The following is a 56,886-nucleotide window of genomic DNA, read 5'->3' on the forward strand; positions in this document are numbered from 1 at the left end:
ATCGGCGTGATCGAGATGGAGCACACGGTCGATCCGCGCATCGCCCATCGGCGGGCTTCGGAAAGCGGGGTCTGGCTGCGACCCTTCGCGCGCAACATCTATTGCATGCCGCCCTATGTGATCTCGGGCGACGAGCTGAGCCAGGTGACGGCGGCCATGGTCGAACTGGCGCGAGGCGACGCATGAGGCGGCACTGGCTGACCCGTGACGGCGGAGCGCAGTTGACGCTTGTGTTCGGCGGGTGGGCGCTGGGGCCTGCGCCGTTTACGCGCCTGACCGCGGCGGCGGATGTTCTGGTGGTTGACGACTATCGCAACCTCGACGACGCCCTGCCCGAAACCGGCGACTATGACACGGTCCGGCTGCTGGCCTATTCCTTCGGGGTCGCGTCGGCCGCGCATTGGCTGTCGGGTCACAGGCTGACCTGTGTCCGCAAGGTTGCGGTCAACGGCACGCTGTTTCCGGCGGATGCAGACCGGGGCATCGCGCCCGAGACGGTCGCGGCCACGGCCGATGGCCTGAGCGCGGCCAGCTTTGCACGGTTCTGCCGCCGGGCCGGGCTGGAAGGCCCCGCACCCGGGATCGATTTTGCCGTCGCGGCCGAGGAACTCCGGGCCATCGCGGCGCGTGGACCTGCGCCCGATCCCGGGTTCGACCGGGTCTGGATTTCTGCCTCGGACCGCATCGTGCCGACGGCGGCGCAGGAGGTGGCCTGGGGCCAATCGGACACCGTGCGACGCATCCCTGGCCCGCACCAGCCTTTCGTGGCGGGGCAGACCTGGGCGGAGTGGTTCGCATGAACGCCATGCCCACGGACCGCATCCGGCGCAGTTTCAGCCGCAGCTTCGGCAGCTATCATTGCGCCGCTGGCCCGCAGGCCCGGATCGCCCGCGCATTGGCGCATCGGCTGGTCGATCTCGGGGCGCCCCTGCAATTTGGCACTTTGTTCGAAATCGGCTGCGGAACCGGCCATCTGACCGAGGCGCTGCATCAGCAGTTTTCGTTCACCCGGTCCACGCTCAACGACCTGATGGCCGAGGCCCAGGAGACTGCGCGGCGATGGGGCGCGGATTTCCTGCCGGGCGATATCCGCAATGTGACATGGCCCGCGCGGCCCGACCTGATTGCCTCGGCCTCGACGGTCCAATGGCTGGACGATCCGGCGGCCGTGGTTCGCCGCGCGATGCATCAGGTCGCACCCGGCGGGTGGGTTGCCATTTCGGGATTTGGCCCCGACCAGTACGCAGAACTTTCCGCGCTGGGGTCGGCCGCCCGCGCGCCCGGTTTGTGCGGCCCCGAGGATCTGGCCGCGGGGATCGGCCCCGATGTTAAAATCCTCGACCTGTGGCAGGATCGGCAACCGCTGTGGTTCGACACGCCGTTGGACGTGCTGCGCCACCTGCGTGATACCGGGGTGAACGGCCGCGCGGCGCAGGTCTGGACCCGCTCCGACCTGACCGATTTCAGCACGCGCTATCGCGCCGCGTTTTCCGGCCCCGAAGGCGTGCGCCTGACCTATCACCCCGTCTGGATCATCGCCCGCAAACCCGGCTAGGGGCCAACCGGTCGCATCCGGCCCCTCTACACCTGCCCGAAAACTGGTGATAGGCCTGTGCCCAGGGGAGGATCGGCGTGGACATATCTGAACAGCGCATCAAAGAGATGACAACCGCAGGGCTGAACCTGATTGGTCAGGCGTTGTCGATCTATGACGACCAGTTGCGCCTTGTGGTCAGCAACAAGCGTTTTCAGGAAATGTTCGACCTGCCCGAACGCCTGGTGCAGCCGGGCGCGCTGTTCAGCGACACGATCCATTTTCTGGCCAGCCGCGGGGAATATGGTCACGACCAATCGGTCGAGGATCTGGTCAGTGTCCGGGTCGAACAGGCCTTGGCGTTCGAGCCGCACTACATGGAACGCGTGCGCCCCAACGGGCAGGTGATCGCGATCGAGGGTGCACCCCTGCCCACCGGTGGCTGGGTTGCCGTCTATACCGACATAACCAGCACCAAACGGGTCGAAGAGCTTCTGCGCAGCCGGTCCGAAGAACTGTCGGACCAGTTGCTGAGCCATGCCGAAGAGCTTTCGGCCACCAACCGGCAACTGGCCGCCACGATCAGCGCGCTGGAAGAGGCCAAGCGCCAGCTGACCGAGATCGAAGCGCGCACCCGCATGACCACCGAGATGATGCCCGCACATATCGCCCATCTGGATGCCGAGGGGCGGTATGATTATTCCAACCGGCGGCTCAGTTCGGTCCTGCCGGGGCGGCCGTCGGACATCCTGGATCTGCACATCTCGCAGGCCCTCGGCGCGCACGCTTACGAGCGGGTCCGGCCGCACCTGAAACAGGCCTATGACGGGCAGGCCTCGGTGTTCGAATTCACCGAGGATCAGGATTCACGCCGTATCCGTGTCTCGTTCACGCCCGATGGCGCGGGCGGCGTCTATATCATGTCGGTGGACATCACCGAGGAAACTCAGGCCCGCGTGGCCCTGCAGCAGACCAGACGCCGGGCGATGGCCGCGCAGATGACCAGCGGGCTGGCGCATGATTTCTCGAACCTGCTGACCATCATCCTGGGGATGCAGGCCAAGCTGGAAAAGATGGACCTGCCCGAAGACGCCGCCGAGCTTGTGGTCGCAACCCAGCAGACCGCGCGGCGCGGCGGGCAGCTGCTGAACCGCATCGCCGACATGACCGGCAACCGCACCCCGCAGCCGCAGGCCACCGACATGCGTGGCCTGCTCGAGGATCTGCGGGTGCTGGCCTCGCCTTCTTTGCCGCGTGGTGTGGGGCTGTCGGTGGTCAATACTCTGCCGGATGAAGCGCTGATGTTGGACCCGGGCATGGTTCAGGACGCGTTGTTGAATCTTGTGCTGAACGCCCGCGACGCCTGCGGCAGTAGCGGGCAGATCACCATCAGCGCCCATGCGATCGGTCGGATCTGGGTGGAAATTACCGTGTCCGATACAGGCCCGGGGTTTTCACCCGATGCGCTGGACAAGGCGTTAAACCCGTTTTTCACCACCAAGGGCAGCAAGGGGTCGGGGCTGGGCCTGCCGATGGTCTATGACACGGTCAAGCTGGCGGGTGGAGACCTGCAACTGCGCAATACGCCCTCGGGCGCATCCGTAATGCTGCGGCTGCCCTATCGGCCCGCGCCGCCTGTCCAGTCGGGCCTGGCGTTGCTGGTCGAAGACAGCGACGATCTGCGCCACCAGTTCCGCGACATGCTGGTTGATCTGGGTCTTTCGGTGATCGAGGCGACCTCGGCGGATGAGGCGCTGGTACTGACCGCCAGTTTGAATGACATCTCGCTGATCTTGTCCGATATTCGGCTGGAGGGCACTGCCACCGGCATTGATCTGATCGAACGACTTGCTCTACCAATTCCGGTGATCCTGATGACCTCGTTGCCCTATGATGACCCGCTGCACCGTCAAGCTCTTGCCAAGGCGCCGGTCCTGCGCAAACCCTTCACCCGCGCGCAATTGTCCGCGCTGATCCGAACCGAGGCCGCCTCATGACGCAACCCCTGGTGACCATTCTGGACGACGAGCCGGAAATCCGCCGGATTCTGACCGAAGCGCTTGAAGACGCTGGATTTCGAACCCAGAGCTTTGCCCGCGCCCGCGAATTCGAAGCGTCTCTGAAACGGGTCACGCCGGATGTGTGCCTCGTGGACCTGTCGCTGCCCGACACCGACGGATTGGCGCTGGTGCACCGGCTGGCGCTTGAACAGGGTGCGGCGGTCATCATCATTTCGGGTCGGGCACAGGTGCAGGACCGGGTGACGGGGCTGGAGTTGGGGGCCGATGACTACATCACCAAACCCTTTGACCCAGCTGAGGTGGTGGCCCGCATCCGCGCCCGTCTGCGTGCGCCCAGATCCCAGGTGCAGCAATCGCAGGTGGCCAGGTTCCATGGCTGGACGGCGTGTTTCGACCGCTATGTTCTGCTGTCTGATACCGGTGAGGAAGCCGCATTCAGCCATGCCGAGGGCGAAGTTCTGCGGCTGTTCCTGGAAAGCCCCAAACGCCTGATCAGTCGAGCGCAGATGCAGGAGGCTTTGGGCGGGGCTGCGGGCGAAAGCTTTGACCGGGCGATGGACGTGCGCATATCGCGGCTGCGTACCAAACTGGGAGAAGACCCCAAGAACCCGCGCCTGATCAAGACCATCTACGGCGCCGGTTACATCTTTCTGGGCGACGTCGAGTGGCGGTGATAGAGTTTCGGAGCGAACGGCCCGACAGGTCTTGGTCACCCAATGCTTTGACGAAAACCCGCATTGGCACTGGTATTTTCGAGCTCAGCCCCTAACTGAAGGCTTCTGCGCGTCGTGGCACGGCTTTGCCGGTCGGCGCTTTGACAACTTGCAAATCCGGTTCTGACACGCAACAAGGCGTCAGAACGTTTGGAGACCCTGATGATCGGAAAGACCTGGGCCAAGTGGCGCTCCGGCCATATCGGCCGGCTGGTGGGCGATAGTCTGCGGGCGCAGTGGCGGCTTTATGCCATCGCAATGGTCGCCATGGCGATCGTGGCCGCGACGACAGCCGGAACCGCGTGGATGATGGAAAGCATCGTCGACGCGATGACCACCCCCGAAATGCAATCGCAGGTTTACTGGATTGCGCTTGGGGTCGTTGCGCTGTTTTTCACCAAGGCGGTGGCCTCCTATGCTCAGGCCGTGTTTCTGGCACGCGCCGGTAACCGCATCATCGCCGAGCAGCAGGAAAAGCTGTACGACAAGCTTATCACCCGCGGTGTCGGGTTTTTTGCCAAGACCGAGTCGTCTAGTCTTTTGATGCGCGTGACCAATGGGGCCCAGGCCGCGCGGCGTCTTGTGGATGTCATCGTCACCAGTTTCGTTCGAGACGCCCTGACGCTGGTCGGCCTGGTCTTTGTGATGGTCTACCAGCAACCGGTTCTGTCGGTTATGTTCTTTGTGGTGGGGCCATTGGCCCTGTGGGGCGTGCGGGCGCTTTTGAAAAGCGTGCGCGTCATCATGGAATCCGAGCTGAAATCGCTGGCAGAGATCATCAAGGTGCTTCAGGAAACTTCGGCCGGCATCAAGGTGATCAAGGTTTTTGCGCTCGAGGACATGATGGTCGACCGGATGCACGGCGCCATTCGCTCGGTCGAACGCCGCGCCAACTCGATCGCCAAGCTGCAGGCGATCGCAAGCCCCTTGATGGAGCTTCTGGCCGGATTGGCGGTGGCGGGCGTTCTCGTGGTTTCGACGATGGGACTCGCCGGCAGCGAGCCGCCATCGGCGGGTCAGTTGATGTCGTTCATCACGGCTCTTCTGATGGCCTACGAGCCGGCCAAACGGCTGTCACGCATGCGTGTGGCGATCGAAACCACGTTGGTGCCGATCGGCATGATGTTTCAGCTGCTGGATCAGGAAGACCCGATGCGCGAAAAGCCGGGGGCAATCGACCTTGCTCCCGGGCCCGGTGAAATTCGCCTGAAGGACGTCACGTTCGGGTATCGCGGTTCGCACCCGGTCATCCGAAATCTGAGCGCGACTTTCGAGGCTGGCAAGACGACCGCGCTGGTGGGGCAATCCGGCGGCGGAAAATCGACCATCTTCGGCCTGATCATGCGGTTCTACGATCCCAAAAGTGGTTCCGTCGAAATCGACGGGCAGAACTTGCAGGATGTCAGCTTTGCCTCGTTGCGGCGCAAAATCTCGTTTGTGGGCCAGGACACGTTCCTGTTTTCGACATCCGTGATGGAGAATTTGCGCTTTGCCCGACCGGATGCCACCGACGAAGAGGTCATCGAGGCGGCGCGTGCTGCGCATGCGCATGACTTCATCATGGCGCTGCCCAAAGGTTATGATACGCAGGTTGGCGAAAACGGAGCCTTCCTGTCGGGTGGGCAAAAACAGCGCCTGGCCATCGCCCGGGCCATTCTGCGCAAGGCCGAGATCCTGTTGCTGGACGAAGCCACCAGTGCTTTGGATGCGGATTCCGAATCCCTGGTCAAGGACGCCTTGGACAGATTGACCGAAAACGTCACCACGATCGTCATCGCGCACCGGCTGTCGACGGTGCTGGGCGCGGACAAAATCATGGTGGTGCAAGACGGGCAGGTGGTCGAACAAGGCAATCTGGATGAATTGCTGGAAATGAACGGCAGATTCCGGGGTTTGTTCGACCAACAGTTCAAGACGTCCTCCAATTGACGCAGTTGGCGTGCCCTAGTCCCTGAACGCGCGGTTCTTGATCTTCAGAACCGGCTGCAACAGATACTCCAGGACGGTTTTCCGCCCGGACAGAATATCGACCTCGGCGATCATGCCCGGAATGATCTCGACAGGGTTCCCGGCCGCGTCCAGCAGCTTGTCTTCGGTCCGCACCTCGACCACGAAAACCTCTTCGTCGTTGCGCTCGGATCGGGTGATCGTGTCGGCACCGATGCGGATGATTTCACCGTCAAGTGCGCCATAGCGCGCGAAATCATAGGCCGTTATCTTGACCCTGACCTTCTGGCCTGCACGCAGAAACGCAATGTCCTCGGGCCGGACATAGGCTTCGACCAGCAGGCTGTCATCCAAGGGGACGATCTCGACCAGCTCCTCTCCGCTGCGGGCCAAGCCGCCTAGTGTGCTGCGGTGCAATCGGTTGACGATTCCTTTGACCGGTGCCCGGACCTGCGCCCGCGAAGCTCTGTTTTCCAGCGCGGGCAGCGTCGGCTCCAGTGCGGCCAATTCGGCCGTGACCAAGGCAAGGTCGGTCAAGGCCGACGTACGAAACCGGCTGCGGGCGGCCTTGATCCGATCATCGATTTCGCTCAACCCGGTGTTCAGCCGCAATGTGGCCGCCTCGGCTCTGACCTTGCGCCCTTTCCATTCGGCTTCGCTGCGGCGCAGGGCCATCAAGGTCGTCGCCGGCTCCATCTGGCGTTTAACCAGGGGTTCGATCAGGGCACGTTCCTCCGCCAGGACCTTGAGCGTTTCCTCCGCCGTGACCTTGTCGACCAGACCTTCTTCATACTCGCGCTGGCGTTGTTCGCGTTGTCGCTCCAGAATCGCGATCTCATCGGCCAATTCCGCCTGCCGCCCCAGATACAAGGCCGTCTCGGACTGGACGACTTCGGGCGCCTGCCGGACCAGATCGTCCTCAAACCTCAGATCGGTTCCATCGATCTCGGCCTGTAGCCTTTGTGCCTTTGCCATCAACCCAAAGGCCTTTTGCCGTTCGCGGTCCAGGTCGCTGTCAAGTTGCGTGGCGTCGAATTCCATCAACAGCTCATTCTTGTCGACGACCTGACCCTCGCGAACATGCAGGGCCAACAGAACGCCGGGTTCGGTGGCCTCGATGACTTGAACATCGGCCGACGGTACAATGCGCCCATCGGCGCGTACGACATCATCCAGTTCGGTGGTATACGCCCAGACACCCGCAACCAGGATGCAGCTCAAGGTCACCAGCAGCAGAACCGAACCTCGCGCGCCCGGGCGGCCGCGCAGTTCCCGCTCAAGGGAAGCAAAATCAGGATGCCGCGACATTCAGATGCCTCCGTGTACTGCGGGCGCGATGGGTCAGTATCGACTTGGGGCCGTCGGCGGCGATCCTGCCGTTCTCGATGACGATCACCCGCTCCACCATCTCTAGAAGGCTGGTTCTGTGGGTGACGACGATGGTCGTGGTTCCTTTTGTGGCCGTCTTGAGGCGCTGGATAATCTCGGCTTCTGACTTTACGTCCATTGCGCTTGTCGGTTCATCCAGGATCAGGACCGGTGGTCGCCCGATCAAGGCCCGTGCCAGGGCGATGGCCTGTCTCTGACCCCCTGACAGACCTTCGCCGCGCTCTGCCAGTTGCAGGTCGTAGCCGCTGGGGTGTCGGTTCACGAAATCTTCGACTCCGGCGATGTGGCCGGCGCGGATCAGGTCTTCCTCGCTGGGCCGATAGGCGCCGCTGACTATGTTGTCACGCACGGATCCTGAAAACAGCCATATGTCCTGCAGAACCGATCCAATGCTTCTCCGCAGGTCGCCCGGGTCAATCTGCCGGATGTCGATATTGTCCAGAAGAACCGACCCCGATCGCGGCTGGTACAGTCCCAGAAGCAACCGGGCAATTGTGCTCTTGCCCGAGCCGATCTGCCCAAGAATTGCGACCTTTTCCCCGGGTTCGATGGTGAAGGTCACGTTTCGCAGCGTATCTTCTTCCTGACCGGGATAGGCGAAGCAGACGTTATTGAAGGAAACGCGGCCTGCAAAGCCGGGCCGGCTGATCCAGGTTCGTCCTGCTGGCTGTTCGCAGTCTGCCGACATCAGAGATTGCAGGTTGCGATAGGCGCTGCGCGCCTGATTGACCCGCGTCAGTGTTTGCGCAACCTGCCCCAGCGGGGCCAAGGCCCGACCGGTCAACATGACCGATGCAACGAGGGCACCCATGCTGGCGTGACCGTCGGCAATCAGGAATACCCCGTAGAAGACGATGAGAACCTGCGCGGCCTGTTGCACGAATCCGGTCAGGTTAAGCGCGAACTGGGTGATCGCCCGGCTCTTGATCCCGTTTTGCGAATGCCGCTCGACCGCCTCTTCCCAGCGCTTGCGCATCCGGTTCGAGGCCGTCGTGGTCTTGATCGTCTCTAGACCGGCCAGAGTTTCCACCAATACTGATTGCTTGGACTGCCCTTCGTCAAAATTCCGTGCCGCGAGCCGGGAAAGAAAGGGTTGCACCACCAAGCCCGCCAGCAGGACCGCAGGCACCGCCAGCGCCGGAATGGCCGCCAATTGACCGCCCACCATGTAGATCGCGAAAATGAACAACGCGATGAAGGGCAGGTCGACGACGGCAACCAGCGTGGCTGACGTAAAGAACTCGCGCAGGGTTTCGAATTCGCGGACGGTGCTCGCCATGGCGCCAATCGACCCGGGGCGCGATTGCATCCGGATGTTCAGAATCTGGTTGAAGATCCGTCGCCCCATCAGCATGTCGGCCCTCTGGCCGGCCCTGTCGATGAACCCGGCCCGCAAGATCTTGAGGATGAAATCAAACAGCAACGCAAGACCGACGCCGACCGTCAGCGCGACAAGGGATTCCGTCGCCTCGTTGGGAAGTACCCGGTCGTAGACGACCATGATGAAGACCGATGTGGCCAGACCCAGAAAGTTGGTCATGGCGGCAGCCAGAGCGACTTGCGCATAGGACCAGCGGTTCGCCATCAGGGCCGACCAGAACCAGTGACCGTCGTCCCTGGTGTCCGGCTTCGGACCGTCCCTGTGGGCCTTACGGAACAATATGGCATAACCGGAATAAAGCGAGGCAACCTTCTCTTGGGGCATTTCCGAAACGCCATTGTCCAGTTCAGGGTCAAAGATCAACAGGTCTCCGCCGTGACCCCGTCCATGATAGACGACCGCCTTGTCGCCCTGCATCAAAAGAACAGCAGGTGCCAGCACATCGTCGAAGTCTTCCAGTCGACGTGCACCAAAACCGGCCTGCAGGCCGGCATCCTGAGCGAGAGCCAATGTCTCTTTGACGTTCAACCCCTTTTCCGGGTTGTGCTGGGCCGCAATGACCCGCGATGGCGTCAGTGGCCGCCCCAATTCGGCTGCGACGTGCAGAAGGCAACGCTCCAGTGCTTTGAAGTTCGGCTTTGTGGGTTCCGGGCGCTCCGAGGTCATGGCATGCCGTTCCAGTTTTCCAGTTGGATATCAAACAGGTCGAGGATGTCGCCGGCCAGGCTGATGGCGGCGTAATTGGTCAGGAAAAAGTTCTGCTCGGCGAGGATCATCCGCTCCTGCGCGGCGACCAGATCGCGTTGTGCATCCAGAATTTCGATCAGGCTGCTGCGGCCGATCTTGAACTGCTCTTGCATCGCCGAAACATTCTGGATGTTTGCCTGAACGGCGCGGCGCGCCTCTTTCAGTCGTTCGGCGCCGGCTTTCTGGTCTGACCGAATGAAGCCAAGTTCGCGGCCGATTTCGCGGATCAGCGTTTCCCGCTCGAATTCCGCCTGCTTGATGCGCGCCGAGGCAGCGGCGATTTGGGCTCGCCGTTTGCCGGTGCTGTCAATCTCGTAATTGACGGACAGGTCCACTCCGAAATTCGCGTCATGGTTGTCGTCCTGGTTGGCGAATGCGGATACGCGAATATCCGGTTGGCGCCTGGCCAAGGCCGCCGACTGCTCGGCCCTAGCGGCAAGAAGCGCCGCATCCGCGCGTCGAACCTGTGGGCTGTTCAGCACGATCTGGCTGTCGCTTCTGTTCAATACGGGCGCGGGAAGCGGAGCGGGTAGAGCACCGGGGTCATAGCCGAATATCTCCCGGAAACGGGCGATGGACCGATCAGCCTGCGCCTGCGCGTCGGCCAGTTTCGTGCGGGCATCCGCGATCCTGGACCGGGCGGTCAGAAGATCAGCAGTCGATCCGGCTCCGATGTCGGTCCTCTCGGAAATCTGTCGTTCGATCTGTTCGTGCGCCGCTACATTCTGCCGAGCAATGTCAACAAGCTCGCGCCGGTTCAGAACCGAAACATAAGCCTCGATTGCGGCCAATGCGGTCGCGGAAGCCGTCTGCAATTGGCTGCCGCGGCTTTCCAAAATCCTGGCCCGAGCAGCGGCCAGATTGCCAGAGGCCGCGCCGCCGTCATAGACTAATTGAGAGACGCGTAGATAGGGCGATAGGTCAGAAACATTCGAATCCACGCGCTCGGAACGCGCATTCAATCCCAAGGACAGCTGCGGCAGAAATGCACCTTCGGCGACGTCCCGGTTCGCGCGTGCCAGGTCGATTTCCGTATTTGACTTCGCAAGCGTCGGACTGGATTCCACCGCCTGGCGGATGCGGCGGCCGAACTCGCTGCTGGTCAGTCGCTCAGACGGTTCGGTAGCGCCCGCTCCGGCCGTGCCGGCCGAGAAGGCCATTTCGACTGGCGCCAGATCCGGCACGGGTTCGCACGCGGAGACAAGAGACAAAAGAATGCAGCCAAGTACTTTCTGCGCAGACCGTTCAAACAAATGCATGGGAAGCCTCGTTTTCGGCCTTGGATTGTGCCGTAGCGAGCGCAGTGAGAAACCCGTCCAGTTCCGACGGCTGGGAGGTTGCGCAAGCGGATTGAGTTCGGCCGGCGGCCATCTGCAACTTGCCCAACCATTCAAAATGAGCGAGCGAAACCCGATGGCTGTATGCGATCTGCATTGCGCCACTCGTCATCATCAGCGAGGTTTCGGGCGGTGACAACTCGGCCAAACGCGTGAAATCGATGCCGCAAAGAGGCAAATCCAAGCTCAGCGGCACACCTGATTGCAAGGGTGCAAACAGCTTGAGCTCGGCAAGGACGGCGCAGGCGGACTCAGCCGCTCTCTGCTCCGCCACATAGTGTCGCATGAAGTCGACGACTGTCCCAAGCTCTTGCGAGGGCGCCTTGTCGGACGTGAAAAACGGCAGTCCTGTCGAATCTGGTGTGACAAGGCCCGTCGTTTCGTCCACAAGCAAGGTAAAGGTGCTCTCGTGCCCGGCTTGCCGACGGTCGGCCGGCGCCGCGAAAAAGGGGTGACACCGCAGGACAGACGGCACATAGGGTGCCAACCATCGGCCGTCGTTTGCGACGAAGACGTTTGGTTCCCCTTCCAAGACAGACATGATGCAGACCGGTCGCAGCGATTCGCCGTTGGAGAGAAACCCGATCGGGAACGAAGCTGCGACGATCGGGATTTCTGAGGCAACAACCTCGCAAACTGCCATGGTTCGGGCGAAATCGTAGGATGTGAACCGATGCCAAGAGCATTTGGAATGTCTCTGTGTGGTCACTGCGACCCGGTCGTTCTGAACCATTTTCCCTCTCGATGCTCGCTATGGGCAACACCCCCTTGGGGATGTTGCATGTTCCTTCGCTGGATCAGGCGGTCGCGCCGGTGGGATCCGTGTGCAGGATGTTGTCGCTGCTGAGGCTTCCGAGATCGCCAACCCCCTGAAAGTGCGCGATCATGTCGACAGAGGCCGTTCCCGAGGCGGTATAGTCCACCTTGGCCAGCACGCTGTCGGTTCCGTCGGTGGCCATCAGATAGATCTCATCGCCAGACTGAGCGCCACCCAAGCCTTCGGCTGCGGTCGTCAAGGTTCCCACATCGAGATCGGCCAGTTGGGTGTTCAGTCCGACAAAGCCAGTGTTCGCGCCAAGAGAACCTCCCAGCCCCAAAATCTCGATATCTGTCCCGCTTCCGCGCAAGGTCGAAGCATCAAGCCCGCTGAAGAGCAATGCATCGGTCACATCCGTCGCCGGACCAATATTGAAGCCGGTGATTGTATCCGTGCCGTTGATCGCGGGGTTCGCTTCAAACACGACCAGATCGCGCCCGGCGCCCGTCAGGTTAATTGCGTCGTCGCCGCCGCCGCCTCGAACGACGTCGTCCACATTCGAGGTCGACAGGATATCGGCGCCATCGGTTCCCATTTGCCATTTGGCTGGTCCGCCATTCGGTGTCGTTATTGCCAGAGAGATGGGCTGAGAAGGATCTTGCACCGTGATCGTGAAGGTGAACAGCGGTTGCGACAGGTCGGTGAAGGTCAGGGCCGTACCGGCAAAGTTGACGGCGCCCGGACCGGGTGAATAAGTGAGCTCCGAAAAGAGTTCGGGGTTTGGAACCGTCGATCCGGCGTTGAAGGTGACGACCGTCGGGTCGAAGGTCGCGTCGACATTGTAATCGATGCCGCTGGAGATATCGCGGTCTGCGTCGGCGTAGACGGCCAGTGTGACTTCGGACCCGGTTCGGCCGAATTCGGCGATCGTGTAAGCCGAGGGCACATGCGCAAAAACCTGGTCACTGACGGGCACGGGGTCAGGCCCTGTTGCGACGCTTGCCGTAGCCTGAACGTCGATGGCGTCGCCGCCGTCGAGCCCTGCGAAAGTCGCGGCTGGTACTGAGATGCTCCATGACCCGTCTGCTGCGACGGTCGCGGCCCCCACCGCGTTGGAGTTGACGGTCACATCCACCGACTGGCCGGGGGCGAGGCCGTACGACTTTCCGCTGATCACAGTGCCGTTCGCTTGCGCGTCGGCCAGAGCGATGCTGTCGTTTGTGCCCATCGGGTCCAGCAAAAGGAGCGGACGGAAATCGGTCGCGAAATTCGCGGGCGTGGCCGAGGCCGGGTTCCCTGCAGCGTCTGCGACCGTGGCCGTGATCGTATAGTTTCCGCCATCCGAAAGACCTAAAAGGTCCGACGCCGGAATCGTCGCTGTCCAGCTTCCACCATTGGCGGTGGCCGTGTAGGTCTGACCGTTCAACGATACAGTGACCGTCTGCCCGTCTTCGGCTGTGGTCGAACCCGAAACCGGCAGGTCTGAACCTCTCTCGACGACATCAAGTGTCGCGCCCACAAGTAGCGGGTCCAACGTGATCGTCGGCGCCGAATAGTCGGTTGCGAAGCCGGTGGTCGCGCTTTGGGTGTTTCCGGCTGGATCGGTTACTGTCGCGGTAACGTTGTACGCTTCGGCGTCCTGCAACGAGGAGATGTCCATACTGGTCGCCACGAAGCTCCAGGCGCCGCCGCTGACGGTTGCGGAGCCGGTCGCGTCGACCGTGCCATCGGCCCGGGCGATGCTGATGGATACGATCGATCCGTCCGGCGCATCCGTCGTTCCGTTGACCGAAAGACCGCCAGCCCGTTCGGTTGCATTCATCACCGCTCCGGTCGAAATGCCCGAAATCGCCAGCGTCGGGGCCGTGAAATCCGTGTCGAAACTGGTAGATGCCTGAGTAGCAGGGTTGCCGGCAGCATCCGAGACGTCCGCCGTGACAGAGATCGTGGACCCGTCGGCGAGCGCGGCCAGGTCAGCCATCGGAACGGTCACTGCCCAGCTTCCACCGGTTGCGGACGCGGAATAACTCTTTCCGTTCAGGTTGACGGTCACGGCCTGCCCATCCTCGGCGGTCGTCGATCCGGAGACGGTGAGGTCCGTGGCCTGCTCGGCCGCATTCATGACGGCGCCGTCGGAAAGCGCGTCGATGGTGACCACGGGCGCGGTGGCGTCCTTGGACAATCCGATGCTGGCCTGAGGCGCAGACAGGCCGTCCGCATCAATCACGTCGGCGGTGATGGTGAAACTGCCACCATCCGCCAGCGCCATCAGATCAGTGCTTGGGACGGTGACGCTCCAACTTCCGGACGCGACCGTACCGACATAGGGTTGTCCGTCCAGGGTCACCGTTACGGTTTGGCCGTCGGTCACGTTGCCCGTGGTTCCCGAGATCACAAGATCCGAGCCGGCTTCCGTGGCATTTATGACTGCTCCGACCGACAGAGGAGCGATGGATATGGACGGGCCGGTCAAATCGACTGGAACCGAGGCCGACACCGGCGGTGCCGGATTGCCGGCGGCGTCGTCGACGGCGACGCTGATGTCTACCGGAACGCCGGTCGACAAGGTCGCCAGATCCGCGACGGGGACGGTAACTGACCACGCACCGCCAGAGACGGTGCCGGAATACGTGTTTCCGGCGAAGGTGACCGTGACGGCCTGTCCGTCTTCCGCCGTAGACGTGCCGGTCAGGGTCAGGTCCGCGCCGACATCGGCAAGGTCGATCTGCCCACCGGCCACGGGGTCAAGGGTCACTGTGGGATCGGTGAAGTCGGTGTTGAAACTGCCTGTCGCCTGAAGAGCTGGGTTCCCGGCGCGATCTTCGACATCTGCAGTTACGGAAATGACCGCTCCGTCGGGCAAGGACGTAAGATCCGGGGCCGGGATTGTGACGCTCCAGGTGCCGCCTGACGCCGTTCCGGAATAGGTCTGGCCATTGAGGTTCACGGTGACGGTCTGCCCGTTTTCGGCGTCAGTGATTCCGGTGACAGTCAGGTCCGTACCGCTTTCGGCGGCGTTCATGACCGCACCGTCTGAAAACCCGGTGATCGAGATCGTCGGGGCAATCGTGTCGACCGTGAAATCCGCCGTGGCGACCGATATTTCGTTTCCGTCACTGTCCAAGCTGCGGACCGAAACGGTCGTCACCCCCTGTGGCAGCCCCGCGGCCTCCGCCTGCGTCAGCGATACGCTCCATGTGCCATCGGGCGCGGGCGCGGCGATTGTGGTGACCGAGCCGATTGTCACCTCCACGGCGGCAGCCCCCGCCGCTGCCTCTGCCCCTGTGCTGACACTGTTGAGCGACGTGCCTTGAAGCTCGGCAAGGTTCAGGCTGGGGGGCGCAGGAACAGAAGGTGTGACGGGTGCCGGTTCGGGGGGCGGGATCGGGCTTGGCTCGGGCGATTCATCCCCGCCGCCACCCCCGCCGGCGGCAGCCGCGCCGGCAAGGCCTATGCCGCCTAACACCGCGCCGGCTGCGCCGACTCCGCCTCCGGCTGCGGCCCCAGCGGCTGCGGCTTCGGCTGCGGCGGCGAACTGGGCAATCTCGACGGCGACGCCCTCGGCGATCATGATCGCGCCGCCGTCCAGTACGCGCACGTCTTCGGCCGCCACGACAACAGTTCGGCCGTCAAGCATCTTGAGTTGGACGTCGCCATTCTCAAGCAGTTTTACCGACCGGACGCCGGGCAACACTTCGGCGAACTGAAACGAGTCCAGGTCTTCTCGGCTGGCCTGGGCCAATGCAGGGAGGGCCAGCAAGGTCGAAACGAGACCGCCCGCAAAGCCGCGACCGGCCCATTTGCGCAGCTGTTTTTCAATCAGGTGGCGGGCTGTGATATCGTTGCCCGTTTCCGGTGCCTTGTCAGCCAAAGAGGCCTTTTGCGAACCTTGTTTCATCGTCATGATGCCCTCACGATCGGCGGCCACAAACAGCAGGTCGGCAGGCAGAGACGCAGCGTGTTTCGATCTTCGTTCCTGTCGCCTGTTTTCTCATGCGGTCGAACCCAAAAAGTTGTTTAAAACTGGAACCGAAATCCTCGTTTTCACCACATTTTCGTTCTGATCCCTGCTTCTCTTTCGGATGACCCTTGACGTGTGCCGCAAGTGGCGTGGGGGAAATCGAAAGTGAATCTTCAGTTCGAAAGAGTGGTGGCAACGGGAAGCCCGGCGCTCGATTCCGGTATCGGCGATACGGCTTTAAAAACGTTTAACGGTGTCACGTACCTATACGGCGTGACTGGCGCGACAGGCGGGATTTCGGTTTGGGAACTGACAGCGGGCGGCGCGCCCGTGTTCCATGATGATCAGTATTTCGGCAGTACGATTGCCCTTCAGGCCGGGCGGTTCGGGCAGCCCGTAACCTTTGGCGCCCAAGACTGGATCGTGCTGGATATCGACACCGCGACGGGGCTTGTCGGCTATCAGCTGAACGGGAACGGCACGATCGGGGCCTTGGGCGAAGCCGCCGCGGTTTCGGGAGGTGGGGACGTGACGAGCCTGGTTCAGTACTCCGCCGGGGCAAGCGAATTCGTGACGGTTTCCCATCAAGATACTGCGCAGGTCACGACATACCGGATCGAAACGAACGGAACGCTTTTCGAGGTTGGGTCCCTCGCCGGTCAGGCTGATTCGATGCAGGCTGCACAGGTTGGCCCGAGTTCATTCGTGGTTGCGGCCAATGCAGCCGACAGCACGGTTCAGGTCTTCGGAGTCGACCCGATGACGGGCAGTCTGAGCCTGACCGATACGGGCGCATCGCTCGCAACGTTGGGCATCCATACCCCCACGGCGCTCGAGATCGTGCAGGCCCATGGCCAGACCTGGGTTCTGGTTGCGGGGTCGGGCAGCAACTCGATCAGCGTCATGCGGTTGGGCGCGGATGGCAGCCTGGTTCCAACCGACCAAGCCCTCGACACGCTTGGCACCCGGTTCGGATCGGTTCAGGACATGAAGGTCGTCGAAGCGGGCGGCCATGTTTTCGTGGTGGCCGGTGGCGGCGACGACGGGGTCACGCTGCTGACGATGACGCCGGATGGCAAGCTGGTCTATCTGGACAGCTTTGCCGATACGCTGGCCAGCGGCCTTCAGAATGTCGAGGTGATCGAAGTTGCCCATGTCGGGAACGAGTTGCAGATCTTTGCCGGCTCGCAGCAGGAGCCGGGCTTGACCCAACTGAGCGTGTCTCTGCAGGATTTGGGCGTGGTTGCCGAAGGCTATGGCACCGTGACCGGCACCGCGCAGGACGACATGCTGAGCGGTGGCGTTCTGGATACTGTCGTGCAGGGCGGGGCCGGAGACGACATCCTGATTGCCGGGCGTGGCGCGACAACCCTGACTGGCGGATCGGGTGCCGACATCTTCGTCATGCGGTCCGGCAGCGGGCCAACCACGATCACCGATTTCCAGGCTGGCACCGACCGCCTGGACCTGTTCGACTATCTGCTGCTGCGCAATCCCGGCCAGTTGACCGTGGCCTCGACCGCGCAGGGTGCGCAGATTGACTATCGCAACGAGACGATTCATGTCGTCTCGGCCGACGGGTCGCCGCTGGACGGTGCGGCTATATTCGGTGCGGGGTTTCAGGGTCCCGATCACATGCCGGTCGACTACGGCGTGTTTGCCAGCCCGCAATCCTCGGGTGGGGTGGTCGGTCTCGTTTCGATCGACTCGCGAACCGCGAATCCGGGCCTCACCGATGCCGAAATCCGGTTCACGCCCTCCGGCAACGCGACGATCACGGCGCAGGCGGACGGGCAGGGGCAGTTCGATCTGGGCCTTCCGGACGGAACCCTGAACGGCCATCTGGACATCATCAAAACCTACTCCAATGCCACGCGCGAAATCACCGCGCTGGATTCCCTGCAGGTTCTGCGAATCTCGGTCGGCATGGATCCGACATGGGGTCCAGCAAGCCCCGAAGATCTGATCGCCGCCGATATCACGGGTGATGGCAAGGTGACGGCTATGGATGCACTGGTGATCCTGCAAGTGGCCGTCGGCATGCCGTCATTGCACGAGCCCGAGTGGGTCTTTCTGGATCAGAACGCCGACCTGTCCGGCATCACGCGGCACAACGTTTCGTATGACACCGGAGTTTCCGTGGCGGCCGTCGATGGCGTGATCGCCACTGACATGACATCCATCTTGCTGGGCAACCTCGAAGGCCCGTGACGCGCTATTCGCGGAAGGCCCGGTTGAAATAGTCGGTCATGGGCTTGACCAGATAGGACAGCGGCGTGCGCTCGTCGGTCTTGATCAGAGTTTCGACCGGCATGCCGGGCAGCAGCGTCTGGCCATTCAGCCGTTCGGTCTGGCCATCGTCCAGGGCCACCTCGGTCCGATAATAGGCCTGCCCGGTCTTTTCATTGGTCAGCGCGTCGGCTGACACGTTGATTACATGGCCGTCGATCTGGGGGGTTTCCCTCTGGTTGAAGGCCGGAAACCGCAGGGTGACGGGTTGTCCCACGTGCAGCTGGTCGACATGGATCGCGTCCACGCGCGCGGCCACCAGCAAGGGCGTATCGTCGGGGACGATGTACATCATGGGTTCGCCGGGCTGAACCACGGATTGCGCTGCAAAGACCTGGCTGCCGAAGACCGTACCAGCGACCGGGGCGCGAATGTCCAGGCGCGACAGGCGCTCGGTCAGCGACAGGCGACGCTGCGACAGCTCCACGATCTGCGCCTGCACTTCCCGCAACTCTGTGATCGCCTGCTCGCGCCGTGCGGACGCCAGCTCGACGATTTGGATTTCGGTCGCGGCGATCTGTCCCTTCAGGCGGGCCACCGTTGCCTCCAGCCGCCCGATTTCACCGGTCAGGCTGGCCTCTTCGCGCTGCAGGGCCAGCACCCGGCTGGCCTGGGTCAGGCCCTTGGCCAGAAGGTCGTTCTGATCCTCCAGCTCTTGCCGGATCAGATCGACCTGTTTGGTCAGCGACACCCATTGGGCGTCGGTTCCTGCGATTTCGCTTTCGATTTGATTCCGTTGCTTGCCCAGCTGGTCGATCTTCTGGGCCAAGGTATCGGACCGCGCCAGGAACAGGCTTCTTTGTCCGGCGATCAAATCCGGGTCGATCGGTTCCATCCGCGCAAGATCGCGCATGCGCGCGTCCAGTTCGTCGACCTTGGCGCCATCGCGTTCCGCTTCCAGCCGCACCTTCCGCGCCAGCAACTCGAACAACTGAGATTCGATGATGGCCTTCTCGGACGTCAGGAAGGTGCCGTCCAACTGCAACAGAAGGTCCCCCTGGGCGACATGGTCGCCATCGCGGGCGTACAATTCGCCCACGACCCCGCCGTCAGGGTGCTCGATCACCTGCCGGTTGCTCTGGACTTCGACGACGCCGGGCGAGACGATCGCCCCGGCCAGTCTGGTCCGCGTGCTCCAAACGCCGACGCCGCCGATCAGGATCGTCAGTGCGGCAAAACCCACTAGGGCCGGAACGGTGATCCGCCAGGCCGGGCGCGAAACTTGGTTGGCCATGTCTATTCACCCACCTTCTTGAGCTGTCGCTTGATGACGCCCGCGTTCTGCACCATTGCGCTCAGAACATCGTCGCGCGGTCCGAATTTAACGATCTGGCCTCGTTCGACCACAGCCAGGTCGTCGCATTCTGAAATGGCCTGGGGCCGGTGCGTCATGATGATGGCCGCCTTGCCTTCGGCTTTGAGATTGCGGATGGCCGCGTTCAGCGCGTCCGTTCCGTCGGCATCCAACGCCGAATTGGGCTCGTCAAGGATCAGCACGACCGGGTCGCCATACAGAGCGCGCGCCAGGGCGATCCGCTGTTTCTGACCGCCCGACAGTTGGCTGTCATTGCCTTCCAAAAACGTGTCATACCCTTTCTCGAGGCTCAGGATCAGTTCATGGGCATTGGCCTTCTTGGCGGCGGCCACGACGGCCTCGGCGTCAGGCGACAGGGACATCCGAGCGATATTCTCGGCCACGGTTCCGTTGAACAGGGTGACCTGCTGCGGCAGATACCCGATGTGACGGCCCAGATCGTCCGGGTCATACTGGCTGAGGGTTGCGCCGCCCAGGCGAACCTCGCCCGCCGCCGGCGCCCACAGTCCCAGCAGCGCCTTGGCCAGAGTGGTCTTGCCCGATCCGCTCTTGCCGATCACGCCAAGCGCCTTGCCGGGCTCCAGCACCAGAGACGCCCCACGCAGGGTCGGTGTCTTGGTGCCCGGAGGGATCACCGTCAGGTTCTTGGCCACCAGCCGCGCGGCGGGAACCGGCAACTTGGTGCGCGACGGCTCCCTGGGTGTTCGGGCCAAAAACTGGTTCAGGCCCTTCCACGCCATGCGCGCCCGTTCGACCATCGCCCATTGGCCCACGATCTGTTCCACAGGTGCCAGCGCCCGTCCCAGCAGAATTGACCCCGCGATCATCGCGCCCGCCGTCATCTCGTTCTGCAGCACCAGCCAGGCGCCCAGTGCCAGCATGGCCGACTGCAAAAACAGCCGCAGGGATTTCGTCAGCGCGCTGAAGCTGCCGGTCCAGTCGCTGGCCGAAATGCTCTGCGACAAGGCCTGCGATCTCTGTTGCAGCCACCGGTCGGTAACGTCCCGCTGCATGCCCTGCGATCGCACCACTTCGACCGCCTGACGGGCACTTTCGGAAAAGGCGTTGGCCTTGGCCGACGCGACCTGGGCTTCGGCGACCTTATGGTGGGTCAGGATCTGGTTCACGACCGCAATGACGATCAGAAGAATCCCGCCCCCCACCGCGAGCCAGCCCAGAAGAGGGTGGAAAATGAAGATGGCGGCCAGAAACACCGGCGTCCAAGGCAGGTCCATTATCGCCAGAAATACGGGCGAGGCACACAGGGCCTGAATGGTCTCGAGGTCGCGCAGCGACCGGGCGGGTGTGGCCCGGGCTTGAGGATAAAGAGCATGGCGCAGGGTCGCGTCGAACACACGTTCGTCCAGGTCGGACTGAAACCTGGCGCCGAACCGGGCAATGATCCGCCCGCGGGCATAGTCCAGCATTGCCATCAGGCCATAGAGCAGGGCGACCAGCAGAAACAGCGCCGTCAGCGTCTCGACCGCGCGCGAGGACAGGACGCGGTCATAGACCTGAAGCATGAACAGCGGCCCGGTCAACATCAGGATGTTGACGAAGACGCTGAACAGGAAGGTCAGCAACAGGAAGGTCGATCCCTGCCTGCGTGCGGATTGAAGCTCGGGGTCCGGGCGGAGATTTTCAGGGTGCTTCGGGCTCACGATCGGTCAACCTTTGTCATTCATGCGCGGATCCGGGGCTGTGACAAGCTTGGGCCGCAGCCAAACCCGGGATTTACCAGCCTCGCCCGGCCTTCTGAAGTCGCAAGGGGCGCCGGAGTGCAATGTGCGGCGGTTTCTTGCCAGATTGACCGGCCGGATTCCGCCTCACTCAGGCACTCTGGGGGTGCGGCTACCCGATGTTGCAGCGAGCCTCGTCGCAGCTACGATATATGGGTGACATCGGTGGAACAACAGTTTTGTCCACCGGTTGCCAAGGCTCGTGAACGGTCAGTTGTCGAGGCTACGGAAAATCCGCGTGGTCGAGAAATACCGCTCCAGTTCTTCGATCCGTTCCTTGCTTTCTTCCCAGCGGGCTTCTTGCACCTCGGCGATCAGGGTCTCGGAGATCAACTGCAATGCGATGGTGGAATCCCAGCTCGACGGGGCCTCGACCAGTGCGTGGAACGTGTAATCCGCCGTCCGCCCGATGGGTGAGCCCCACTGGTCGGTGAACAGAACGACCGTCACACCCCGATCCGACGCCACCTGCGCCAGCTTCTCCAGATGCGCTTCGTAGCGACGGATGTCGAAGATCACCAGGACCGAGCTGTCATCCATGTCCAGCAGGTATTGCGGCCACACGTTGGCCGAGTTGCCCAGCATCGTCACGTTGGGCCGGATGATCTGCATGTGGTTGAACAGATAGTCGGCGTTCGAGCGGGTGATGCGGCCGCCCACGACATAGAGATGCCGCTCGGTATCGGCCAGCAACTGGGCCACGGCGTCGAACATGGACTTGTCCAGCCGCTCCAGCGTGTGCCGCATGTTGGTCCAGACGGCCTGCGCGAAACGGGTGATCGGGTGCTCGGTCTCGTCGTCGACGATCCAGGCGTCGCGTTTCGAGATCGGCTTCTTGATCTGCGCGGCGACCTCCTCGCGCAGGGCGTCCTGAAGGGCGGGAAAGCCGTCAAAGCCCAGTTTGCGCGCCATGCGGATCACCGTCGGGGTCGAGACCTGCGCCGCCGCGGCCAGCTTGGTGATCGATTGCAACCCGGCCATCGGATAATCCTGCAGCAGGACCGAGCCCAGCTGACGTTCGGATCGGGTCAGGTCATCAAGCTCGTCCTGGATGCGTTGCTTGACGGTCTTGGCGACAGAGGCCATCGGCGCCCTCGTATTATTCAATTCGTTACAGAATATGATCGAATGTAATTTTGTCTACAGAAATTTTCTTGACAGGCTGAATTTCGCTGTAACAAATGCTACTCATGATTGCTGCACCCGAGTCTCCTTTGCTGTCAACGATCGAAGCACCCGCCGCACGGGTGTTGAACGCGCTTGGCTGCGCCCCGGCAGTGCTGGTGTGCGAGCATGCCAGCCGGTTCATTCCGGCGGCGCTGGACGGTCTGGGGCTCGAAGCGGATGCGGCCCGCTCTCACGCTGCCTGGGATATCGGCGCGTTGGAGCTTGCGGTCGAGTTGATGGGCGCCCTGGATGCGCCGCTGGTGCAGGCCCGGGTCAGCCGGCTGGTCTATGACTGCAACCGCCCGCCCGAACGCGCCGATTCCATGCCCGAGGTCAGCGAAGTGTTCGAGGTGCCGGGCAACCGGAACCTGACCCCGGCCCAACGTGCCCAACGGGTGCGTGAAATCTACGAACCGTTCCGGGATCTGTTGTCCAAGACGCTAGACGCGCGCCCGGAACCACCGGTTCTGATCACGATCCACAGTTTCACCCCGGTCTACAAAGGACAAAGGCGCGACGTCGAACTGGGCATCCTGCACGATCAGGACGAGCGCGCGGCTCGGGTGATGCTGGACCATGTCGCAGGCTGCGGCCTGAGGACCGCTTTGAACGAACCCTATTCGGCCGCCGATGGCGTGACCCACACCCTGAGCGAGCACGGCGTCGCCCGCGGCCTTCCGAACGTGATGATCGAGGTCCGCAACGACCTGATCGACACGCCCGCCGGGGTCAACCGTATGGCTGGCATTCTGTCCCCGGTTCTGACCCGGACCATCGCGGCATTTTCGCCAACCGGAACAGAGGAGCAGGTATGAATTTCATGCGGGGATATGTTGCGGTCATCGACCGCATGAACCGCTGGATCGGGCGGGTCGTGATGTACGGCATCTTCGTGATGATGGGTATCCTGTTGTGGTCGTCGATCTCGAAGACCTTTTTCCTTCCGTCGCTCTGGACGCTCGAAGTCGCGCAGTTCGCGATGGTGGCCTATTACATCCTGGGCGGGCCGTATTCGATCCAGATGGGCTCGAACGTGCGGATGGACCTTCTCTACAGCGAATGGTCGCACCGGCGCCGGGCCTGGACCGACGCCATCACCGTGCTGTTCCTGATCTTCTACCTGGGTGTGATGATCTATGGCGGCTTCGACTCGCTCAGCTATTCCCTGCAGTATGGTGAGCGCAGCCCGACCGCGTGGCGCCCCTATTTGTGGCCAATCAAGGTGATCATGGTCGTGGGGCTGATCCTGATGCTGCTGCAGGCCATTTGCGAGCTTTTCAAAGATATTCTGCGCCTCAAGGGCGATGACATCCCGCGCGAGGTGATCTGATGTCGTATGAATTGATCGCCATTCTGATGTTCTCGACCATGATGCTGATGCTGCTGACCGGTCAGCGCGTGTTCGGTGCCATCGGCTTTGTGGCCGTGGTGGCTGCGCTGCTGCTGTGGGGAGACCGCGGCGGCTATGATATCGGGTTTTCGGCCGCGATGAAGCTGATGAAATGGTACCCGCTGCTGACGCTGCCGATGTTCATCTTCATGGGTTACGTTTTGGCCGAGTCCAAAATCGCCGACGACCTGTACAAGATGTTCCATGTCTGGATGGGCGGGCTGAATGGCGGGCTGGCCATTGGCACGATCGGGTTGATGGTGCTGATTTCGGCAATGAACGGGCTGAGCGTGGCAGGCATGGCGATCGGGGCCACGATTGCGCTGCCCGAGCTGCTCAAACGCGGCTATGATAAGAAGATGGTGACCGGGGTTATCCAGGCCGGGTCATCGCTGGGCATTCTCGTGCCGCCGTCGGTGGTGCTGGTTCTCTATGCGATGATCGCGCGTCAGCCGGTGGGGCAGCTGTGGCTGGCAGGCATCCTGCCGGGCCTGATGATGGCGGGGATGTTCATCCTGTACATCGTGATCCGCTGCCGGATAAACCCGGAACTCGGCCCGGCCCTGTCCAAGGAAGAACGCGACGTGCCAATGGCGGAGAAGCTACGGCTGCTGCGCGCGGGTCTGCTGCCGCTGGCGATATTCGCGGCGATGATGGTGCCCTTCGTCAATGGCTGGACCTCGCTGGTCGAAAGCTCGGCCATCGGTGCGCTGACGGCTTTTGCCGCCGCGGTGCTGAAAGGTCGGATGACGCGCAAAGTGTTCGAGGTCTCGGTCCGTTCGACCCTGGGCATCACCTGCATGTTCATGTGGATCATCCTGGCCGCCTTGGCCTTTGGCGCGGTGTTCGATGGGCTGGGCGCCGTGCGCGCGATCGAGACGCTGTTCACCGAACGGCTGGGCCTGAACCCGTGGGTGATCCTGATCCTGATGCAGCTAAGCTTCATCATGATGGGCACCTTCCTGGACGACACCGCGATGCTGGTGATCGTTGCGCCGCTGTACGTGCCGCTGGTGGGGGAACTGGGGTTCGACCTGATCTGGTACGGGGTACTGTACACGATCACCACGCAGATCGCTTATATGACGCCGCCCTTCGGCTATAACCTGTTCCTGATGCGGGCCATGGCCCCGCCCGAGATTTCGCTTCGCGACATCTACGGCTCGATCCTGCCCTTCGTGATGGTGATGACGCTGGCGCTGGCCATCATCATGACCTTCCCGCAGATCGCGCTGTGGCTGCCCGATTACATCTACAACAAATGACCCCGGACACACCGGGGCACATGCGAGAGGATGGTCTCTCGCCCATCGAAACCGACAACGGAGAGAGAAGATGACGAACAGACGCACATTCCTGAAAGGGGCCGCAGCGGCCCCGGCGGCCGCCCTGGCCACGCCCGCACTGGCGCAATCCACGATCCGCTGGCGCATGCAGACATATGCCGGCCCCGCGCTGGCAGAGCATGTGATCGATCCGGCCATCAAGATGTTCAACCAGATCGCCGGCGACCGGATGCAGATCGAGCTGTTCTATGCCGACCAGCTGGTGCCCACGGGCGAGCTGTTCCGCGCCATGCAGCGCGGCACGATCGACGCGGTGCAGTCGGATGACGACTCGATGGCATCGCCCACCGAAGTAACCGTGTTCGGCGGCTATTTCCCCTTTGCCTCGCGCTACTCGCTGGATGTTCCGGTCCTGTTCAACCAGTACGGTCTGAACGAGATCTGGGACGAAGAGTATTCCAAAGTGGGCGTCAAGCACATCTCGGCCGGCGCCTGGGATCCGTGCCATTTTGCCACCAAGGACCCGATCAACAGCCTGGCGGACCTTCAGGGCAAGCGGGTCTTCACCTTCCCGACGGCGGGCCGGTTCCTGTCGCAGTTCGGCGTGGTCCCGGTGACTCTGCCGTGGGAGGACATCGAGGTTGCCGTGCAGACCGGCGAGTTGGACGGCATCGCTTGGTCGGGCATCACCGAGGATTACACCGTCGGCTGGGCGGATGTGACCAACTACTTCCTGACCAACAACATCTCGGGCGCCTGGGCCGGGTCGTTCTTTGCCAACATGGACCGCTGGAACGAACTGCCCGAAGACCTGCAGACCCTGTTCCGCGTCTGCACCGACCAGTCGCATTACTACCGTCAGTGGTGGTATTGGGGCGGCGAGGCATCGCTTCGCGTGAATGGTGACAAGCTGAAGCTGACCTCGATCCCGGATGAAGAATGGGCGCAGGTCGAAGCCGCCGCAGTGGCGTTCTGGGATGAGATTGCAGCCGAGTCCGAGACCAAGGCGAAGGTTGTCGAGATCATCAAGAAGTACAATGCCGACATGCAAAAGGCTGGCCGTCCCTACCGGTACGGCTAAGGTGAAACCGGCCTGCCCTCATACCGGGGGCAGGCCGTTGAAAACGTCAGTCCGGCAGGTGGCGCCGGCGCAGAAATAGGTGGCTCATGCTCAACTTCGACACGCTCAAGACCCAGGTTGCCGAAGGCTCGGTCGATACGGTTCTGGTCTGCATGGTGGACATGCAGGGCCGCTTGATGGGCAAACGATTCCACGCGGGGCATTTCGTGGCCGGGGCCTGGGAAGAAACCCATTGCTGCAACTACCTGCTGGCCACCGATCTCGAGATGGCGACGCCGGATGGCTATGCCTCGACCAGCTGGGAGCGCGGCTATGGCGACTATGTCATGAAGCCCGACCTCAGCACCCTGCGCCCGGTTCCGTGGCTGGAGGGCACGGTGATGGTGATGTGCGACGTGCTGGATCACCACACGCATGAAGAGGTGCCGCATTCTCCGCGCGCCATTCTGAAGAAGCAGGTCAATCGCCTGAAGGCCATGGGCTTTGAGGCGATGTGCGCGACCGAGCTGGAGTTTTTCCTGTTCGAGAAAAGTTTTGACCAGATACGCAAGGAAGGTTTCCGCGATCTGGAACCGATCTCGGGCTACAACGAGGATTACCACATCCTGCAGACCACCAAAGAAGAGCATGTGATGCGGCCGATCCGCAATCACCTGTGGAATGCGGGCATTCCGGTCGAAAATTCCAAGGGTGAGGCCGAGGCCGGGCAGGAAGAGCTGAACATCAAATACGCCCCGGCGATGCAGACGGCCGAGTATCATTCGATCGCCAAGAACGCGGTCAAGGAGATCGCGTGGCAGCACGGCCATGCGGCGACCTTCCTGCCGAAATGGCATCACGACCGGGTCGGGAGTTCGTCGCATGTACATCAGTCGCTGTGGGCGGACGGGCAACCGGCATTTTTTGACAAGGCCGATCCGCTGGGCATGTCGGCCCTGATGAAAAACTACATGGCGGGCCTGCTGAAATACGCGCCCGACTATACCTATTTCATGGCGCCTTACATCAACAGCTACAAGCGGTTCATGAAGGGCACCTTTGCGCCGACGCGCATCATCTGGTCGGTGGACAACCGCACTGCGGGGTTCCGGCTGTGTGGGGATGGCACCAAGGCGGTGCGCGTGGAGTGCCGGATTCCGGGTTCGGACATGAACCCCAATCTGGCCATCGCGGGCATGCTGGCCGCAGGGATCGCGGGCATCGAGGAAGGGCTGGAGCTGCAGCCGCCGACCAAGGGCGATGTCTATCAGGGGGATACCGGCATGATTCCGGGCAACCTGCGCGCGGCGCGGGATGCGCTGCATGGCTCGGCCATGCTGCGGGCGGCCATGGGCGATGACGTGGTCGACCACTATGTCCGCGCCGCCGAGGTCGAAATCGAGGAATTCGAGCGCGTGGTGACCGATTGGGAGATTGCCCGCGGGTTCGAGCGGGCGTAGAGGGCGGATGTGAGGGGCCAGCCCCTCACGCTCTCCGGGATATTTTTGGCCAGATGAAGCAGCGGGCCTGCTTTGCTTGAGGATGGAGTGACCAATGGGTCAGGTATTGAAATGTATCTCGCCGATCGACGGATCGGTGTTAGCCGAGCGGGACACGCTGGATCGCGACGCGGCATTCGCCGCAGCGGGCCGGGCGCGGGCGGCGCAGGCGGATTGGGCGGCGCGACCCCTGCAGGAGCGGATCGATCTGGTGATGGCCGGCGTCGCGGCCGTGGGGGCGATGAATGACGAGATCGTACCGGAACTGGCGCGGATGATGGGTCGGCCGGTACGGTATGGCGGCGAGTTCGGCGGTTTCAACGAACGCGCGACCTATATGGCGAGCATCGCGTGCGATGCGCTGGCCGACATTGCCGTGGGCGAGGACGAGACGTTCAAGAGGTACATCAAGCGCGCGCCGCATGGTGTGGTGTTCGTCGTGGCGCCCTGGAACTATCCGTACATGACGGCGATCAACACGGTGGCGCCTGCCTTGATCGCGGGCAATACGGTTGTGCTGAAACACGCCACGCAGACCCTGTTGGTGGGCGAACGGATGGCGCGGGCCTTCCACTCGGCAGGTGTGCCCGAGGACGTGTTCCAGAACCTGTTCCTGAGCCATGACGTGACCAACGGTCTGATTGCCGGCAAGGCGTTCGATTTCGTAAACTTCACTGGCTCGGTCGCTGGGGGGCAGGCGATGGAGCGGGCGGCGGCCGGCACCTTTACCCCCGTCAGCACCGAGTTGGGCGGCAAGGATCCTGGCTATGTCATGGACGACGCCGATCTGGATGCGGCGGTCGAAACGCTGATCGACGGGGCCATGTTCAATTCGGGCCAGTGCTGTTGCGGGATCGAGCGGATCTATGTGCATGAAAGCCTGTATGACGATTTCGTCGCCAAGGCGGTCGAGATCGTCAAGGCCTACAAGCTGGGCAATCCGCTGGATCCGGAGACGACGCTGGGGCCGATGGCCAACGTGCGTTTTGCCGACGAGGTGCGCGCCCAGATCGCCGAGGCCGTGGCCGCCGGTGCCGTGGCGCATATCGAGAAATTTGCCGAGGATGATGGCGGCGCCTATTTGACGCCGCAGATCCTGACCAACGTCACCCACGACATGCGCGTGATGCGCGACGAAAGCTTTGGCCCGGTCGTGGGGATCATGAAAGTGTCCTCGGATGATGAGGCCATTGCCCTGATGAATGACAGCGAATTCGGCCTGACCGCCTCGCTGTGGACGCGCGACGTGGCGCGGGCCGAACGCATCGGCGACCGGATCGAGACCGGAACCGTGTTTATGAACCGGGCCGACTATCTGGACCCGGGCCTGTGCTGGACCGGGTGCAAGAATACCGGCCGTGGCGGCGGCTTGTCGGTCATCGGATATCACAACCTGACACGTCCCAAATCCTACCACCTGAAGAAGGTGACGGGCTGAGGGCGATTTGCCTGCCCCGGACCGACCCCCTCGCCGGGACAGGCCTTAGACACAAGGAAAGCTGACATGAGTCTTGTTGGAAACTGGTCCTATCCGACCACGATCAAATTCGGTGCTGGCCGCATCAAGGAACTGCCCGAGGCCTGCGCGGCGGCGGGGATCAAGCGCCCGCTGTTGGTGACCGACCGCGGTCTGGCCGATCTGCCGATCACCGCGACAACGCTGGACATTCTCGAGGCCGCAGGCCTGGGCCGGGGCCTGTTCAGCGAGGTCGACCCGAACCCGAACGAAAAGAATCTCGAGGCCGGTGTGGCCGCCTACAAGGCGGGGGAACATGACGGTGTGATCGCGTTTGGTGGCGGCTCGGGGCTGGATCTGGGCAAAATGGTCGCCTTCATGGCCGGTCAGATCCGGCCGGTCTGGGATTTCGAGGATATTGGCGATTGGTGGACCCGCGCGGACGCCGACGCGATCGCGCCGATCATCGCGGTGCCGACGACGGCCGGCACCGGCTCGGAAGTGGGCCGAGCCAGCGTCATCACCAACTCGGAAACCCATGCCAAGAAGATCATCTTCCACCCCAAGGTGCTGCCGACCGTGGTGATCTGCGACCCTGAACTGACCGTGGGCATGCCGAAATTCATCACCGCCGGCACCGGCCTGGATGCCTTTGCGCATTGTGTCGAGGCCTATTCCAGCCCGCATTACCATCCGATGAGCCAGGGCATCGCGCTGGAGGGGATGCGGTTGGTCAAGGACTATCTGCCGCGCGCCTATGCGGACGGCACCGACATTGAGGCCCGCGCCCAGATGATGAGTGCGGCCGCCATGGGAGCGACGGCTTTCCAGAAGGGGCTGGGTGCTGTCCACGCCATGAGCCACCCGATCGGCGCGGTGTTCAACACCCATCATGGCACCACCAACGCGGTCTGCATGCCCGCGGTTCTGGAGTTCAATGCCGCTGCGATTGCCGACCGGTTCGACGCGGCCGCAGCCTATCTGGGCATTTCGGGTGGGTTCGACGGATTTCGGGCCTTCGTGCAGGAATTCAACGACTCGCTGGGCATCCCGCGCAACCTGTCCGATCTGGGCGTGACCGAGGATGCGATCCCCGACCTGGTCAAGGGTGCGATCGTCGATCCGTCCTGCGGCGGAAACCCGATCGAGTTGACCGAGGACAACCTGACCCAGCTGTTCCGCGCGGCGCTGTAAGCGCAACGCCGGGCCACTTGAAACCCCGGCGGCGATTGCTTGACGTTCGCGGATGCGGCCCGCAAGTTGGGTCCGCAACATGGTGGCCGGTGGGGCCAACGATGGATAGGAGCATCGGTATATAGATGCGAACGCCAACATGACGCAGCCGGACTGGACCGACCGGTTCAATGGAACTCGCCGCTTGCCGGACCGGGTCCGCGACCGGCTGCGCAAGGCGGCGCGTATGGTGCGGGTTGCGAAGGGTGCGCAGGTGTTTGGCCCGGACAATGTGCCCGAAAGCCTGTTGTTTCTTTACGCTGGTCGAATTCGGGTGTCCCAGCGGTCCGATACGGGGCGCGAAATCGTGCTGTATCGCGTCGAGGCCGGCGACAGCTGCGTTCTGACCACGGCCTGCATGCTGGCCGAGGAGGCATACAATGCCCAGGGGATCGCGGAAACGGACGTGACGGCCGTTGTTCTGCCAAAGGCCGAGTTCGACCGGCTGGCGGCCGAAGAAGACGCGTTTCGCAGCTTTGTCTTCGAGGCCTATTCGCGCCGGTTGATCGATCTGTTGCGGGTGGTTGATGATGTCGCCTTCGGGCGCATCGATGTGCGGTTGGCGGAACGGTTGCTGGCGCTGGCAGGCGAGGCGTCCGAGATACAGGTGACCCACCAGCAACTGGCCGACGAGCTTGGAACCGCCCGTGAAGTGATCTCTCGTGTCCTGAACGATTTTCAGAAGCGCGAGTTGATCACCCAGTCGCGCGGGCGAGTCACCCTTGCCGACAAGGCTGCATTGCAGTCGCTGGCGCAAAGCGGCTGAGTTTTTCCTGAAATCCACCGGCTTTCGTGACATTGTCACTGAAGGGGCCGGAAACCTGCCCTATGTGTCATTCAAGACTTGGAATGTAGAGGGCATAATGGCCACCAATGTGGGAACGCTCGACCGAATTCTGCGTGCTACGCTGGGGCTGGTCCTGTTGTACTTGGCATTTGCCAGCAAACTGCCGTTTTTCGACGGCGGCATCGGAAAATGGGGTGCAGTAATTGTCGGCGTAGTGATGCTGATCACTTCGGCGCTGCGGATCTGCCCGCTTTACGGTGCCTTCGGCATCAAAACCTGTAAGAGGACCTGACATGGAGACTGTAATTACACCTTTCGCTTCTTTCGGGGGCGGTTTGCTGATCGGCCTGGGGGCCGTTCTTCTGATGCTAGGGCTGGGTCGCATCATGGGGGCGACCGGGATCATGTCGGGGCTGGTTTTTCCCGAGAACGTCTCGGAGTTCTCATGGCGTCTGGCTCTGGTGGCAGGCATGATCGTGGCGCCGGGGCTGATCTTCGCGGTCACCGGCACGATGCCCGCGATTGACGTACCGGTCAGCCCGCTGATGATTGCCGTCGGAGGTGTCATCGTCGGACTCGGTGCCAGCCTCGGGTCCGGGTGTACGTCGGGCCACGGTGTCTGCGGCCTGTCGCGCCTGTCGGTGCGGTCGCTGGTGGCGGTACCGACCTTCATGGCGACCGCGGCCATCACCGTTTTCATCATTCGCCATGTGATCGGAGGGTAAGCCGATGAAACTGTTTCATACCTTCCTGACCGGCCTCGTCTTCGGCGTGGGGATTGCCATCTCGGGCATGATGAACCCGGCCAAGGTCCTGAACTTCTTTGACATTGCCGGCACCTGGGACCCCAGCCTGGCCTTCGTGATGGGCGGTGCGCTTGTGGTGACCTTCATCGGCTATCGGCTGATTTGGCGCCGGGACGCGCCCCTGTTCGCCGCGCGGTTCCAGATTCCGACCTCGACCGTCATCGACGGCAAGCTGATCGGTGGTTCGGCCCTGTTCGGCATCGGGTGGGGTATTGCCGGGTTCTGCCCTGGAGCGGCCCTCCCGGCCCTGGGTACCGGACGGTGGGAGGTGGTGTTGTTCCTGGGGGCCGTCGCCGTGGGCCTGGTCCTGGCCCGGATCCTGCAGGGCAAACCATTGTTTTCGCGCTCGGCCAAGGCCTGAGCGCCCAAGAGGAGACACAATCATGAACGATCAGAAATCAATCGACGCCCACAACCAGCGGATGGCGGATGCGATTGCAACGCCGATTGCCGAGTATCCGGTCGATCTGAGCGTCAAGCCCGAGGTTCAGGGCTTCTACGACGAGGCGACGGCGACGATCAGCTATATCGTCAAGGACCCCACGTCGAACGCTTGCGCGATCATCGACAGCGTGATGGACATCGACTATGCCGCCGGCCGGATCACCTTTGAACATGCCGATCTGCTGATCGCCGAGATCGAAAAGCAGGGGCTGAAGTTGGAGTGGATCATCGAGACGCATGCGCATGCCGACCACCTGTCGGCGGCGCCCTACATCCAGCAGAAGCTGGGCGGCAAGATCGGTATCGGCGAGAACATCAAGATCGTGCAGGAGGTCTTCGGCAAAATCTTCAACGAAGGCACCGAGTTCCAGCGCGACGGCAGCCAGTTTGATGCGCTGTTCACCGATGGCATGACCTACAAGATCGGCAACATGACCGCTTTTGCCATGCACACGCCGGGCCATACGCCGGCCTGCATGACCCATGTGATCGGCGATGGGGCCTTTGTGGGTGATACACTGTTCATGCCCGATGGTGGCTCGGCGCGCGCCGATTTCCCGGGCGGGGATGCCGGTACGCTCTATGACTCGATCCAGAAGGTGCTGAGCCTGCCGGACGAGACCCGGCTGTTCATGTGCCACGACTACATGCCCGGCGGGCGCGAGGTGAAGTGGGAGACCACGGTGGCCGAGGAAAAGGCGCACAACATCCATGTGGGCGGCGGCAAGTCGCGGGACGAGTTCATCAAGATGCGCACCGAGCGTGACGCGACGCTGGCGATGCCGACGCTGATCATCCCGTCGATCCAGGTCAATATCCGGGCGGGCGAAATTCCGACCGACCAAGACGGCAATCAGATGCTGAAGGTGCCGGTCAACAAGCTCTGATCGCGGGAGGCGACGATGGAAATCAGGAAAATCTCCGACAAGTTGTCGGTCTCGCCGCAGATCACGTCGGACGACCTTGCCGCCATCAAGGCGGCGGGGTTCCGCGCCATTATCTGCAACCGGCCCGACGGTGAAGGCGCCGACCAGCCCACTTTCGAGGAAATCGAGGCCGCTGCAGAAAGGCTGGGTATCGAAGCCCGGTACGTTCCGGTCCAATCTGGCCTGGTCCGCGACGAAGATGCCCGCGCCTTCGGTCAGGCCCTGACCGAGCTGCCGGGTCCGATCCTGGCCTATTGCCGGACGGGCACGCGCTCGGCCACCCTGTGGTCGCTGCACGAGGCCGCGCACAAACGCCCTGTTTCGGAGATCCTGACCGCGACCAAGGTTGCCGGGTACGACATGAGCGGTGTCGCCCGCCGTATCGCCAATGGCGGCAAGACGCCCACCGACACCGGCGATGCGTCCTTTGACGTGGTGATCGTGGGCGGCGGGGCAGGGGGCATCGCCACCGCCGCTAGCCTGCATGCGCGCAAATCCGACCTGTCGATCGCCATCATCGACCCGTCGGACGTGCACTATTATCAACCCGGCTGGACCCTGGTGGGCGGCGGCGTGTTCACGCCGGAACAGACGGCCAAGACCATGGGTTCGCTGATCCCACGCGGGGTCAAATGGATCAAGGCCGCCGTTGCCGCGTTCGAGCCGCAGAACAATGCCGTCATTCTGGATGGCTGCCGGGTGGTCAAATACGACCGTCTGGTGGTGTCTCCGGGGCTCAAGCTGGACTGGGGCGCGGTCGAAGGGCTGGAAGAAACGCTGGGCCGCAACGGCGTGACCTCGAATTATCGCTATGACTTGGCGCCCTATACCTGGCAGTTGGTCGAAGGGCTGAAGGCGGGCCGGGCTCTGTTCACCCAGCCGCCGATGCCGATCAAATGCGCGGGCGCGCCGCAGAAGGCGATGTATCTGTCGGGAGATGCGTGGGTCCGGCGCGGGGTTCTCAAGGATATCGACATCCAGTTCATGAACGCGGGCGGAGTGCTGTTCGGGGTCAACGACTATGTCCCGGCGTTGATGGAATACGTAAAGAAATATGACGCCACGCTCAATTTCTTCCACAATCTGGTGGCGGTGGACGGGGCGGCGAAGACCGCCACGTTCAAGGTGGCCAAGCCCAACGAGCAGCCCGAGCAGGTGACGGTCGAATTCGACATGATGCATGTCTGCCCGCCGCAGGTGGCGCCAGACTTCATCCGGGTCTCGCCGCTGGCGGATGCGGTGGGCTGGGTCGATGTCGATCAGGCGACGCTGCGCCATAAGAGCTATGACAACATCTGGTCGCTGGGCGACGTGATGAACGCGCCAAACGCCAAGACCGCGGCGGCGGCGCGCAAGCAGGCGCCGGTGGTGGCCGACAACATCGTGGCCGATATCGAGGGCCGCGCCCCGGTGGCGGCCTATGACGGATACGGCTCGTGCCCGTTGACAGTGGAACGCGGCAAGATCGTGCTGGCCGAGTTCGGCTATGGCGGTGTCCTGAAGCCCAGCTTCCCAAAGTTCCTTATTGACGGCACCAAACCTAGCCGCGCGGCCTGGTTCTTGAAGGAAAAGCTGCTGCCGCCGGTCTATTGGTCGGCGATGCTGAAGGGCAAGGAATGGATGGCCAAGCCCGAACCGCTGAAGGTGGCGGCCGAATAAACAACCTGCCGCCTCCGAACCCGATGCCGGCTGAACCGGTGCAAGTTCTGGCCTGACGCTGCGGATGTCCGGCCGAGACCTGGCGGTCAGAGCCTCCTCGCTCTGACCGCCGCCTTTCCAGGACGAGACCCCATGCAGAGCCTTTTTCGCTACCTTCCCATTCTCGACTGGGGCCGCCGGTACGACCGGGCGGCGCTGTCCAATGACATGATCGCGGCGGTGATCGTGACGATCATGTTGATCCCGCAATCGCTGGCCTATGCGCTGCTGGCGGGGCTGCCGCCCGAGGCGGGGATCTACGCCTCGATCTTGCCGATCATCCTCTATGCAATCTTTGGCACCAGCCGGGCGCTGGCGGTGGGTCCGGTCGCGGTGGTGTCGCTGCTGACGGCAAGTGCGGTGGGGCAGGTGGCTGAACAGGGCACCGCCGGATATGCGGTGGCGGCGCTGACGCTGGCCTTTCTGTCGGGCGGGTTCCTGGTGCTGCTGGGCGTGTTGCGGCTGGGCTTTCTGGCCAACTTCCTCAGCCATCCGGTGATCGCCGGCTTCATCACCGCCTCAGGCATCCTGATCGCCACCAGCCAGCTGAAACATATCCTGGGGGTCAGCGCGCATGGGCATACCCTGCCGGAGATGCTGGGCTCGATCCTTGCGCATCTGAACCAGACCAACCCGATCACCGTGGTGATTGGCGTGTTGGCCACGGCGTTCCTGTTCTGGGTGCGCAAAAATCTCAAACCCGCGCTGCGGCGTATGGGGGTGCCACCGCTGCTGGCGGATGTGCTGACCAAGGCCGGGCCGGTGGCGGCGGTGGTGGCCACAACCCTGTCGGTCTGGGCCTTCGGGCTGGACGCGCGAGGCGTCAAGATCGTGGGCGAGGTGCCCCAGAGCCTGCCGCCGCTGACCCTGCCGGGGGTGTCCTCGGATCTGATCGGCGCGCTGCTGGTGCCCGCCATCTTGATCTCGATCATCGGGTTTGTCGAAAGTATCTCGGTCGCGCAGACGCTGGCCGCCAAGAAACGCCAGCGCGTCGACCCCGATCAGGAACTGATCGGCTTGGGCGCGGCCAACCTGGGCGCGGCATTCACCGGGGGCTTTCCGGTCACCGGCGGGTTCTCGCGCTCGGTGGTGAACTTCGACGCGGGCGCCGAGACCCCGGCGGCGGGCATCTACACCGCCGGCGGGCTGGCGATCGCCGCGCTGTTCCTGACCCCGCTGGTCTATTTCCTGCCCAAGGCGACGCTGGCCGCGACGATCATCGTGGCGGTGCTCAGCCTGGTGGACCTGTCGATCCTGAAAAAGACCTGGGGCTATTCGCGGGCCGATTTTGCTGCCGTCGCCGCCACCATCGTGCTGACCCTGCTGGCCGGGGTCGAGACCGGCGTGGCCAGCGGTGTGGCAATCTCGATCCTGCTGCATCTGTACAAGACCTCGCGCCCACATGTGGCCGAGGTGGGGCTGGTGCCGGGCACCCAGCACTTCCGCAACATCAAGCGCCACAAGGTCGAAACCGACCCCACGCTGGTCACGCTGCGGGTGGATGAAAGCCTGTATTTCGTGAACGCCCGGTTCCTCGAGGACCTAATCCAGTCGCGCGTGACCGAGGGCTGCGAGATCCGCAACGTGGTGCTGATGTTCTCGGCGGTGAACGAGGTCGACTTCTCGGCGCTCGAAAGCCTCGAGGCGATCAATTACCGCCTGCGCGACATGGGCGTCGGCCTGCATCTGAGCGAGGTCAAGGGCCCCGTCATGGACCGCTTGAAACAGTCCCACTTCCTAGACGAACTGAACGGGCAGGTCTTCCTGTCACAATACGACGCGTGGCAAAGACTGACCGCGCCTGACCGGGTGCGCGCGGCGGAATAATCCGGTCAGATCAGTTCTTCATGGGCCTTGCGCGGGATGGTTTCGATGACCTGGTGACCGGAGCGGCCTACCATGGAGTATTCCCACCGCCCATCCTGCCAGATCACGATGCCCAAATCCCCGTCGCGCCGGTATTGAAACGAGGGTTGAGCCGGGCCCGTGGCCAGGTCGGCAAACAGGCTGAGGCGGTCGCCGGATTCGTTTTCATAATGGAAGACTGGTGCCGGGCCATGACCCAGAGGCAACACCCCCCCCACCGATCAGCCGGTAACCGGTGTCCCCCAGTTCCGGCGCGATCACGGGTGCGCCCAGCCGCCTGCACCCGGCATGACCGGTACTCTGACGTGCCCCGCGCATCAGTCGGTCCAGTTGCGCGGGATCAGGCTGCGGCACCGAGGCGCGTATCATCCCGGCTGCCGGATCATTGCCGCAAGCCGCGCACGGTCGGCCGGATGTGCAGCCAGGTGCCGCTCCTGACGGTCCTGCTGAGATGGCGTCAACTGGCCGTCGAAAGCGGCCTGCAGCAGGGTTTCAATGGTCGGTTCGGTCGTCATTTCACGCTCCGCAATCGTGACGTTTTCGGCGGTTCTTCGGCGGCTTGCAGTCGTGCCCGCGCGCGACAGACGTGACGTGACGGTGCCCTACGGGATCCCCAGCAATCGGGCGCTCTCGGCATAGGTCTGCTCCGCGACCTTGACCGCCAGCAGTACAAGTTTCTAATCCTCCGGCAAGGCACCGATCTGACGCCTCAGCTAGCGCAGTTTCAAACGCTCTTCGGCGGCGGCCTCGGGCGAGGCCAGCTGATCCAGCGCTTGGCGGTCAGAGGCCGGGACGCCGGCGGCGCGCCTGCTGTCGTTGCGATAGCAGTTGAGCAGGATCTTCATCGCCCAAGGTTTGAACGGGTGGTCCGGCAATCTAAGCCCCTTTTTTCGTATCGCACACAGAACGGCATCCTGCACTAGGTCATCGGCCTGGTCGTGGCTTCGGGTCAGCGCGAACGCAAACCGCCAAAGATCGGGCAGAGCGTCTTCGATTTGCTTGTCGAATGTCTGTCTTATCGCGTTGACGAAAGGCGACCGGATCCGGTCGCCCTTCAGGTCCGGGGCCAGAGTCGCGCAGTGTGCCAGACACCCTTGACGCCGTCGCCGGTCATGTCTCTGGGTTGCTTGTTCTTGATCCACAGATACAGGGGTTGGCCCTTGTAGGCGACCTGCATCGTACCGTCATCGCGCTGGAGCAACGAATAGTTCTTGGGCAGGTCGGTTCCGGCGGCGGCCAGCGGCGACCAGTTCACGGCGTATTGGTCATAGCAGTTGGACTTGCCCGTTTCGTCCTTGTCGAACGTGTACAGCGTCATCTTGTTGGCATCCATCAGAAAGGTCTGATCACCCAGTTTCCCGGTCAGGACCGGGGCATCGCCAGCGGCGGCGGCGGTCGCAAGGGCGCATGCCATCAGGGTGGATATGGTCAGCGCAAAAGAAGTGCTGGTCATTCAGGTGTTCCGCCGTGTCGCTATCGCGCAGCGCAAGCACCACGACTGGGCCAGTCCGTTCGGGTGCGTTTTTGTACGAACTGACGAACGTTCAAACCCGGTGGCTTCAGCTGGGTCAGTCCGGTCGCCGGTTCGAAGCCCGCCGGTGGGCGTTTGCGAAAAGAGGTTTTCCGTCAAAGAATAGGAAACTGGCACGGTGCGCTGGTACTGTCGCTATCCGCTGTCGTGTCGCGACGTTCGCGATATGGTGGGCGAGCGCGGGATGACAGTCGATGCCTCGGCGATCCACCGTTGCGTCAGGAAGTTCGGCCCCAAAATCCGCGGGCGTGTCTATGGTGCCCATCGATCATGCAGCGCCGATGCAGCGATTGCGCCCGGTCCGCGGGTTCCAGACCTTGGCCGGAGCCATCGCAGCGCTCGCCGGGAAACGAGACCTTCCGCACGATCCGAAAGGGCCAGTTCGAGGACTGTCAGACAGGGGTTGCCAGGGAAACGGCCTTCGTTGCGGATCTCTTCCCCGAAGCTGCGTGACGGGAGTCGCTGCGGCTATCACTCCGCGGTTACAGGTTTTAGGCTACAGACCCCAGACAACACCTACGCAACTCCATACCCGGGCACGCAAAATCATTCCGCCGGAGCAAATCCCGTAATCAGCTGACGTAAACCGATGGCTGCACCGACAAAGATCGAACCGAAGGCGACAGGCGCGCTGAAGGCAAGAACCGAAAAAGCTGAAATTCCTTGGCCGACACTGCATCCTACTGCAAGGATCGCACCCGGGCCCATGATCGCGGCCCCCATGATTTGACGTCGCAATTCGCGCGGGTCTTCGCAGGCTTCCCACCGGAAATGCCCCTTGGAATACGACCCAAGTGCCGCCCCTAATACCACACCTACAACTGAACCGACGCTGAACGACAATGTATTGCCCGACGCGGTCATGGCATAGATGATTGTATCTCCGATCGGGGCTGCAAACGTGTGGGTCCGGACGGGTTCGGCGTCAAAACCGGTATAAAGAACCCAATATGTGCCGACCCAGCCTGATACGATGGCAAGTCCCACCACGCTGGCCCAAATGATCTGGCTTGCCGACGGGCGCTGCCCCGCCCGAACAAGAGCTGCGCCGATAAGAACCGCCCCTGCGACCAAACCGGTTGCCAAAGGTTCGATCCCAACTGTTTCAAAAAGTTGGGTGAAACCTTGAGGTGACTCAGCGCCCATGATTTCGGGAAACAGCCAGACGCGCGCTTGTGCCAGGGGTCCGGACATGACGAAATAGGCCGACAGACCCATCACGACAACGATGAGAAAAGACCGCAAGTCGCCTCCACCCAACCGAGCCAACGCGCCGTATCCGCAATTTCCGCTAAGTGCCATGCCGTAGCCGAACATGAGGCCGCCGATGATCGTTCCCAGCGGGTTCCATGCGCGATCCAGATAGGCCGTTTCAAGGCTGTTGAACTTGCCCGCCGCAATAGCCAAATGCACACCGATCACTGCCACACCGATGGCGATGGCCCACATCTTGAGGCGCCGGTTGTCAGATCCGTACAGAGCGTCCTCAATGGCGCCCAATGTGCAAAAGCGGCCAATCCGAGCCGCCAACCCAAGCGCCACGCCCCCGATCAACCCGATCAGGGCTGCGGAGTTCGCCTCTCCGATGAGTTCCAGCACGGTATCCTCCCTCGGCCGGATGCCACAACAGGGCAGGGCCGCTCAGTCGGCACGACAGAACAAGTCGTACACAACCTCCATGATTTGTTTCGGGCGGTCGTCTGTCAAGCTGTAGTAGATCGCCTTGCCTTCTCGGCGCGGGGTTACCAACCCCTCGAAGCGCAAGCGGGACAGCTGCTGGGACACTGCAGCCTGGCGCGCGGACAAAAGTTCTTCCAGTTCGGTCACTGATTTTTCGCCGGATGCCAGATGGCACAGGATCATCAGCCGCCCTTCGTGGCTGATCGCCTTCAGGAAGTTCGACGCCCGCTGAGCGTTGTTCACCATCTTTTGCATGTCTTCGGCGCAAATGTTCTTGTCGAACACCGGCAGACGTGACGCTGGGGTTTCAGGATTGGTTGTCACGAAACTGTTTTCCTTACCCAGCTTGCTTCCAATCAATACCCGCCCGGTCAAGCATCATTCCTAAGAGACCCCAAAAGAAATCTTCACCCGGATAGCCCTCGATTCGACCGACCTCGAGCCCGTCTTCAATCAGAATGAAAGTCGGGGTAAACCGCACGCCGCGCTGCAGTTGTACGTCTGGCGTCGTTGTGTGCAGGTCGTATCGGCGCAATGGCGCGGCCTGGCCTTCGAGGGTCTTAGGATAGATGGGGGCAATTTCGGCGTTCCAGCGGGCACACCAACTGCACCCTTTTTCCTCGGCCATCAGCAGGTAAGTATCCGCCAAGACAGCCGTTGGAAGCAACATGGCCAAGACGAAAGCCAGTGTTTTCATCATCGACGTTGTCCCAAGTTGATACGCTCCCAAATTGACGTAGGCCATGTTTCTATCATAATAGTATTTTTGAATATCTCAAGCGGTGGAGCGGCGACCAAGTGTTTGATGTCACTTTTTGGGGTGCAACTGTCGCCGGGCTACTTTCTTTCATGTCGCCCTGCATCTTGCCGATCGTACCGTTTTACCTGAGCTATCTGGCCGGAGCGGGTATGAACCAGATTTCCGCCGGGTCCGAGATTTCGCCCGCAGTCCGTTTCCGTGCCGTACTGGCAGCGAGTTGCTTTGCGTTGGGAGTGATAACAATTTTCGTTGGCCTCGGCGCCACCGCGACTGTGTTCGGCAGCTTGGTGCGCGAGTATTTTGACGTGCTGCGCTGGGTCGCGGCGGCGATCATCATTGCGATGGGTTTGCACTTTCTTGGCGTGGTCAAAATCGGATTCCTGTACCGTCAGTTCCGGGCGGACGCAGGGGATATATCGAATGTAAGTCTGATCGGGGCCTATGTGATCGGGCTGGCCTTCGCCTTTGGATGGACCCCTTGCGTCGGGCCAGTCCTGGCTGCGATTCTATTCACTGCGGCCGGGCAGGAAACGGCCAACGAAGGGGCCGCTTTGTTGCTTGCCTACGGTCTGGGCATGACATTGCCCTTCATCGTGGCCGCCATGTTCATCGGTCCGTTCATGACGTGGATGGCGCGGTTCCGCAAACATCTTGGGCTGATCGAGAAGCTGATGGGGCTGATGCTGGTCCTTTTCGGCGTTCTGATCGCCACGAATTCGATCAACTACATTGCGCAATGGATGCTTGAGACCATTCCCTGGTTCAGCGCAATCGGATGAAACTCGAAAGGACTCTCACCATGATCAGAATGCTTCTCCTGTTCGCCACGATTTTGATGGCACCGATGACTCTGGCAGCGGAACTGGGTGACGACGGCCTGCACAAGGCCTCGTGGATGCGCGATACTTTCAAGGATCTGCGCGAAGACCTTGAGGAAGCCAATGCCGAGGGAAGGCGGCTGATGGTCATCGTTGAGCAGCGCGGCTGTATATATTGCAAGAAGATGCATGAAGAGGTTTTTGTCGATCCGGAGATCGAAAGCCTGTTGGAAGACCGGTTCTTCGTCGTTCAGATCAACATGTTCGGCGATGTCGAAGTGACTGATTTCGACGGTACGGTCCTGCCCGAGAAAGACATGGTCAAACGCTGGGGAGCCTTGTTCACTCCAACTGTCTATTTTTTCCCCCAAGAGGTGCCGGAGGGTGCAGCGGCGACACAGGCAGTGGTGGCCACAATGCCGGGCGCTTTCGGTCGCGGGACAACGTTCGACATGCTGAACTGGGTGCTGGAAAAAGGTTACGACGGGGACGAGCCGTTCCAGAAATATCATGCCCGCATGATCGAGGCGCGCAAAGGCTAAGCACCCTTGGCTCCGCGCAACAATAGTTTGAACCCCGCCTTCCCTGCGTAAAAATACAAAAATTCAATTAGACGAATTTATTGTTGCGAGTCGGTGTTGGTGTGCACTAGTGTGCAAAGACAAAGCAGGGAATCGTCTTTGGGAGGAGGCATGACAAAAGCGTTGAAACTTGGCCTGGCCGGAATGCTGTGTGCATCGACGGCGATGGCGGGTGAGATCAAGCCGAAAGATGTGTCGTTTGCCGACGGCGCCATCGAACAGTCGCTGACCGGTACTCCGGGCGACCCTGAAAAAGGCGCGATGATCGTGGGTGAGAAATCCATGGGCAACTGCGTGGCCTGCCATCAGGTGGCGGCGCTGGCGGACGTGCCGTTTCAGGGCGAGGTCGGCCCGCCGCTGGATGGGGCGGGGGACCGCTGGACCGAGGCCGAGCTGCGCGGTCTGGTGGCAAATGCCAAGATGACCTTCGAAGGTACCGTGATGCCGGCCTTCTTCAAGGCCGATGGCTATATCCGACCTGGCGATGCCTATACCGGCAAGGCGCCCAGCGGGCCGCTTGAGCCGATCCTGAGCGCACAGGACGTCGAGGACGTGGTCGCGTTCCTGATGACACTCAACGAACAATAGTCGCCTTCGCCTGTCCGAGGGGCACACACTCAAAGGAGATGTAAAATGGAAATTTCGCGACGCGAAACCCTGGCCTTGGGTCTGGGGGCTGCGGTTCTGACGATGCTGCCGTTCCGGGTGAATGCGGCGGTCGAGGATTCGATCTCGGCTTTCACCGGTGGGGCTGACATCGCCGACGGTGGCGTCACCCTGACCGCGCCGGAAATCGCCGAAAACGGCAACACCGTACCGATCGAAGTCAGCGCCCCGGGGGCCGTGGCCATCGCAGTGTTCGCCGCAGGCAACCCGACGCCGGATGTTGCCACGTTCAACTTCGGACCACTGGCCGCGTCGCAGTCGGCATCGACCCGGATTCGACTGGCCGGAACACAGGACGTCATCGCCGTGGCCAAGATGGCCGATGGCAGCTTTGCCAAGGCGTCGGCAACGGTCAAGGTCACAATCGGCGGCTGCGGCGGCTGATCGCCCGCGCTCCCCTTAGAACAACAGGAGAAACCCCATGGCATCCGGAGTGAAACCCCGCGTTAAGGTCCCAAAAACGGCAGCGGCCGGCGAGGCGGTGACGATCAAGAGCCTTATTAGCCACACGATGGAAAGCGGTCAGCGCAAGGACAAGGAAGGCAATGTCATTCCGCGTTCGATCATCAACCGTTTTACCTGCGAATTCAACGGCCAGATGGTCATCGACGTGACCCTCGAGCCGGCGATTTCGACCAACCCGTATTTCCAGTTCGAAGCCACCGTGCCCGAGGCCGGGGAATTCGTCTTCACCTGGTACGACGATGACGGGTCGGTCTATGACACCAACAAGAAGATCGAGATCGCTTGACGGCTCGGCAAATCGGCAGAGCGGTGCCCGGGTGTATCTGGGCGCCGATCGACCAAGGGAGGAAACGGAATGAAATTGAAGGCTTTGACGGCTGTTGTTGCAATGGCGGCGATGCCGACTGTGGTTCTGGCCGGCCCCGATGACGACAAGCTGATCATCAATGGCGAGACCGAGATGATTTCGGTCGCCAAAGCGCCCGAACATCTGGAAAACTTCGACACGATCTATTCCGGCTGGCATTTCCGCACCGACGAGACGCAGGCGCTGCAGGTTGACGACTTCGACAACCCGGCCATGATTTTCGTGGATCAGGCCGCTGACACTTTTGAAGCAGTGGACGGCGCCGCCGGCAAGAGCTGCGCCTCGTGCCATGACGGTGCCGAAAGCTTTGCCGGTCTTGCCGCTCAGATGCCGAAGGTTGACCCTGAAACCGGCAAGCTGGTGGTGATGGAAGACCTGATCAACGAATGCCGGACCGAGCGCATGGAGGCTGACGCTTGGAAATGGTCGGGCGCCGACATGCAGGGCATGGTCGCGCTGATCGGCCTGCAGTCGCGGGGCATGCCGATGAACGTAGCCATTGACGGACCCGCCGCGCCCTATTGGGAGCAGGGCAAGGAGATGTACTATACCCGGTATGGCCAGCTTGAGCTGAGCTGCGCCAATTGCCACGAAGACAATTACGGCAACATGATCCGGGCCGACCACCTGAGCCAGGGCATGATCAACGGCTTTCCGACCTATCGCCTGAAACAGGCCAAGCTGATTTCGCGCCACAACCGGTTCCGCGGCTGCATCCGCGATACGCGCGCCGAAACCTTTGCCGAAGGCTCGGATGAGTTCCGCGCGCTCGAACTTTATGTGGCTTCGCGCGGAAATGGTCTGTCGGTCGAAACCCCGGCGGTCCGCCAGTAATCGAACACCCGCGCCGGATCGTCTGGTGCGGGTATTTCTTTCCTAAAACATTCACGAATTTAAATGTGAATCAAGGGCGCATCAGATGATCTCAAGACGTGACTTTCTGCAGGTTTCAATGGCAGCCTCGGCGCTGGTGGGCGCGTCCGGCTTCGGCAACTGGGCCCGGCTGGCGGCGCAGCAGTCTCTGACCCAGGACCAGCTGCTGGAGTTCGAGACCTTCGGCAATGTGTCGCTGATCCATATCACCGACATTCACGCACAGCTCAAGCCAATCTATTTCCGCGAACCGTCGATTAATATCGGGGTGGGGGCCAACAAGGGGGTCGTGCCGCATGTTACCGGGGCCGATTTCCGCAGGCTCTACGGGATCGAGGATGGCAGCCCCAGCCACTATGCCCTGACGTCCGACGATTTTGCCGCGCTGGCCAAGGCCTATGGCCGGGTTGGCGGTCTGGATCGCGTGGCCACGGTGATCAACGCCATTCGCGCCGATCGTCCCGATGCGATCCTCCTGGACGGGGGCGACACCTGGCACGGATCCTATACTTGCCTGAAGACCCAGGGTCAGGACATGGTCAACGTGATGAACGCCTTGCGGCCGGACGCGATGACATTCCATTGGGAATTCACCCTGGGCAGCGACCGCGTGGCCGAACTGGTCGAACAACTGCCCTTTGCGGCCTTGGGACAGAACATCTTCGACGCGGAATGGGACGAGCCGGCCGAGCTGTTCCCGCCCTACCAGATGTTCGAGCGCGGCGGCACCAAGATCGCCGTGATTGGCCAAGCGTTCCCTTACATGCCGATTGCCAATCCCGGCTGGATGTTCCCCGAATACGCGTTCGGCATCCGCGACGAACACATGGCGCAGATGGTTGAAGAGGTCCGCGCCGCCGGTGCGGAATGCGTCGTGGTTCTCAGCCACAACGGCTTTGACGTCGACAAGAAGATGGCCAGCGTGGTGCCGGGGATCGACGTGATCCTGTCGGGCCATACTCATGACGCTCTGCCCGAGCCGGTGCTGGTGGGTGAAACGATCATCGTTGCGTCGGGCTCGAACGGCAAATTCGTCAGCCGGGTGGATCTGGATATCCGCGATGGCCGGATGATGGGCTATCGCACCAAGCTGATCCCGATCTTTTCGGACGTGATCGCCCCCGATCCCGAAGTTTCCGCCTTGATCGACGAACAGCGCGCGCCCTATCTGGACGAGATGTCCGAGGTGATCGGCCAGACCGACGGCCTGCTGTATCGACGGGGCAATTTCAACGGCACCTGGGATGACCTGATCTGCGACGCGTTGCTCAGCGAGCGCGAAGCGGAAATCGCGCTCAGCCCGGGCGTGCGCTGGGGGCCGTCGCTGATACCGGGGCAGGACATCACCCGCGAGGATATCTTCGGTGTCACCTCGATGACCTACGGCCAGGCCTACCGGACCGAGATGACAGGCGAATTCCTGAAGGTGGTCCTGGAAGACGTGGCCGACAACATCTTCAACCCTGATCCCTATTATCAGCAGGGCGGCGACATGGTGCGCACCGGTGGGCTCGGCTATCGGATCGACGTGTCCAAGCCGCAGGGCGAGCGGATCTCGAACATGACCCTGCTGAAGACCGGTGAGCCGATCGACGCATCCAGGGCCTATGTCGTGGCTGGCTGGGCCTCGGTCAACGAGGGCACCGAGGGACCGCCGATCTGGGACGTGGTCGAAAGCCATATCCGCAAGCTTGGAACCGTCACGGTTCAGGAAAACACCAACGTCGACGTCGTGGGCGTCTGACACTACCCGGAGCACTTGAGACATGGATGATATGTTCAAGCCTTCCCGCCGCGCCTTTCTGCGAGGCGGCGCCGCGATCGCCGCAGGATCGGTCGCGGGGTCGGTCGCGGCGCAGGAGGCGGACCCGTTGATCACCCAATTGCAGGACTGGGCCTCGTACACCGGCGCCGGTGTCGATGAAACGCCCTATGGTATGCCGATCCGTTTTGAAAGCGACGTCGTGCGGCGTAATGTCGAATGGCTGACCGCCTCGCCGATCTCGTCGATCAACTTCACGCCGATCCACGCGCTGGACGGCACCATTACCCCACAAGGCTGCGCCTTCGAGCGGCACCATTCCGGCGCGATCGAATTGAGCAAGCAGGATTACCGGCTGATGATCAACGGGTTGGTCGATCGGCCGCTGGTCTTTACCTACGATGATCTTGAACGGTTCCCGCGCGAAAACCACGTCTATTTCTGCGAATGCGCGGCCAATACGGGCATGGAATGGGCCGGCGCCCAGTTGAACGGCGTCCAGTTCACCCATGGCATGATCCACAACATGGAATATGCCGGTGTCCCACTGCGCGTCCTGCTGCAAGAGGCCGGATTGGACGCCGCCGGAGACCTGTCGGACAAATGGGTCTATGTCGAGGGCGCCGACGCTTCGTCGAACGGCCGTTCGATCCCGATGGAAAAGGCGCTGGACGACGTTCTGGTCGCCTTCAAGGCCAATGGCGAGGCGCTGCGGATGGAGCATGGCTATCCGGTCCGGCTGGTGGTTCCGGGCTGGGAGGGCAACATGTGGGTCAAGTGGCTGCGCCGGATCGAAGTGACCGATGCGGCCGTGGAAAGCCGTGAGGAGACCTCGAAATACACGGATGTCTACGCCGATGGCACCGCCCGGAAATGGACCTGGGTGATGGATGCCAAGTCGGTCATCACTTCGCCCAGTCCGCAGATGCCGATCAAGCACGGCAAGGGGCCGCTGGTAATTTCCGGCCTGGCGTGGTCCGGTCACGGACGCATCACGCGGGTCGATGTCTCGAAGGATGGCGGTATCACCTGGGAGACCGCGCGGCTGGGCAAGCAGCTTGATACCAAGGCGCTGACCCGCTTCTATTTGGATACCGAGTGGGACGGTTCTCCGATGCTGCTGCAAAGCCGCGCCATGGACGAAACCGGCTATGTCCAGCCGACCAAAGACCAACTGCGCGAGAAGCGCGGCGAAAACTCGGTCTATCACAACAACTGTATCCAGACCTGGTACGTCAACGCAGAAGGGATCGCCGAAAATGTCGAAGTCTCTTAGTGGCATCTATCTTCCCGTTTTTGGCGGGATCGCCTTGGTGTGCAGTGTCGCGGTTGCGGTCGCGAACCGCGGATATGGTGACAGCCAGATCGAGACGCTGCAGACGCGACTTGCACAGGTCGAGGCGCAAAAGGCCTCGGCGCTGACCGAGGCCGAAGCAAGCGCGGCCCGTTTGGCGGAATTGGAGACTCGCCTTTCCGAACTGGAAAGCAAGGCCGGCAACGCGGTTGCCGGGGGTGAGCCGGTTTCGGCGCATGACGGAACCTTCGGTCTGGGCCGTCCGGCCTTGCCCGAAGAGATCGCGGCCTGGGACGTGGACGTGCTGCCCGATGGGCGCGGGCTGCCCGAGGGGTCGGGCGATGTGTTTACGGGTGAGGAAGTTTTTGCCGAAAAATGCGCGGCCTGCCACGGTGACTTTGCCGAAGGCGTGGACAACTGGCCGGTTCTGGCCGGTGGCTTTGGCACGCTGGCCGACGAAGACCCCGTCAAGACGGTCGGGTCCTATTGGCCCTACCTGACCACGGCCTGGGACTATGTGCACCGGTCGATGCCCTTCGGCGAGGCCGGAACACTCAGCGCCGATGAGACCTATGCGATCGTGGCCTACATCCTGTATTCCAACGACTTGGTCGATGACGAGTTCGAGCTGAACCACGACAATCTGGCGACGTTCGAAATGCCCAACCAGGACGGGTTCGTGATCGACGACCGGCCTCAGTTGGAATACGCGGAATGGCGCACCGAGCCCTGCATGGAAAACTGCAAGGACAGTGTCGAGATCACCAAGCGCGCGACGTTCCTGGATGTGACGCCGGACCATGGCGGCGACTCGGTTATGAATTCCGCCGACACATCCGAAACGCCCACGTTTGCGGCTGCCACCGCGACGGTGGAAGAAGCCGCTTCCGGAGATGCGGCCGAAGCCGGTGATGCCGAGCTGATCGCCGCCGGCAAGAAGGTGTTCAGGAAGTGCTCGGCCTGCCACCAAGTGGGGGACGGCGCCAAGAACAAGACCGGTCCGCATCTCAACGGTCTGTTCGGGCGGACCTTCGGATCGGTGGACGGGTTCGGTTACTCGTCAGTTTTCAAGCAAGCCAACGAAGAAGGCCGGATCTGGGACCAGGCCGCGCTGGACGCGTTTCTGGCCAAGCCGAAAACCTACATGAAGGGCACCAAGATGAGTTTTGCCGGTCTTAAGGACGAGCAGGACCGCGCGGCGCTCAATGCCTATCTTGCGACATTCGGCGAGTAGATGATGCAACGGGCGCTGGGGGTGATCCTTTCGGCTTGTGCCACGGTGGTTTCAACCGCCGTGGCTGCCGATGTTTTGGGCGATGCCGAGGCCGGAAAGGTGGTGTTCGACCAGTGCAAGGGATGCCATCAGGTAGGCAAGGGGGCAAAGAACCGGATCGGCCCGTATCTGAACGGACTGTTTGGCCGGCCGGCGGCCGGCATTGAAGGGTTCAAGTATTCCAAAAGTTTCCGGCGCGCCGCGGCCAGCGGGCTGGAATGGCATGCGGATACGCTGGATGCGTTTTTGGAAAATCCACGGTCCTATGCCTCGGGAACGCGCATGAGTTTTCGGGGGATCAAGAACGCCAAGGATCGTCACGACGTGATCGCCTATCTTCGGCTGTTTTCCGACGATCCTGCGAACATCCCCGAGGCGGATCCCACGGCCACGGCCACCGATCATGACCTGGACCCGGCGATCCTGGCGATCCAGGGTGATCCGGAATACGGCGAATACCTGAGTAGCGAATGCACGACCTGTCACCAGGCGGACGGAGGCGATGACGGTATTCCGTCAATCGTGCTGTGGCCCGAAGAAGACTTTGTCATTGCGATGCACGCATACAAGAACAAACAGCGTCAGCATCCGGTCATGCAGATGATGGCCGGGCGTCTCAATGACGAGGAAATCGCCGCGCTTGCGGCGTATTTCAACCGCCTCGAACACTGAGCACTGCAGGGAGGAGACTGCACATGACGATGAACAGACGCGCATTTCTGGGAAAGACGGCGCTGGTCACGGCCTCGTTGGCCGCCCCGGCGGTTCTTGCCGATGGTCACGGCAAGCCGCGGGTCGTCGTGATCGGTGGCGGGGCCGGCGGGGCCACCGCTGCGCGCTACATCGCCAAGGACAGCAAGGGCGCCATCGACGTCACCTTGGTCGAGCCGACGCGCCGTTACTATACCTGCTTTTTCTCGAACCTTTATCTGGGCGGGTTCAAGGATATGAAAGACCTTGGCCACAGCTATGGCGGGCTGGCGGCCGGCGGCGTCAACGTGGTGCATGACTGGGCCATCGGGGTGGACCGCGATGCCAAGACGGTGGCGCTGGCCGGGGGCGGAAGCCTTCCCTATGACAAGCTGATCCTCAGCCCCGGCATTGATTTTGTCGATGGCGCGGTGCCAGGATGGGACATCTCGGCACAGAACGCCATGCCGCACGCCTACAAGGCCGGGTCGCAGACCGAGCTGCTGAAAGCGCAGTTGATGGCAATGCCCGAAGGCGGCACCTTTGCCATGGTTGCGCCACCCAACCCGTATCGCTGCCCGCCGGGACCGTACGAGCGCGTGTCCATGGTCGCCCACTTCCTGAAGGCCAACAATCCGACGGCCAAGATCATCGTGGCCGATCCCAAGCCAAAATTCTCGAAAATGGCGCTGTTCCAGGAAGGATGGGCCAATCACTATGACGGCATGATCGATTGGATTGGCGAAGAATTCGGGGGCGGCAATGTCAGCGTGGACCCGGCCGCGATGACGCTGACCATCGACGGCGAGGAAACCAAAGTGGATGTGTGCAACGTCATCCCCGCGATGAAGGCCGGTCGGATCGCCGAACTGGCAGGCGTGACCGATGGCAATTGGGCTCCGGTGAACGCGGCTGACATGTCGTCGAAGGCTGATGCGGACATTTACGTTTTGGGCGATGCATCGCAGCAAGGCGACATGCCGAAATCCGGGTTCTCGGCCAACAGTCAGGCAAAAGTCTGTGCCAATGCCGTGCGTGGGGCGCTGACCGGGTCCAAGGTTTTCCCGGCCAAGTTCTCGAACACCTGCTGGTCGCTGATCGACACCGACGACGGTGTCAAGGTCGGAGCCACCTATGAGGCGACGCCGGAAAAGATCGCCAAGGTGGACGGGTTTATTTCACAGACCGGCGAAAGCGCGGAAGTGCGCAAGACGACTTACGAAGAGTCTGAAGGCTGGTACACTGGTATCACGTCCGACATGTTCGGTTGATGTTATAGGGCGCCCCGACTGGCAAAGCGGGTTTCGGGGCGATCAGTAATCCAGTGGGAGGAAAAAAAATGAGAAAAATAATGGGAATGATCGCGGTCTGCGTCATGGCGCTGTGGACGTCCGCAGCCGTGGCGCAAGACGGTCTTGCAGACCACAAACTGGCTCTGCAAATCAGCGACAACAACCCGCAGAAAATGAACACGGTCCTGAACGTGGCGGCAAATGTGACGCGGTACTATGAAAGCCAGGGCGAAACCGTCGAAGTTCGGATTGTAGCGTTCAATGCGGGGCTTCACATGCTGCGCAAGGATACATCGCCGGTTCTCGAACGTCTGGATGCGTTCGGTGCCTCGATGCCGAACGTCACGTTCGCAGCCTGCGGAAATACGATTGCCGGCATGACCAAGAAAGAAGGCAAAGAGCCACCTATCGTCGAAATCGCCGAGCATGTCCCGGCCGGAGTAGTCGATCTGATGACTCTCAGCGAAGCGGGCTGGACGGTTATTCGCCCTTGATAAATGAAAGGACTAGGAAGATGAAAAACGCATTTATGGCATTTGTTCTGACTGCTGGTGCAGCAGGAGCAGACCCCATCCTTGTTCCTTTCGATGGCAGTTTCGATGAAGCGACCTTTGCCGTTGAAAGCGCGATCGTTGGAAAGGGGCTGGTGATTGACTACGTCAGCCATGTGGGCGACATGCTGAACCGTACTGGCGAAGATGTTGGAAGCTCTGAAAAAGTCTTCGAAAACGCAGATATTTTCCTGTTCTGCTCGGCGGTTTTGTCGCGCGAAGTGATGGAGGCCGATCCGATGAATATCCAGCACTGTCCCTATGGCATCTTCGTCACCGACCGTGACGGAGAGGTGATGGTCGGATATCGCCCCTATCCTGAAGGGCCGATGCAGAAGGTTCAGGCTCTGTTGGACGATATCGTCTCGGAGGCTGTTGGCAACTGATGGATTACCAGGGGTTTTTCCGGTCTGAACTGGCCAAATTGCGCGAGGAAGGCAATTACCGCGAATTCGCCGAGCTCGAGCGGCATTGCGGTCGTTTTCCGGCCGCAAACTGCCACAACGGGCCAGGCGAGGTGACGATCTGGTGTTCGAATGACTACCTGGGCATGGGCCAACACCCGAAAGTTCTGTCGGCCATGCACGCGGCGCTGGACCGGACCGGTGCAGGCGCAGGTGGTACGCGCAACATATCCGGCACCACCCATGACCATGTTCTTCTGGAATCCGAACTGGCGGATCTGCACAACAAGGAAGCCGCCCTGTTGTTTACCTCGGGCTATGTATCAAACTGGGCGGCACTGGGCACTTTGGCGGCGCGGATTCCCAATTGTGTCGTCCTTTCGGATGCGTTGAACCACGCCTCGATGATCGAAGGCATCCGCCACTCGCGGGCGCAGAAGGTAATCTGGAAACATAACGATCTGGTTGATCTCGAGGCAAAGCTGGCTGCCTTGCCGCCCGACCAGCCCAAGCTGATCGCTTTCGAGAGTGTCTATTCGATGGACGGCGATATCGCCCCGATCCGCGAGATCTGCGATCTGGCTGATCGATACAACGCCATGACCTATTTAGACGAGGTACATGCTGTTGGACTATACGGCCCGCGTGGTGGTGGCATTGCCGAACGCGAAGGTTTGATGGACCGGCTGACCATCATCGAAGGCACGCTGGGCAAGGCCTTTGGCGTGATGGGCGGATACATTGCCGCCTCGGCCGAGATCTGCGACTTCGTACGCTCATTTGCCAGCGGATTCATCTTTACCACGGCGTTGCCCCCGGCACTTGCAGCCGGAGCGGCGGCCTCTATCCGGCATCTTAAAAACAGCGCGTCGGAACGCGAAGCCCACAAGGCGCGTGTGGCGCAGGTTCGGGCGCGGCTGGACGAAATCGGCCTTCCGCATATCGAAAACCCCAGCCACATCATTCCGGTGATGGTCGGCGACCCTGTCAAATGCAAGTTCATCTCGGACATGCTTTTGAAAGAGCACGGTCTATACATCCAACCGATCAATTATCCAACGGTGCCGAAAGGAACCGAGCGGCTTAGGATCACACCTTCACCGGTTCACACCGATCGGGACATCGATCGTTTGATTTCTGCACTCGAAATGCTCTGGTCACAGTGTCAACTAGGGCGTCAACCGCTGGCCGCGCAGTAACGCCCGATAGGGTCAGGCGGTGGCCGACATCTGGCCACCTCGCATTTGCAGCAAAGTGTGCGTCGCAACGGCGCCGACCCACATGCAAAACACGGCCACCCAGGCTGTCAGGGCAAGGATTGCCCCGCCTGACATTCCGGCGCCCACGGCGCAACCGCCAGCCAACATGCTGCCGAACCCCATCAGAACGCCCCCGATCAGGTATCTTTCCATTGGTGTGTTCGGCTCGAACCGCTGTATCCTGGCTTCGCCCCGTAGCAGGGCGAGCATCAGGGCACCAAGGAATACGCCGGGGACCAAACCCACTCCGAAGCTAAGCGGGAGGTTCCGTTCGTTGACCAATGCCATGAGCGTGTCCGCTGATGGCCCGGTAAAGGTAACTGATTGCACCTGTACCACATCGAACGAGGCCGAGGCGATCGCGTAGGTCACGCTCCAACCAGCAAAAACAGCGACACCTACCAAGGCCGCCGAGACCAGCTCGGACCAGCGCAGGTTTCGGGATATTCCGTAGGAGACGGCTGCGACAAGACCCAGAACGCCGACAGCGCCAACCACGACCGAGGAGTCGAACAGCATCCGTTCAGACCCGCCCGGAATTGTCCACAGGCTGGCCAGCCTCTCGCGAAGAGGTGCCAGCACCCCGCGATACGATGCCTGCGCCGTCAGGGTCAGAACCAGCCCTGTCACGATGGCCCTCAAGTTCCCCGAAGCAGACAGTACCAGCAGACGGCTGGCACAGCCCCGCGCCAGGATCATGCCTATGCCAAACATCAACCCGCCGATGATCGCCCCAGAAAGACTGCCTGTGCCGGCGATTTGCCGGGCCATGCTGACGTCAAGATGCCCAGTCAGGATCGAAAGCTGGACCAGCGCCAGACCCGTGCAGAATGCGATCAGCCAAATTGCCAGTTTTGGCCCAAGCGTACGCTCGGCCACTTCGACGGTCGCCGCCCGCAGGCAAAACCGGGAATGATAGGCGGCGGCCCCGAACAAAAGCCCCACCAGTGCCCCTGACATCATCAGAAGTGTGGGCTCGCCGAACTGATCAATTAGTTGTTCCATCCGTGTTCACCAGCAGTCCTTGTTGCGTGGCAATATAGGGTGGGACTATTTTAGTCTGCCTTGATTTCGCTCAAGCGCCACAGGGTATAGTTGTTCAGCGCCTCGCGGGCCCGAACGACAGGCAGGCCGCGGGCGATCCAGCCGGGGGATTTTCCATTCCCGAACATCCCTTCGGAAACGTCTACGACATCGGTCACGCCGTTCTTCTCAAGAATTTCGGCCACATAGTTCGAGCGACCGCCGGTCGCACAGATCAGGCCGACGCGTTCCGGTGGAACACGGGACAGAATTTCTTGCAGGCGCTTCGGAAAATCCGGCTCGTGCATTGAAATGGGCAAGGCCCCACGGGCAACGCCCGACTCTTCCCATTCCTGCGGAGAGCGGATGTCCAGCAGAACAAGGCGTCCCGCCTCCACCAGGCCGGCAGCTTCCGGAGCTGACATGTCCTGACCTGCTGCACCAGCTGGCTGAGCAACAGACAACAAGTACAGCAGCAGGCTGGCCAGAAGGGTGCGCGGCACCGGAAAATGTTGTTTCAGCAATCTCTGCAAGTTTTGATTCCCAGAATTCGGTAGATAGGACAAAAGTTCAGGAATGCAGTACCAACGAAGATAACGCCAAAATAGCCCCAGATACCGATGGTGCCCATGGCCGCCAGGATGATCAGTGCAGCCCCCAGAACCAGGCGGGCGAGGCGGTCAAATTGTCCAAGATTGCGAGTCATAGCGGGTCTCCTTCATTTCTGTGCCACCTATGTAGCCGGAAAACCACCGGGTCGTATGTGACTCAATCACGGTCAGGCATGCTCGGCATGCTCTGCGAGGGCAGCGACCTGAAGAACCGTGATCGTCCCGCGGCCAGAATTGATCCAGCCCCGCCTTTCAAAGGACTTCAGTGTTCGCGAGACGACCTCGCGCACAGTTCCCAATTCCTGAGCCAGCTCTTGCTGCGTGACGTGGATGGTCGGTCCTGCACGATTGGCCAGCCAGCGGGCAATGCGTTGGTCGGTCCGGTGAATAAGCAGATCGTCAATAACATCGGTCAATTCCCCCACACGGGCGGCGAAATTGCGGAACACGATCTCTTGGAATTTTGGTTCCGAACTCAGCAGCGAGCGGAACCGCTGGGCGGGAATTGAGACTGCGGTGACATTGCCCTCGGCGTAGCCATAGCCCGAATAGGGACGCCCGGACAAAAGCCCGGTGGTGGTCAGAACGCAGCTATCCCCAGCCTCGACCCTGTACAGGACGACAGTACGACCGGCGGCGTTGGTTTGTTCCACCCGAACCGAGCCAGACAGGACAAACAGAAAGGCCCGGCTCTCGTCGCCGGGCCGGAACAGGCAGGTGCCATCCGGAACGTGGATTCTGTTGCCCTCGGTCAGAAACGGTTCGGCTGGGTGGTCGGTCACTCGAACTCCATCTGCTCATAGACGCGCCCGGCATTCTTCGTGGCCAGTTCCTCGAACGTGTCGAGATGCGCGTAGGGGCTTTGGTCGATGTAGTAGGCATCGGCCAGATCGCCGCCTTCTTCAAGATGCGCGCCGATTTTTTCCCGAAGATAGACCAGATAATCGCGGGTATAGCGCCGCACCTGGTCCATGTTGGTGGGATGTCCGTGACCGGGAATGACATAGGTGGCGCCCAGAGGCTCGAACCTGGTTTCCCAGGTTTCGATCCAGTCCGCCACGATGGTATCCTCAAAGATGGGCAGCATCCGTTCGTGAAAGGCCATGTCACCGGCAATGACCAGACTCTGCTCGGGCAGCCAGACCTGCGTGTCGCCTGGCCCGTGTGCCGGGCCCAGATGCAGCACCTCGATCCGGTAATCGCCCATCTCGACGACGCGTGTGTCCTCGAAGGTTTCGGTGGGCGGCGCGACGAACGTGCCTTCGGCCTTGTCGCGGTTGTACCGTTTCATCTCCTCCAGCAACTGATGGCCGCGCTCTTCGATTTCATGCGCGGCATCCACATGGGCTAGAATCGGAACGCCTTGCTCGGCCCAGTAGGAGTTGCCCAGCATCGCGTGCCCCTGGCCGTTCTCGTCAATCACTAGCTTCACCGGCTGGTCGGTGATGGCCTTGATCTCTTCGTGTAGCGCCTTGGCCAGGACATAGGCCGCGCCGCCATTGATCACCACGACCCCATCGCCGGTGACGATGAAGCTGAGGTTGTTGTTGTGGCCGGAGTTTTCATAGGTCGGCGGAGCTGTCGCACCGATCGCGGACCAGACATTCGGAATGAACTCCACCGGTTTCGAATACAGGGGTGAGGCCGGGTACTGATCCGCGATGTCTTCGCTGGCCAGGGCCGGAGACGCAAGCAGCGCCGCAAACAGGACGATACGCATATTCATGCCTCCACGAACCGATAACCGTCACCGGCCTTTTCGGCGCGGCCGATGCCGCCGCCGGGAAGATGGAAGCCGATCAGGGCCAGGTCCTCGTGCGTCAGGCGGTCGAACAAAACCAGCCGCGTGGCGGCCGCCGTCTCTGCGTCCTGATCCGCACCACTGTGCCACGCGGGCCGGCGGAAGGCGACGTGGTGATTGCCGATGGCATCGCCGACGACCAGTGCGGCCGAGTTGCCCTTCCGGATCTCGAACGCCATGTGTCCGGGTGTATGGCCCGGGGTCGAAACCGCAGCGATTCCGGGCAGGATTTCCTGATCGGCGTCGAAAAGCTGAACGCGGTCTTCGATCGCGGTCATTCTTCTTTTTGCGCCGACGGCATGAGCGGCACGGGTCTCGCCGATGGTGTTGACGGTCTCGGGATTCCACCAATAATCCCACTCGGCTCGGCCCATCATGAAGATTGCATCGGGGAAGACGATCTCGTCGAAATCATCCAACAGCCCCCAGATGTGGTC

General features: G+C 61.7%; 55 protein-coding genes and 1 pseudogene (1 of these 56 only partly in view). 35 read left to right on the top strand and 21 right to left on the bottom strand.

Annotated elements, in window-relative coordinates:
- The 6 genes and pseudogenes from AC2FMM_RS12735 to AC2FMM_RS12760 form a co-directional block, all read left to right on the top strand.
- Window positions 1-186 (top strand): annotated as a pseudogene (locus AC2FMM_RS12735) (adenosylmethionine--8-amino-7-oxononanoate aminotransferase BioA); the annotation flags it as partial.
- Window positions 183-800, top strand: coding sequence for a pimeloyl-ACP methyl esterase BioG family protein (locus AC2FMM_RS12740; RefSeq protein WP_496796749.1), 618 nt, complete (start codon window positions 183-185; stop codon window positions 798-800). The pseudogene AC2FMM_RS12735 and the gene AC2FMM_RS12740, both read left to right, overlap by 4 nt.
- Window positions 797-1,555 carry a methyltransferase domain-containing protein gene (locus tag AC2FMM_RS12745; RefSeq protein ID WP_496796750.1) on the top strand — a complete coding sequence of 253 codons (759 nt, stop codon included), beginning with the start codon at window positions 797-799 and terminating at the stop codon, window positions 1,553-1,555. The genes AC2FMM_RS12740 and AC2FMM_RS12745 overlap by 4 nt, the downstream gene beginning before the upstream one ends.
- Before the next feature lie 107 nt (window positions 1,556-1,662).
- Complete coding sequence (locus AC2FMM_RS12750) at window positions 1,663-3,531, top strand: PAS-domain containing protein (RefSeq protein ID WP_496796824.1); 1,869 nt, start codon at window positions 1,663-1,665, stop codon at window positions 3,529-3,531.
- Window positions 3,528-4,229 carry a response regulator transcription factor gene (locus AC2FMM_RS12755; protein ID WP_496685249.1) on the top strand — a complete coding sequence of 234 codons (702 nt, stop codon included), beginning with the start codon at window positions 3,528-3,530 and terminating at the stop codon, window positions 4,227-4,229. The genes AC2FMM_RS12750 and AC2FMM_RS12755 overlap by 4 nt, the downstream gene beginning before the upstream one ends.
- 201 nt (window positions 4,230-4,430) lie before the next feature.
- On the top strand, window positions 4,431-6,197 hold the full coding sequence (locus tag AC2FMM_RS12760) for an ABC transporter ATP-binding protein (protein ID WP_496796751.1): 1,767 nt from the start codon (window positions 4,431-4,433) through the stop codon (window positions 6,195-6,197).
- Between the two features lie 15 nt (window positions 6,198-6,212).
- Here the strand turns inward: AC2FMM_RS12760 and AC2FMM_RS12765 are convergent, their stop codons facing one another.
- The 5 genes from AC2FMM_RS12765 to AC2FMM_RS12785 form a co-directional block, all read right to left on the bottom strand.
- On the bottom strand, window positions 6,213-7,523 hold the full coding sequence (locus tag AC2FMM_RS12765; RefSeq protein ID WP_496741668.1) for an HlyD family type I secretion periplasmic adaptor subunit: 1,311 nt from the start codon (window positions 7,521-7,523) through the stop codon (window positions 6,213-6,215).
- Complete coding sequence (locus AC2FMM_RS12770; protein ID WP_496796752.1) at window positions 7,507-9,651, bottom strand: type I secretion system permease/ATPase; 2,145 nt, start codon at window positions 9,649-9,651, stop codon at window positions 7,507-7,509. The genes AC2FMM_RS12765 and AC2FMM_RS12770 overlap by 17 nt, the downstream gene beginning before the upstream one ends.
- Window positions 9,648-10,991 (bottom strand): TolC family protein, encoded by a 1,344-nt coding sequence (locus AC2FMM_RS12775; protein ID WP_496796753.1) that lies wholly within the window; start codon window positions 10,989-10,991, stop codon window positions 9,648-9,650. The genes AC2FMM_RS12770 and AC2FMM_RS12775 overlap by 4 nt, the downstream gene beginning before the upstream one ends.
- Window positions 10,978-11,802 (bottom strand): SapC family protein, encoded by an 825-nt coding sequence (locus tag AC2FMM_RS12780; protein ID WP_496796754.1) that lies wholly within the window; start codon window positions 11,800-11,802, stop codon window positions 10,978-10,980. The genes AC2FMM_RS12775 and AC2FMM_RS12780 overlap by 14 nt, the downstream gene beginning before the upstream one ends.
- 64 nt (window positions 11,803-11,866) lie before the next feature.
- Window positions 11,867-15,730 carry a beta strand repeat-containing protein gene (locus tag AC2FMM_RS12785; RefSeq protein ID WP_496796755.1) on the bottom strand — a complete coding sequence of 1,288 codons (3,864 nt, stop codon included), beginning with the start codon at window positions 15,728-15,730 and terminating at the stop codon, window positions 11,867-11,869.
- A 330-nt stretch (window positions 15,731-16,060) separates the two neighbouring features.
- On the opposite strand from AC2FMM_RS12785, the gene AC2FMM_RS12790 reads away from it, so the two are divergent.
- On the top strand, window positions 16,061-17,998 hold the full coding sequence (locus AC2FMM_RS12790; RefSeq protein ID WP_496796756.1) for a M10 family metallopeptidase C-terminal domain-containing protein: 1,938 nt from the start codon (window positions 16,061-16,063) through the stop codon (window positions 17,996-17,998).
- Window positions 17,999-18,002: 4 nt separating this feature from the next.
- Here AC2FMM_RS12790 and AC2FMM_RS12795 read toward each other — a convergent pair whose 3' ends face one another.
- The 3 genes from AC2FMM_RS12795 to AC2FMM_RS12805 form a co-directional block, all read right to left on the bottom strand.
- A complete protein-coding gene (locus AC2FMM_RS12795) occupies window positions 18,003-19,310 on the bottom strand; it encodes an HlyD family type I secretion periplasmic adaptor subunit (protein WP_496796757.1) in 1,308 nt (435 codons plus the stop codon).
- A gap of 2 nt (window positions 19,311-19,312) precedes the next feature.
- On the bottom strand, window positions 19,313-21,052 hold the full coding sequence (locus AC2FMM_RS12800) for a type I secretion system permease/ATPase (protein ID WP_496727645.1): 1,740 nt from the start codon (window positions 21,050-21,052) through the stop codon (window positions 19,313-19,315).
- 288 nt (window positions 21,053-21,340) lie between these two features.
- Window positions 21,341-22,216, bottom strand: coding sequence for a MurR/RpiR family transcriptional regulator (locus AC2FMM_RS12805; RefSeq protein WP_496713582.1), 876 nt, complete (start codon window positions 22,214-22,216; stop codon window positions 21,341-21,343).
- 104 nt (window positions 22,217-22,320) lie between these two features.
- Here AC2FMM_RS12805 and AC2FMM_RS12810 point away from each other — a divergent pair, with 104 nt between their 5' ends.
- From AC2FMM_RS12810 to AC2FMM_RS12875, 14 genes are all read left to right on the top strand, one after another.
- Complete coding sequence (locus AC2FMM_RS12810; RefSeq protein ID WP_496713580.1) at window positions 22,321-23,112, top strand: N-formylglutamate amidohydrolase; 792 nt, start codon at window positions 22,321-22,323, stop codon at window positions 23,110-23,112.
- Window positions 23,109-23,627 carry a TRAP transporter small permease subunit gene (locus tag AC2FMM_RS12815; RefSeq protein ID WP_496685223.1) on the top strand — a complete coding sequence of 173 codons (519 nt, stop codon included), beginning with the start codon at window positions 23,109-23,111 and terminating at the stop codon, window positions 23,625-23,627. Before AC2FMM_RS12810 ends, AC2FMM_RS12815 begins: the two co-directional genes overlap by 4 nt.
- Window positions 23,627-24,952 carry a TRAP transporter large permease gene (locus AC2FMM_RS12820; protein ID WP_496713578.1) on the top strand — a complete coding sequence of 442 codons (1,326 nt, stop codon included), beginning with the start codon at window positions 23,627-23,629 and terminating at the stop codon, window positions 24,950-24,952. Before AC2FMM_RS12815 ends, AC2FMM_RS12820 begins: the two co-directional genes overlap by 1 nt.
- A 70-nt stretch (window positions 24,953-25,022) precedes the next feature.
- A complete protein-coding gene (locus AC2FMM_RS12825; RefSeq protein WP_496796758.1) occupies window positions 25,023-26,054 on the top strand; it encodes a TRAP transporter substrate-binding protein in 1,032 nt (343 codons plus the stop codon).
- Between the two features lie 86 nt (window positions 26,055-26,140).
- Complete coding sequence (locus tag AC2FMM_RS12830; RefSeq protein WP_496796759.1) at window positions 26,141-27,493, top strand: glutamine synthetase family protein; 1,353 nt, start codon at window positions 26,141-26,143, stop codon at window positions 27,491-27,493.
- A 94-nt stretch (window positions 27,494-27,587) separates the two neighbouring features.
- Window positions 27,588-28,970, top strand: a complete 1,383-nt coding sequence (locus tag AC2FMM_RS12835; RefSeq protein WP_496796760.1) for an aldehyde dehydrogenase family protein — start codon at window positions 27,588-27,590, stop codon at window positions 28,968-28,970.
- Window positions 28,971-29,036: 66 nt separating this feature from the next.
- The gene (locus AC2FMM_RS12840; RefSeq protein WP_496796761.1) at window positions 29,037-30,182 is read left to right on the top strand and encodes an iron-containing alcohol dehydrogenase; all 1,146 of its coding nucleotides are present in this window, start codon (window positions 29,037-29,039) and stop codon (window positions 30,180-30,182) included.
- Window positions 30,183-30,321: 139 nt separating this feature from the next.
- Window positions 30,322-30,987: a Crp/Fnr family transcriptional regulator gene (locus AC2FMM_RS12845; RefSeq protein ID WP_496685216.1), complete on the top strand. Its 666-nt coding sequence runs from the start codon at window positions 30,322-30,324 to the stop codon at window positions 30,985-30,987.
- 97 nt (window positions 30,988-31,084) lie between these two features.
- Window positions 31,085-31,300, top strand: coding sequence for a YgaP family membrane protein (locus tag AC2FMM_RS12850; RefSeq protein WP_496685214.1), 216 nt, complete (start codon window positions 31,085-31,087; stop codon window positions 31,298-31,300).
- Window position 31,301: 1 nt separating this feature from the next.
- The gene (locus AC2FMM_RS12855) at window positions 31,302-31,733 is read left to right on the top strand and encodes a YeeE/YedE family protein (protein WP_496796762.1); all 432 of its coding nucleotides are present in this window, start codon (window positions 31,302-31,304) and stop codon (window positions 31,731-31,733) included.
- A 4-nt stretch (window positions 31,734-31,737) separates the two neighbouring features.
- The gene (locus AC2FMM_RS12860; protein WP_496684259.1) at window positions 31,738-32,175 is read left to right on the top strand and encodes a DUF6691 family protein; all 438 of its coding nucleotides are present in this window, start codon (window positions 31,738-31,740) and stop codon (window positions 32,173-32,175) included.
- 85 nt (window positions 32,176-32,260) lie between these two features.
- Complete coding sequence (locus AC2FMM_RS12865) at window positions 32,261-33,145, top strand: MBL fold metallo-hydrolase (protein ID WP_496685732.1); 885 nt, start codon at window positions 32,261-32,263, stop codon at window positions 33,143-33,145.
- A 15-nt stretch (window positions 33,146-33,160) separates the two neighbouring features.
- Window positions 33,161-34,843, top strand: a complete 1,683-nt coding sequence (locus AC2FMM_RS12870; protein ID WP_496685212.1) for a bifunctional protein tyrosine phosphatase family protein/NAD(P)/FAD-dependent oxidoreductase — start codon at window positions 33,161-33,163, stop codon at window positions 34,841-34,843.
- Between the two features lie 132 nt (window positions 34,844-34,975).
- The gene (locus AC2FMM_RS12875) at window positions 34,976-36,709 is read left to right on the top strand and encodes a SulP family inorganic anion transporter (RefSeq protein WP_496794889.1); all 1,734 of its coding nucleotides are present in this window, start codon (window positions 34,976-34,978) and stop codon (window positions 36,707-36,709) included.
- A 5-nt stretch (window positions 36,710-36,714) separates the two neighbouring features.
- Here the strand turns inward: AC2FMM_RS12875 and AC2FMM_RS12880 are convergent, their stop codons facing one another.
- The 7 genes from AC2FMM_RS12880 to AC2FMM_RS12910 form a co-directional block, all read right to left on the bottom strand.
- The gene (locus AC2FMM_RS12880; protein ID WP_496796763.1) at window positions 36,715-36,957 is read right to left on the bottom strand and encodes a hypothetical protein; all 243 of its coding nucleotides are present in this window, start codon (window positions 36,955-36,957) and stop codon (window positions 36,715-36,717) included.
- A 156-nt stretch (window positions 36,958-37,113) separates the two neighbouring features.
- Window positions 37,114-37,263: a hypothetical protein gene (locus tag AC2FMM_RS12885; protein WP_496796764.1), complete on the bottom strand. Its 150-nt coding sequence runs from the start codon at window positions 37,261-37,263 to the stop codon at window positions 37,114-37,116.
- 198 nt (window positions 37,264-37,461) lie between these two features.
- Entirely contained in the window at window positions 37,462-37,890 is a 429-nt protein-coding gene (locus AC2FMM_RS12890; protein WP_496796765.1) for an RNA polymerase sigma factor, read from the bottom strand.
- On the bottom strand, window positions 37,803-38,201 hold the full coding sequence (locus AC2FMM_RS12895) for a COG4315 family predicted lipoprotein (RefSeq protein ID WP_496796766.1): 399 nt from the start codon (window positions 38,199-38,201) through the stop codon (window positions 37,803-37,805). Before AC2FMM_RS12895 ends, AC2FMM_RS12890 begins: the two co-directional genes overlap by 88 nt.
- Before the next feature lie 624 nt (window positions 38,202-38,825).
- Window positions 38,826-39,878, bottom strand: coding sequence for a YeeE/YedE family protein (locus AC2FMM_RS12900; RefSeq protein ID WP_496796767.1), 1,053 nt, complete (start codon window positions 39,876-39,878; stop codon window positions 38,826-38,828).
- Between the two features lie 42 nt (window positions 39,879-39,920).
- Window positions 39,921-40,214, bottom strand: coding sequence for an ArsR/SmtB family transcription factor (locus AC2FMM_RS12905; RefSeq protein WP_496683887.1), 294 nt, complete (start codon window positions 40,212-40,214; stop codon window positions 39,921-39,923).
- 82 nt (window positions 40,215-40,296) lie between these two features.
- Entirely contained in the window at window positions 40,297-40,659 is a 363-nt protein-coding gene (locus AC2FMM_RS12910) for a hypothetical protein (RefSeq protein WP_496685730.1), read from the bottom strand.
- Between the two features lie 98 nt (window positions 40,660-40,757).
- Here AC2FMM_RS12910 and AC2FMM_RS12915 point away from each other — a divergent pair, with 98 nt between their 5' ends.
- The 14 genes from AC2FMM_RS12915 to hemA all read left to right on the top strand — a co-directional run bounded on the left by AC2FMM_RS12915 (window position 40,758) and on the right by hemA (window position 52,954).
- A complete protein-coding gene (locus tag AC2FMM_RS12915) occupies window positions 40,758-41,498 on the top strand; it encodes a cytochrome c biogenesis CcdA family protein (RefSeq protein WP_496796768.1) in 741 nt (246 codons plus the stop codon).
- A gap of 20 nt (window positions 41,499-41,518) precedes the next feature.
- Window positions 41,519-42,079 (top strand): thioredoxin family protein, encoded by a 561-nt coding sequence (locus AC2FMM_RS12920; protein ID WP_496683852.1) that lies wholly within the window; start codon window positions 41,519-41,521, stop codon window positions 42,077-42,079.
- A gap of 150 nt (window positions 42,080-42,229) precedes the next feature.
- Window positions 42,230-42,706 carry a sulfur oxidation c-type cytochrome SoxX gene (soxX, locus tag AC2FMM_RS12925; protein ID WP_496683849.1) on the top strand — a complete coding sequence of 159 codons (477 nt, stop codon included), beginning with the start codon at window positions 42,230-42,232 and terminating at the stop codon, window positions 42,704-42,706.
- Between the two features lie 45 nt (window positions 42,707-42,751).
- Complete coding sequence (gene soxY, locus AC2FMM_RS12930) at window positions 42,752-43,168, top strand: thiosulfate oxidation carrier protein SoxY (protein WP_496685195.1); 417 nt, start codon at window positions 42,752-42,754, stop codon at window positions 43,166-43,168.
- A gap of 37 nt (window positions 43,169-43,205) precedes the next feature.
- Window positions 43,206-43,535, top strand: a complete 330-nt coding sequence (gene soxZ / locus AC2FMM_RS12935; RefSeq protein ID WP_496683844.1) for a thiosulfate oxidation carrier complex protein SoxZ — start codon at window positions 43,206-43,208, stop codon at window positions 43,533-43,535.
- Window positions 43,536-43,604: 69 nt separating this feature from the next.
- Entirely contained in the window at window positions 43,605-44,450 is an 846-nt protein-coding gene (soxA, locus tag AC2FMM_RS12940) for a sulfur oxidation c-type cytochrome SoxA (protein ID WP_496685193.1), read from the top strand.
- 85 nt (window positions 44,451-44,535) lie between these two features.
- A complete protein-coding gene (soxB, locus tag AC2FMM_RS12945) occupies window positions 44,536-46,233 on the top strand; it encodes a thiosulfohydrolase SoxB (protein ID WP_496685190.1) in 1,698 nt (565 codons plus the stop codon).
- Between the two features lie 22 nt (window positions 46,234-46,255).
- Window positions 46,256-47,527 carry a sulfite dehydrogenase gene (gene soxC / locus AC2FMM_RS12950; protein WP_496713183.1) on the top strand — a complete coding sequence of 424 codons (1,272 nt, stop codon included), beginning with the start codon at window positions 46,256-46,258 and terminating at the stop codon, window positions 47,525-47,527.
- On the top strand, window positions 47,511-48,779 hold the full coding sequence (locus AC2FMM_RS12955; RefSeq protein WP_496796769.1) for a c-type cytochrome: 1,269 nt from the start codon (window positions 47,511-47,513) through the stop codon (window positions 48,777-48,779). Before soxC ends, AC2FMM_RS12955 begins: the two co-directional genes overlap by 17 nt.
- A gap of 3 nt (window positions 48,780-48,782) precedes the next feature.
- Window positions 48,783-49,490, top strand: coding sequence for a c-type cytochrome (locus AC2FMM_RS12960; RefSeq protein WP_496796770.1), 708 nt, complete (start codon window positions 48,783-48,785; stop codon window positions 49,488-49,490).
- Window positions 49,491-49,513: 23 nt separating this feature from the next.
- Window positions 49,514-50,779, top strand: a complete 1,266-nt coding sequence (locus tag AC2FMM_RS12965) for an FCSD flavin-binding domain-containing protein (RefSeq protein ID WP_496683828.1) — start codon at window positions 49,514-49,516, stop codon at window positions 50,777-50,779.
- A gap of 80 nt (window positions 50,780-50,859) precedes the next feature.
- On the top strand, window positions 50,860-51,294 hold the full coding sequence (locus AC2FMM_RS12970; protein ID WP_496741706.1) for a DsrE family protein: 435 nt from the start codon (window positions 50,860-50,862) through the stop codon (window positions 51,292-51,294).
- Between the two features lie 35 nt (window positions 51,295-51,329).
- Complete coding sequence (locus AC2FMM_RS12975; protein WP_496713197.1) at window positions 51,330-51,737, top strand: DUF302 domain-containing protein; 408 nt, start codon at window positions 51,330-51,332, stop codon at window positions 51,735-51,737.
- On the top strand, window positions 51,737-52,954 hold the full coding sequence (hemA, locus tag AC2FMM_RS12980) for a 5-aminolevulinate synthase (RefSeq protein ID WP_496713175.1): 1,218 nt from the start codon (window positions 51,737-51,739) through the stop codon (window positions 52,952-52,954). Before AC2FMM_RS12975 ends, hemA begins: the two co-directional genes overlap by 1 nt.
- A 12-nt stretch (window positions 52,955-52,966) precedes the next feature.
- Here hemA and AC2FMM_RS12985 read toward each other — a convergent pair whose 3' ends face one another.
- The 6 genes from AC2FMM_RS12985 to AC2FMM_RS13010 all read right to left on the bottom strand — a co-directional run.
- Window positions 52,967-54,019, bottom strand: a complete 1,053-nt coding sequence (locus AC2FMM_RS12985; RefSeq protein ID WP_496796771.1) for a YeeE/YedE family protein — start codon at window positions 54,017-54,019, stop codon at window positions 52,967-52,969.
- A gap of 50 nt (window positions 54,020-54,069) precedes the next feature.
- The gene (locus tag AC2FMM_RS12990; protein WP_496796772.1) at window positions 54,070-54,603 is read right to left on the bottom strand and encodes a rhodanese-like domain-containing protein; all 534 of its coding nucleotides are present in this window, start codon (window positions 54,601-54,603) and stop codon (window positions 54,070-54,072) included.
- Complete coding sequence (locus tag AC2FMM_RS12995; RefSeq protein WP_496684469.1) at window positions 54,555-54,743, bottom strand: YgaP family membrane protein; 189 nt, start codon at window positions 54,741-54,743, stop codon at window positions 54,555-54,557. The genes AC2FMM_RS12990 and AC2FMM_RS12995 overlap by 49 nt, the downstream gene beginning before the upstream one ends.
- A gap of 72 nt (window positions 54,744-54,815) precedes the next feature.
- A complete protein-coding gene (locus tag AC2FMM_RS13000) occupies window positions 54,816-55,430 on the bottom strand; it encodes a Crp/Fnr family transcriptional regulator (protein WP_496796773.1) in 615 nt (204 codons plus the stop codon).
- Window positions 55,427-56,368: an MBL fold metallo-hydrolase gene (locus AC2FMM_RS13005; protein ID WP_496685725.1), complete on the bottom strand. Its 942-nt coding sequence runs from the start codon at window positions 56,366-56,368 to the stop codon at window positions 55,427-55,429. The genes AC2FMM_RS13000 and AC2FMM_RS13005 overlap by 4 nt, the downstream gene beginning before the upstream one ends.
- 2 nt (window positions 56,369-56,370) lie before the next feature.
- Window positions 56,371-56,886 carry the 3' portion of an MBL fold metallo-hydrolase gene (locus AC2FMM_RS13010; protein WP_496796774.1) on the bottom strand. The gene runs 393 nt beyond the window's last position, so the window shows 516 of its 909 coding nt (coding positions 394-909); the start codon falls outside the window, past its right edge; its stop codon occupies window positions 56,371-56,373.

The sequence above is a fragment of the Ruegeria sp. BHSC043 genome (assembly GCF_059612985.1).

Excerpts from the sequence above, each read along its gene's own strand:
- soxX (WP_496683849.1), top strand. The coding sequence starts at position 42,230 with ATGACAAAAGCGTTGAAACTTGGCCTGGCCGGAATGCTGTGTGCATCG.
- AC2FMM_RS12820 (WP_496713578.1), top strand. The coding sequence starts at position 23,627 with ATGTCGTATGAATTGATCGCCATTCTGATGTTCTCGACCATGATGCTG.
- AC2FMM_RS12765 (WP_496741668.1), bottom strand. The coding sequence starts at position 7,523 with ATGTCGCGGCATCCTGATTTTGCTTCCCTTGAGCGGGAACTGCGCGGC.
- AC2FMM_RS12895 (WP_496796766.1), bottom strand. The coding sequence starts at position 38,201 with ATGACCAGCACTTCTTTTGCGCTGACCATATCCACCCTGATGGCATGC.
- AC2FMM_RS12785 (WP_496796755.1), bottom strand. The coding sequence starts at position 15,730 with ATGACGATGAAACAAGGTTCGCAAAAGGCCTCTTTGGCTGACAAGGCA.
- AC2FMM_RS12875 (WP_496794889.1), top strand. The coding sequence starts at position 34,976 with ATGCAGAGCCTTTTTCGCTACCTTCCCATTCTCGACTGGGGCCGCCGG.
- AC2FMM_RS12830 (WP_496796759.1), top strand. The coding sequence starts at position 26,141 with ATGCTCAACTTCGACACGCTCAAGACCCAGGTTGCCGAAGGCTCGGTC.
- soxZ (WP_496683844.1), top strand. The coding sequence starts at position 43,206 with ATGGCATCCGGAGTGAAACCCCGCGTTAAGGTCCCAAAAACGGCAGCG.
- soxC (WP_496713183.1), top strand. The coding sequence starts at position 46,256 with ATGGATGATATGTTCAAGCCTTCCCGCCGCGCCTTTCTGCGAGGCGGC.
- AC2FMM_RS12815 (WP_496685223.1), top strand. The coding sequence starts at position 23,109 with ATGAATTTCATGCGGGGATATGTTGCGGTCATCGACCGCATGAACCGC.
- AC2FMM_RS12860 (WP_496684259.1), top strand. The coding sequence starts at position 31,738 with ATGAAACTGTTTCATACCTTCCTGACCGGCCTCGTCTTCGGCGTGGGG.
- AC2FMM_RS12805 (WP_496713582.1), bottom strand. The coding sequence starts at position 22,216 with ATGGCCTCTGTCGCCAAGACCGTCAAGCAACGCATCCAGGACGAGCTT.
- soxA (WP_496685193.1), top strand. The coding sequence starts at position 43,605 with ATGAAATTGAAGGCTTTGACGGCTGTTGTTGCAATGGCGGCGATGCCG.
- AC2FMM_RS12845 (WP_496685216.1), top strand. The coding sequence starts at position 30,322 with ATGACGCAGCCGGACTGGACCGACCGGTTCAATGGAACTCGCCGCTTG.
- AC2FMM_RS12910 (WP_496685730.1), bottom strand. The coding sequence starts at position 40,659 with ATGATGAAAACACTGGCTTTCGTCTTGGCCATGTTGCTTCCAACGGCT.
- AC2FMM_RS12850 (WP_496685214.1), top strand. The coding sequence starts at position 31,085 with ATGGCCACCAATGTGGGAACGCTCGACCGAATTCTGCGTGCTACGCTG.
- AC2FMM_RS12985 (WP_496796771.1), bottom strand. The coding sequence starts at position 54,019 with ATGGAACAACTAATTGATCAGTTCGGCGAGCCCACACTTCTGATGATG.
- AC2FMM_RS12855 (WP_496796762.1), top strand. The coding sequence starts at position 31,302 with ATGGAGACTGTAATTACACCTTTCGCTTCTTTCGGGGGCGGTTTGCTG.
- AC2FMM_RS12975 (WP_496713197.1), top strand. The coding sequence starts at position 51,330 with ATGGCATTTGTTCTGACTGCTGGTGCAGCAGGAGCAGACCCCATCCTT.
- AC2FMM_RS12840 (WP_496796761.1), top strand. The coding sequence starts at position 29,037 with ATGAGTCTTGTTGGAAACTGGTCCTATCCGACCACGATCAAATTCGGT.
- AC2FMM_RS12810 (WP_496713580.1), top strand. The coding sequence starts at position 22,321 with ATGATTGCTGCACCCGAGTCTCCTTTGCTGTCAACGATCGAAGCACCC.
- AC2FMM_RS12885 (WP_496796764.1), bottom strand. The coding sequence starts at position 37,263 with ATGACGACCGAACCGACCATTGAAACCCTGCTGCAGGCCGCTTTCGAC.
- AC2FMM_RS12995 (WP_496684469.1), bottom strand. The coding sequence starts at position 54,743 with ATGACTCGCAATCTTGGACAATTTGACCGCCTCGCCCGCCTGGTTCTG.
- AC2FMM_RS12755 (WP_496685249.1), top strand. The coding sequence starts at position 3,528 with ATGACGCAACCCCTGGTGACCATTCTGGACGACGAGCCGGAAATCCGC.
- AC2FMM_RS12760 (WP_496796751.1), top strand. The coding sequence starts at position 4,431 with ATGATCGGAAAGACCTGGGCCAAGTGGCGCTCCGGCCATATCGGCCGG.
- AC2FMM_RS12825 (WP_496796758.1), top strand. The coding sequence starts at position 25,023 with ATGACGAACAGACGCACATTCCTGAAAGGGGCCGCAGCGGCCCCGGCG.
- soxY (WP_496685195.1), top strand. The coding sequence starts at position 42,752 with ATGGAAATTTCGCGACGCGAAACCCTGGCCTTGGGTCTGGGGGCTGCG.
- hemA (WP_496713175.1), top strand. The coding sequence starts at position 51,737 with ATGGATTACCAGGGGTTTTTCCGGTCTGAACTGGCCAAATTGCGCGAG.
- AC2FMM_RS12920 (WP_496683852.1), top strand. The coding sequence starts at position 41,519 with ATGATCAGAATGCTTCTCCTGTTCGCCACGATTTTGATGGCACCGATG.
- AC2FMM_RS13005 (WP_496685725.1), bottom strand. The coding sequence starts at position 56,368 with ATGCGTATCGTCCTGTTTGCGGCGCTGCTTGCGTCTCCGGCCCTGGCC.
- soxB (WP_496685190.1), top strand. The coding sequence starts at position 44,536 with ATGATCTCAAGACGTGACTTTCTGCAGGTTTCAATGGCAGCCTCGGCG.
- AC2FMM_RS12955 (WP_496796769.1), top strand. The coding sequence starts at position 47,511 with ATGTCGAAGTCTCTTAGTGGCATCTATCTTCCCGTTTTTGGCGGGATC.
- AC2FMM_RS12970 (WP_496741706.1), top strand. The coding sequence starts at position 50,860 with ATGGGAATGATCGCGGTCTGCGTCATGGCGCTGTGGACGTCCGCAGCC.
- AC2FMM_RS12870 (WP_496685212.1), top strand. The coding sequence starts at position 33,161 with ATGGAAATCAGGAAAATCTCCGACAAGTTGTCGGTCTCGCCGCAGATC.
- AC2FMM_RS12775 (WP_496796753.1), bottom strand. The coding sequence starts at position 10,991 with ATGCATTTGTTTGAACGGTCTGCGCAGAAAGTACTTGGCTGCATTCTT.
- AC2FMM_RS12745 (WP_496796750.1), top strand. The coding sequence starts at position 797 with ATGAACGCCATGCCCACGGACCGCATCCGGCGCAGTTTCAGCCGCAGC.
- AC2FMM_RS12740 (WP_496796749.1), top strand. The coding sequence starts at position 183 with ATGAGGCGGCACTGGCTGACCCGTGACGGCGGAGCGCAGTTGACGCTT.
- AC2FMM_RS12750 (WP_496796824.1), top strand. The coding sequence starts at position 1,663 with ATGACAACCGCAGGGCTGAACCTGATTGGTCAGGCGTTGTCGATCTAT.
- AC2FMM_RS12960 (WP_496796770.1), top strand. The coding sequence starts at position 48,783 with ATGCAACGGGCGCTGGGGGTGATCCTTTCGGCTTGTGCCACGGTGGTT.
- AC2FMM_RS12795 (WP_496796757.1), bottom strand. The coding sequence starts at position 19,310 with ATGGCCAACCAAGTTTCGCGCCCGGCCTGGCGGATCACCGTTCCGGCC.
- AC2FMM_RS12905 (WP_496683887.1), bottom strand. The coding sequence starts at position 40,214 with ATGCAAAAGATGGTGAACAACGCTCAGCGGGCGTCGAACTTCCTGAAG.
- AC2FMM_RS12965 (WP_496683828.1), top strand. The coding sequence starts at position 49,514 with ATGACGATGAACAGACGCGCATTTCTGGGAAAGACGGCGCTGGTCACG.
- AC2FMM_RS12835 (WP_496796760.1), top strand. The coding sequence starts at position 27,588 with ATGGGTCAGGTATTGAAATGTATCTCGCCGATCGACGGATCGGTGTTA.
- AC2FMM_RS12770 (WP_496796752.1), bottom strand. The coding sequence starts at position 9,651 with ATGACCTCGGAGCGCCCGGAACCCACAAAGCCGAACTTCAAAGCACTG.
- AC2FMM_RS12780 (WP_496796754.1), bottom strand. The coding sequence starts at position 11,802 with ATGGTTCAGAACGACCGGGTCGCAGTGACCACACAGAGACATTCCAAA.